The organism is Nocardioides sp. REDSEA-S30_B4, from assembly GCF_001627265.1.
GTDB lineage: Bacteria > Actinomycetota > Actinomycetes > Propionibacteriales > Nocardioidaceae > Nocardioides.
On record NZ_LUPI01000009.1, the window covers coordinates 1 to 50,224 of the forward strand.

The 50,224-nt window shown below is 73.0% G+C and carries 52 protein-coding genes, 2 pseudogenes and 1 riboswitch; of the genes and pseudogenes, 5 read left to right on the top strand and 49 right to left on the bottom strand.

Annotated elements, in window-relative coordinates:
• Positions 1-329 precede the first annotated feature (329 nt).
• The 10 genes and pseudogenes from A6R01_RS03035 to A6R01_RS03080 all read right to left on the bottom strand — a co-directional run bounded on the left by A6R01_RS03035 (position 330) and on the right by A6R01_RS03080 (position 10,030).
• Positions 330-920, bottom strand: a complete 591-nt coding sequence (locus A6R01_RS03035) for a DNA-3-methyladenine glycosylase (protein ID WP_292603450.1) — start codon at positions 918-920, stop codon at positions 330-332.
• The gene (gene argH / locus A6R01_RS03040; RefSeq protein WP_292603452.1) at positions 904-2,349 is read right to left on the bottom strand and encodes an argininosuccinate lyase; all 1,446 of its coding nucleotides are present in this window, start codon (positions 2,347-2,349) and stop codon (positions 904-906) included. Before argH ends, A6R01_RS03035 begins: the two co-directional genes overlap by 17 nt.
• Complete coding sequence (locus tag A6R01_RS03045) at positions 2,346-2,843, bottom strand: NUDIX domain-containing protein (protein ID WP_292603454.1); 498 nt, start codon at positions 2,841-2,843, stop codon at positions 2,346-2,348. Before A6R01_RS03045 ends, argH begins: the two co-directional genes overlap by 4 nt.
• Positions 2,843-4,276: an argininosuccinate synthase gene (gene argG, locus A6R01_RS03050; protein ID WP_292603456.1), complete on the bottom strand. Its 1,434-nt coding sequence runs from the start codon at positions 4,274-4,276 to the stop codon at positions 2,843-2,845. Before argG ends, A6R01_RS03045 begins: the two co-directional genes overlap by 1 nt.
• Complete coding sequence (locus A6R01_RS03055; RefSeq protein WP_292603458.1) at positions 4,273-4,854, bottom strand: arginine repressor; 582 nt, start codon at positions 4,852-4,854, stop codon at positions 4,273-4,275. The genes argG and A6R01_RS03055 overlap by 4 nt, the downstream gene beginning before the upstream one ends.
• On the bottom strand, positions 4,851-5,792 hold the full coding sequence (gene argF, locus A6R01_RS03060) for an ornithine carbamoyltransferase (protein ID WP_292603539.1): 942 nt from the start codon (positions 5,790-5,792) through the stop codon (positions 4,851-4,853). The genes A6R01_RS03055 and argF overlap by 4 nt, the downstream gene beginning before the upstream one ends.
• Before the next feature lie 13 nt (positions 5,793-5,805).
• Positions 5,806-6,951 (bottom strand): acetylornithine transaminase, encoded by a 1,146-nt coding sequence (locus A6R01_RS03065; protein WP_292603541.1) that lies wholly within the window; start codon positions 6,949-6,951, stop codon positions 5,806-5,808.
• Between the two features lie 32 nt (positions 6,952-6,983).
• On the bottom strand, positions 6,984-7,916 hold the full coding sequence (gene argB, locus A6R01_RS03070) for an acetylglutamate kinase (protein WP_292603543.1): 933 nt from the start codon (positions 7,914-7,916) through the stop codon (positions 6,984-6,986).
• 26 nt (positions 7,917-7,942) lie between these two features.
• The gene (argJ, locus tag A6R01_RS03075; protein ID WP_292603460.1) at positions 7,943-9,094 is read right to left on the bottom strand and encodes a bifunctional glutamate N-acetyltransferase/amino-acid acetyltransferase ArgJ; all 1,152 of its coding nucleotides are present in this window, start codon (positions 9,092-9,094) and stop codon (positions 7,943-7,945) included.
• Positions 9,091-10,030: pseudogene (locus A6R01_RS03080) on the bottom strand (NAGSA dehydrogenase family protein). Before A6R01_RS03080 ends, argJ begins: the two are co-directional and overlap by 4 nt.
• A gap of 101 nt (positions 10,031-10,131) precedes the next feature.
• Between A6R01_RS03080 and A6R01_RS03085 the strand changes: the two are divergent.
• Positions 10,132-10,935, top strand: a complete 804-nt coding sequence (locus A6R01_RS03085; protein WP_292603462.1) for a maleylpyruvate isomerase N-terminal domain-containing protein — start codon at positions 10,132-10,134, stop codon at positions 10,933-10,935.
• A gap of 21 nt (positions 10,936-10,956) precedes the next feature.
• On the opposite strand, the gene pheT is transcribed toward A6R01_RS03085, so the two are convergent.
• From pheT to A6R01_RS03130, 9 genes are all read right to left on the bottom strand, one after another.
• The gene (gene pheT / locus A6R01_RS03090) at positions 10,957-13,446 is read right to left on the bottom strand and encodes a phenylalanine--tRNA ligase subunit beta (protein ID WP_292603464.1); all 2,490 of its coding nucleotides are present in this window, start codon (positions 13,444-13,446) and stop codon (positions 10,957-10,959) included.
• 18 nt (positions 13,447-13,464) lie between these two features.
• Entirely contained in the window at positions 13,465-14,568 is a 1,104-nt protein-coding gene (pheS, locus tag A6R01_RS03095) for a phenylalanine--tRNA ligase subunit alpha (protein ID WP_292603466.1), read from the bottom strand.
• 59 nt (positions 14,569-14,627) lie between these two features.
• Positions 14,628-15,710 carry a PAS domain-containing sensor histidine kinase gene (locus A6R01_RS03100; RefSeq protein ID WP_292603468.1) on the bottom strand — a complete coding sequence of 361 codons (1,083 nt, stop codon included), beginning with the start codon at positions 15,708-15,710 and terminating at the stop codon, positions 14,628-14,630.
• Positions 15,711-15,820: 110 nt separating this feature from the next.
• Complete coding sequence (locus A6R01_RS03105) at positions 15,821-16,603, bottom strand: RNA methyltransferase (protein WP_292603470.1); 783 nt, start codon at positions 16,601-16,603, stop codon at positions 15,821-15,823.
• 8 nt (positions 16,604-16,611) lie between these two features.
• On the bottom strand, positions 16,612-16,998 hold the full coding sequence (rplT, locus tag A6R01_RS03110; protein ID WP_292603473.1) for a 50S ribosomal protein L20: 387 nt from the start codon (positions 16,996-16,998) through the stop codon (positions 16,612-16,614).
• 38 nt (positions 16,999-17,036) lie between these two features.
• The gene (gene rpmI / locus A6R01_RS03115) at positions 17,037-17,231 is read right to left on the bottom strand and encodes a 50S ribosomal protein L35 (protein WP_292603475.1); all 195 of its coding nucleotides are present in this window, start codon (positions 17,229-17,231) and stop codon (positions 17,037-17,039) included.
• 35 nt (positions 17,232-17,266) lie between these two features.
• Positions 17,267-17,983 (bottom strand): translation initiation factor IF-3, encoded by a 717-nt coding sequence (infC, locus tag A6R01_RS03120; protein ID WP_292603545.1) that lies wholly within the window; start codon positions 17,981-17,983, stop codon positions 17,267-17,269.
• Between the two features lie 292 nt (positions 17,984-18,275).
• Positions 18,276-19,091: a phosphatase PAP2 family protein gene (locus A6R01_RS03125; protein WP_292603477.1), complete on the bottom strand. Its 816-nt coding sequence runs from the start codon at positions 19,089-19,091 to the stop codon at positions 18,276-18,278.
• 35 nt (positions 19,092-19,126) lie between these two features.
• Entirely contained in the window at positions 19,127-19,729 is a 603-nt protein-coding gene (locus A6R01_RS03130) for an SseB family protein (RefSeq protein WP_292603479.1), read from the bottom strand.
• A 65-nt stretch (positions 19,730-19,794) separates the two neighbouring features.
• Here A6R01_RS03130 and A6R01_RS03135 point away from each other — a divergent pair, with 65 nt between their 5' ends.
• Complete coding sequence (locus A6R01_RS03135) at positions 19,795-20,238, top strand: hypothetical protein (protein WP_292603481.1); 444 nt, start codon at positions 19,795-19,797, stop codon at positions 20,236-20,238.
• A 170-nt stretch (positions 20,239-20,408) separates the two neighbouring features.
• Positions 20,409-20,828, top strand: coding sequence for a 4-amino-4-deoxy-L-arabinose transferase (locus A6R01_RS03140; protein WP_292603483.1), 420 nt, complete (start codon positions 20,409-20,411; stop codon positions 20,826-20,828).
• On the opposite strand, the gene A6R01_RS03145 is transcribed toward A6R01_RS03140, so the two are convergent.
• The 29 genes and pseudogenes from A6R01_RS03145 to A6R01_RS03285 all read right to left on the bottom strand — a co-directional run bounded on the left by A6R01_RS03145 (position 20,809) and on the right by A6R01_RS03285 (position 47,643).
• Positions 20,809-21,273 (bottom strand): PH domain-containing protein, encoded by a 465-nt coding sequence (locus tag A6R01_RS03145; RefSeq protein WP_292603485.1) that lies wholly within the window; start codon positions 21,271-21,273, stop codon positions 20,809-20,811. The genes A6R01_RS03140 and A6R01_RS03145 overlap by 20 nt on opposite strands.
• Positions 21,257-22,147, bottom strand: a complete 891-nt coding sequence (hisG, locus tag A6R01_RS03150) for an ATP phosphoribosyltransferase (RefSeq protein WP_292603487.1) — start codon at positions 22,145-22,147, stop codon at positions 21,257-21,259. The genes A6R01_RS03145 and hisG overlap by 17 nt, the downstream gene beginning before the upstream one ends.
• Positions 22,148-22,157: 10 nt before the next feature.
• Positions 22,158-22,421 (bottom strand): phosphoribosyl-ATP diphosphatase, encoded by a 264-nt coding sequence (locus A6R01_RS03155; RefSeq protein WP_179531284.1) that lies wholly within the window; start codon positions 22,419-22,421, stop codon positions 22,158-22,160.
• Between the two features lie 143 nt (positions 22,422-22,564).
• Positions 22,565-23,041, bottom strand: a complete 477-nt coding sequence (gene ribH / locus A6R01_RS03160; protein ID WP_292603489.1) for a 6,7-dimethyl-8-ribityllumazine synthase — start codon at positions 23,039-23,041, stop codon at positions 22,565-22,567.
• A gap of 1 nt (position 23,042) precedes the next feature.
• Positions 23,043-24,380 (bottom strand): bifunctional 3,4-dihydroxy-2-butanone-4-phosphate synthase/GTP cyclohydrolase II, encoded by a 1,338-nt coding sequence (locus A6R01_RS03165; protein ID WP_292603491.1) that lies wholly within the window; start codon positions 24,378-24,380, stop codon positions 23,043-23,045.
• A complete protein-coding gene (locus A6R01_RS03170; RefSeq protein WP_292603493.1) occupies positions 24,377-25,012 on the bottom strand; it encodes a riboflavin synthase in 636 nt (211 codons plus the stop codon). Before A6R01_RS03170 ends, A6R01_RS03165 begins: the two co-directional genes overlap by 4 nt.
• Before the next feature lie 101 nt (positions 25,013-25,113).
• Positions 25,114-26,007, bottom strand: a pseudogene (gene ribD / locus A6R01_RS03175) (bifunctional diaminohydroxyphosphoribosylaminopyrimidine deaminase/5-amino-6-(5-phosphoribosylamino)uracil reductase RibD); the annotation flags it as partial.
• Between the two features lie 83 nt (positions 26,008-26,090).
• A riboswitch (FMN riboswitch) is annotated at positions 26,091-26,237 on the bottom strand.
• 74 nt (positions 26,238-26,311) lie between these two features.
• Positions 26,312-26,851, bottom strand: coding sequence for a hypothetical protein (locus A6R01_RS03180; protein ID WP_292603495.1), 540 nt, complete (start codon positions 26,849-26,851; stop codon positions 26,312-26,314).
• A gap of 230 nt (positions 26,852-27,081) precedes the next feature.
• Positions 27,082-27,744 carry a ribulose-phosphate 3-epimerase gene (rpe, locus tag A6R01_RS03185; protein WP_292603497.1) on the bottom strand — a complete coding sequence of 221 codons (663 nt, stop codon included), beginning with the start codon at positions 27,742-27,744 and terminating at the stop codon, positions 27,082-27,084.
• A 56-nt stretch (positions 27,745-27,800) separates the two neighbouring features.
• On the bottom strand, positions 27,801-28,232 hold the full coding sequence (locus tag A6R01_RS03190; protein WP_292603499.1) for a hypothetical protein: 432 nt from the start codon (positions 28,230-28,232) through the stop codon (positions 27,801-27,803).
• Positions 28,232-29,206 carry a non-homologous end-joining DNA ligase gene (gene ligD, locus A6R01_RS03195; protein ID WP_292603501.1) on the bottom strand — a complete coding sequence of 325 codons (975 nt, stop codon included), beginning with the start codon at positions 29,204-29,206 and terminating at the stop codon, positions 28,232-28,234. Before ligD ends, A6R01_RS03190 begins: the two co-directional genes overlap by 1 nt.
• Positions 29,207-29,225: 19 nt before the next feature.
• Entirely contained in the window at positions 29,226-29,648 is a 423-nt protein-coding gene (locus tag A6R01_RS03200) for a hypothetical protein (RefSeq protein ID WP_292603503.1), read from the bottom strand.
• A 28-nt stretch (positions 29,649-29,676) separates the two neighbouring features.
• Complete coding sequence (locus A6R01_RS03205; protein ID WP_292603505.1) at positions 29,677-31,014, bottom strand: transcription antitermination factor NusB; 1,338 nt, start codon at positions 31,012-31,014, stop codon at positions 29,677-29,679.
• A 3-nt stretch (positions 31,015-31,017) separates the two neighbouring features.
• Positions 31,018-31,941, bottom strand: coding sequence for a methionyl-tRNA formyltransferase (gene fmt, locus A6R01_RS03210; RefSeq protein WP_292603507.1), 924 nt, complete (start codon positions 31,939-31,941; stop codon positions 31,018-31,020).
• A gap of 2 nt (positions 31,942-31,943) precedes the next feature.
• Positions 31,944-32,489: a peptide deformylase gene (gene def, locus A6R01_RS03215; protein ID WP_292603509.1), complete on the bottom strand. Its 546-nt coding sequence runs from the start codon at positions 32,487-32,489 to the stop codon at positions 31,944-31,946.
• Between the two features lie 112 nt (positions 32,490-32,601).
• Positions 32,602-34,647 carry a primosomal protein N' gene (locus A6R01_RS03220; RefSeq protein WP_292603511.1) on the bottom strand — a complete coding sequence of 682 codons (2,046 nt, stop codon included), beginning with the start codon at positions 34,645-34,647 and terminating at the stop codon, positions 32,602-32,604.
• Positions 34,648-34,746: 99 nt separating this feature from the next.
• On the bottom strand, positions 34,747-35,946 hold the full coding sequence (gene metK / locus A6R01_RS03225; RefSeq protein WP_292603513.1) for a methionine adenosyltransferase: 1,200 nt from the start codon (positions 35,944-35,946) through the stop codon (positions 34,747-34,749).
• A 10-nt stretch (positions 35,947-35,956) separates the two neighbouring features.
• Positions 35,957-37,165 (bottom strand): bifunctional phosphopantothenoylcysteine decarboxylase/phosphopantothenate--cysteine ligase CoaBC, encoded by a 1,209-nt coding sequence (coaBC, locus tag A6R01_RS03230; RefSeq protein ID WP_292603547.1) that lies wholly within the window; start codon positions 37,163-37,165, stop codon positions 35,957-35,959.
• Positions 37,166-37,280: 115 nt separating this feature from the next.
• Positions 37,281-37,610 (bottom strand): DNA-directed RNA polymerase subunit omega, encoded by a 330-nt coding sequence (gene rpoZ / locus A6R01_RS03235; protein WP_179531295.1) that lies wholly within the window; start codon positions 37,608-37,610, stop codon positions 37,281-37,283.
• A 14-nt stretch (positions 37,611-37,624) separates the two neighbouring features.
• Positions 37,625-38,263 (bottom strand): guanylate kinase, encoded by a 639-nt coding sequence (gmk, locus tag A6R01_RS03240; RefSeq protein ID WP_292603515.1) that lies wholly within the window; start codon positions 38,261-38,263, stop codon positions 37,625-37,627.
• Positions 38,260-38,583, bottom strand: coding sequence for an integration host factor, actinobacterial type (gene mihF, locus A6R01_RS03245; RefSeq protein WP_292603517.1), 324 nt, complete (start codon positions 38,581-38,583; stop codon positions 38,260-38,262). Before mihF ends, gmk begins: the two co-directional genes overlap by 4 nt.
• Before the next feature lie 154 nt (positions 38,584-38,737).
• Positions 38,738-39,193, bottom strand: coding sequence for a hypothetical protein (locus A6R01_RS03250; protein ID WP_292603519.1), 456 nt, complete (start codon positions 39,191-39,193; stop codon positions 38,738-38,740).
• Positions 39,190-40,068 (bottom strand): orotidine-5'-phosphate decarboxylase, encoded by an 879-nt coding sequence (gene pyrF / locus A6R01_RS03255; protein ID WP_292603521.1) that lies wholly within the window; start codon positions 40,066-40,068, stop codon positions 39,190-39,192. The genes A6R01_RS03250 and pyrF overlap by 4 nt, the downstream gene beginning before the upstream one ends.
• Before the next feature lie 5 nt (positions 40,069-40,073).
• Positions 40,074-40,925, bottom strand: coding sequence for a hypothetical protein (locus A6R01_RS03260; RefSeq protein ID WP_292603523.1), 852 nt, complete (start codon positions 40,923-40,925; stop codon positions 40,074-40,076).
• Entirely contained in the window at positions 40,922-41,749 is an 828-nt protein-coding gene (locus A6R01_RS03265; RefSeq protein ID WP_292603525.1) for a hypothetical protein, read from the bottom strand. Before A6R01_RS03265 ends, A6R01_RS03260 begins: the two co-directional genes overlap by 4 nt.
• Positions 41,750-41,768: 19 nt before the next feature.
• Complete coding sequence (locus tag A6R01_RS03270) at positions 41,769-42,845, bottom strand: quinone-dependent dihydroorotate dehydrogenase (protein ID WP_292603527.1); 1,077 nt, start codon at positions 42,843-42,845, stop codon at positions 41,769-41,771.
• Positions 42,842-46,198, bottom strand: a complete 3,357-nt coding sequence (carB, locus tag A6R01_RS03275; protein ID WP_292603529.1) for a carbamoyl-phosphate synthase large subunit — start codon at positions 46,196-46,198, stop codon at positions 42,842-42,844. The genes A6R01_RS03270 and carB overlap by 4 nt, the downstream gene beginning before the upstream one ends.
• A complete protein-coding gene (gene carA, locus A6R01_RS03280; RefSeq protein WP_292603530.1) occupies positions 46,198-47,358 on the bottom strand; it encodes a glutamine-hydrolyzing carbamoyl-phosphate synthase small subunit in 1,161 nt (386 codons plus the stop codon). Before carA ends, carB begins: the two co-directional genes overlap by 1 nt.
• Positions 47,359-47,430: 72 nt before the next feature.
• Positions 47,431-47,643: a hypothetical protein gene (locus tag A6R01_RS03285; protein ID WP_292603531.1), complete on the bottom strand. Its 213-nt coding sequence runs from the start codon at positions 47,641-47,643 to the stop codon at positions 47,431-47,433.
• 159 nt (positions 47,644-47,802) lie between these two features.
• Here A6R01_RS03285 and A6R01_RS03290 point away from each other — a divergent pair, with 159 nt between their 5' ends.
• A complete protein-coding gene (locus A6R01_RS03290; RefSeq protein WP_292603533.1) occupies positions 47,803-49,062 on the top strand; it encodes a cation:proton antiporter in 1,260 nt (419 codons plus the stop codon).
• 47 nt (positions 49,063-49,109) lie between these two features.
• Positions 49,110-49,607, top strand: coding sequence for a hypothetical protein (locus tag A6R01_RS03295; protein ID WP_292603535.1), 498 nt, complete (start codon positions 49,110-49,112; stop codon positions 49,605-49,607).
• 28 nt (positions 49,608-49,635) lie between these two features.
• On the opposite strand, the gene A6R01_RS03300 is transcribed toward A6R01_RS03295, so the two are convergent.
• On the bottom strand, positions 49,636-50,224 hold a 589-nt coding region (locus A6R01_RS03300), incomplete at its 5' end, for an ATP-dependent helicase C-terminal domain-containing protein (protein ID WP_292603537.1).

Below are 50,224 nucleotides of genomic sequence, written 5' to 3' on the forward strand. Positions count from 1 at the left end.
ATTCGTCGACTATGACACACTGTTGAGTTCTCAAGAATCAGACGCACACCGTCCTGATCACTCTCGCGACCAGCGGCGGGACAACCTGCAGAAACTTACCGGTCTCCCCCACCCGAGTCAACTCGAACCGAGCTGCGGGAGGTGAAGCCTGGAGGCTCCTGGCTGCGGACGTGGCGGAACCACTCGTTTCGGCCTGTCGGCCCGAGGGGCTCCGCGGCGGTGCCGCGGCGAGAAGAACGTTACGCACACATGTCGTGCACACCAAATCCGGGGGTGCCTCCCCCGTCCGGAGGGTGCGGCCATACGCTCAGAACGGGCAGATCTCGCGCCTAGCGGCGCTTCGCAGCCGGCCTGTACGCCGACACGGTGGGCTCGCCCGTCAGCCAGAACCGCCACGGCCGATCCGGCGCTCCGCGCAGACCGACCCGCGGGCCGGTGCTCACCCGCCCCGGGTCAGGGGCCGCGGCCAGCACCAGGCGGACCGGCCCGCGCGACAGGTCCGTCCCGTCGAGGTCCAGCCCGATGCCCAGGGCCCGACAGAGATTGGCCGGCCCCCTGGCGAGGTCCCGCTCCCGGGTCGTCGCGCGCCGTTCCCGTGCGAGGTCGACCCCGTCGACGACCTCTCCGGCGCGGAGGAGGACCGCGGAGGCTGTGCCCTCGCGGCCGGTCACGACGTTGGCACAGACGTGCATGCCATAGCTGAAGTAGGCGTACAGGTGACCGGGCGGACCGAACATCACTCGGGTGCGCGGCGTGGGGCCGCGATACGCGTGCGAGCCGGGGTCGTCGGAGCCGGCGTACGCCTCGACCTCGGTCAGGCGCACCGTGACGCCGGCATGCGTCAGGGACGCGCCGAGCAGCCGGGGCGCGACGTCGAGCACGTCCCCGGCCAGGAGGGCCAGGTCAGGCGAGCCGCTCACGGAGTGCCGCCGCGCGGTCCACCAGCTCGGCGTGCTGCTCACGCACCCGGACCGGCGCGGTGCCGCCGCGACCGTCCCGGGAGGCGACGGACCCCTCGGCCGTCAGGACCTCGCGGACCTGTGGCGTGAGGTGGGGCGAGATCCCCGCGAGGTCGTCGTCGGAGAGCTCGTGCAGCTCGCACCCCAGCTCCTCGCAGCGTCGGACGCAGGCGCCCGCCAGCTCGTGCGCGATCCGGAACGGGACGTCTTGGCGCACCAGCCACTCCGCGACGTCGGTGGCCAGGGAGAAGCCACGGGGCGCCAGCTCGGCGGTGCGGTCCCCGTGGAAGACCAGGGTGGCGACCATGCCGGTGAACGCGGGGAGCAGGACCTCCAGGGTGTCGACGGAGTCGAACACCGGCTCCTTGTCCTCCTGCAGGTCGCGGTTGTAGGCCAGCGGCAGCGCCTTGAGCGTGGCCATCAGGCCGGTCAGGTTGCCGATCACCCGTCCGGCCTTGCCACGCGCGAGCTCGGCGATGTCGGGGTTCTTCTTCTGCGGCATGATGCTCGACCCGGTCGACCAGGAGTCGTGCAGCGTGACGAAGCCGAACTCGTGGGTGGCCCAGAGGATGACCTCCTCAGCCAGGCGGCTCACGTCGACACCGATCTGAGCGGAGACGAACGCGAACTCCGCGACGAAGTCGCGCGAGGCGGTGCCGTCGATCGAGTTGGCCGTCGAACCGGTGAAGCCGAGCTCGGCGGCGACACCGGTCGGGTCGAGTCCGAGGCTCTGCCCGGCCAGGGCGCCGGAGCCGTACGGCGAGTCGGCCGCCACGCGGGCGTCCCAGTCGGCGAGCCGGTCGACGTCGCGCAGCAGCGGCCAGGCGTGCGCCATCAGGTGGTGGGACAGCAGCACCGGCTGCGCGTGCTGCAGGTGCGTGCGGCCCGGCATGATCGTCGGCGGTGCGGTGTCGGATCCCAGGTGCTGCGCGGCCTGGTCCGCGAGCGCCTGCACGAGGTCGAGCACCTGGGCGGCCACCACCCGGGCGTGGTCGCGCAGGAACACCTTGAAGAGCGTGGCGATCTGGTCGTTGCGGGAGCGGCCGGCCCGCAGGCGGCCACCCACCTCGGCACCGACCTCCTCCAGCAGCAGTCGCTCGAGAGCGCCGTGGACGTCCTCGTCGGAGACGTCGGGCTGCAGCTCGCCCGCGGCGTACCGCTCCCCCAGCACGTCGAGGCCCCGCAACAGCTCCGCGTGGTCGGCGTCGGCGAGCAGCCCGGCGCGGTGCAGCGCGTTGGCGTGGGCCCGGGACCCGGCGAGGTCGTAGGGGGTCAGCCGCCAGTCGAAGTGGGTCGAGCGGGACAGGGCCTCGAGCTCGGGCGAGGGGCCCCCGGCGAACCGACCACCCCACAGCTTGCCGGTGTTGGTGCTCTCGGCCTTGGCGTTCACTGGGTGCTCCTGTCGTGGATGGCCGCGACGGCCTTGGTCATGATGTCGGGCAGGTCCGGCAGGACGGCGGTGCCGTCGGCCTCCAGCGCCTCCGGGCTCCACCACCCGTGGGCGAAGACGTTGTCGACCTCCACGGGCTCGAGGTGGTCGAAGACGACCTCGGCGTCGTGAGCCAGGGCGAGCGCGAAGAAGGTCGAGTCGCCGATGAACGCCCGGTCGCCGTAGGTGAAGGGCACGACGTCGTGGTGCACCGGGCCGACCAGGTCGCCGGCAGCGACGGCGATGCCGGTCTCCTCGTGCATCTCGCGCACCGCCGCCTCGAGCAGGGTCTCCCCCGGGTCCACGGCGCCGCCGATGGTGCCCCACCGCAGGATGCCCGGTCGCCCGGGGTCCTGGTCCTGCAGCAGCAGGACCTCGCCGCGGTGGTTGACCGGCAGCACGCGTGCGGTGACGCGCAGGGTCGGCTCCGCCTCGTCCGGCCTCGGCTGGTCCATCAGTCCGTGCCGAACTCCATGGCCGCCGCGTCGAGCGCCTCGTCGCCACGGTCGTCGCCGAGCTCGGTGTTGGCCGCGATCCGGCTGGCACCACCGGGCTCGATCTCGCCGAAGAGCGTGCCGTTCTCGACCAGGACCTGGCCCTGGTCGAGGGGCTGCGAGGCGTACATTTCGAGCTTGGCGCGCGAGTCCGCGATGTCGAGGTTGCGCATCGTTAGCTGGCCGATGCGGTCCAGCGGACCGAAGGCGGCGTTCTCGGTGCGCTCCATCGAGAGCTTGTCGGGGTGGTAGGAGAAGTCCTTGCCGATGGTCGAGAGGACCGTGTAGTCCTCACCGCGGCGCAGCCGCAGCGTGACCTCGCCGGTGACCAGCGAGGCGACCCAGCGCATGAGCGCCTCACGGATCATCAGCGCCTGCGGGTCGAGCCAGCGACCCTCGTACAGCAGGCGGCCCAGCTTGCGGCCCTCGTTGTGGTACTGCGCGACGGTGTCCTCGTTGTGGACCGCGTTGAGCAGGCGCTCGTAGGCGATCCAGAGCAGCGCCATTCCCGGCGCCTCGTAGATGCCGCGGGACTTGGCCTCGATGATGCGGTTCTCGATCTGGTCGGACATGCCCAGGCCGTGCCGGCCACCGATCGCGTTGGCCTCCATGGCCAGCGCCACCGGGTCGCGGAAGGTCTCGCCGTTGATGGCGACGGGACGGCCCTGGTCGAAGCGGATGCGCACGTCCTCAGTGGGGATCTCGACCGAGGGGTCCCAGAACTTCACGCCCATGATCGGCTCGACGGTCTCCAGGGAGACGTCGAGGTGCTCGAGGGTCTTGGCCTCGTGGGTGGCGCCCCAGATGTTGGCGTCGGTGGAGTACGCCTTCTCCTTGGAGTCGCGGTAGGGCAGGTCGTGCTCGGTGAGCCACTGGCTCATCTCGGCGCGGCCGCCGAGCTCGTCGACGAACTCAGGGTCCAGCCACGGCTTGTAGATGCGCAGGTCGGGGTTGGCCAGCAGTCCGTAGCGGTAGAACCGCTCGATGTCGTTGCCCTTGAACGTCGAGCCGTCGCCCCAGATGTCCACGCCGTCCTCGTGCATGGCGCGCACCAGCATGGTGCCGGTCACCGCGCGGCCCAGCGGCGTCGTGTTGAAGTAGGTGCGGCCGCCGGAGCGGATGTGGAAGGCGCCGCAGGCGATGGCCGCGAAGCCCTCCTCGACCAGCTGGCGACGGCAGTCGACCGCACGGGCGATCTCGGCGCCGTACTGGAACGCGCGGTCGGGGACGCCGGAGATGTCGGGCTCGTCGTACTGCCCGATGTCGGCGGTGTACGTGCACGGGATGGCGCCCTTGTCGCGCATCCAGGCCACGGCGACGGAGGTGTCGAGACCTCCGGAGAACGCGATACCGACGCGCTCCCCCTTCGGCAGCGTGGTCAGGACCTTGCTCACGGGTGCTCCTTCAGGTTCTGGGTCTGGGGACGGTGCGGGGCCTGCTGGCCCGGTGTGACGTCGTACGTCGGGTGGTCGGCCATGCCGAGGAACCGGCGGGCCAGGTCGTCGCCACCCATCGGGTCGCGACCGATCACGAGGATGGTGTCGTCGCCGGCGATGGTGCCGAGGATGTCGGTGAACTCTGCCTTGTCGAAGGCCGAGGCCAGGAACTGGGCGGCGCCGGGCGGGGTGCGCAGGACCACGAGGTTGCCCGAGGCCTCCGCACTGACCAGCAGCTCCGCGCACAGCCGGGCGAGCCGGGCGCGGCCGGTCGCGGTGTCTGCCGGGGCGAGCGGGGTGCGGTCCCCGCCCTCGGCAGGCACGGCGTAGACCAGCGCGCCGTCGGCGCCGCGGACCTTGACCGCCTCGAGCTCGACGAGGTCGCGCGACAACGTGGCCTGGGTGACCCGCAGTCCGTTCTCGGCCAGCAGCACCGCGAGCTCGCCCTGGGAGTGGATCTCGTGGGAGCCGACCAGCTCGACGATCAGCTGGTGGCGGGCGTTCTTGGTGGTGGGGCGGAGTGCGTACTCGGTCATCGCAGCAACGCCCCCTCCTTGGTGCGCAGCAGCCAGGCCAGCACGGCCTTCTGGGCGTGGCGGCGGTTCTCCGCCTCGTCCCACACCGCGCTCTGCGGGCCCTCGAGGACCTCGGCGCTGATCTCCTTGCCGCGGTACGCCGGCAGGCAGTGCAGCACGATCGCGTCCGGTCCGGCGCAGGCCAGCAGGTCGGCGTCGACGGTGTAGGCGGCGAAGGCCGCGGCACGGGCGGCCTCCTCGCTCTCCTTGCCCATCGAGATCCACGTGTCGGTGACGATGACGTCGGCGCCGTCGACCGCGGTCTTCGGGTCGGGCTCGGCGACGGCCGAACCACCGGTCTCCCCAGCGATCTCGTTGGCCCGGTCGAACATCGCCGGCGAGGGCATGAAGCCCTCGGGGGCGCTGACGCGGACGTGCATGCCGGCCGTGGCGCCGGCGAGCAGCCAGGAGTTGCCCATGTTGCAGGCGCCGTCGCCGACGAAGGCGACGGTCAGCCCGGCCAGGTCGCCCTTGTGCTCGCGCACGGTGAGCAGGTCGGCGATCAGCTGGCAGGGGTGGAAGTCGTCGGTCAGCGCGTTGACCACCGGGACGCCGGCGTTGGCGGCCATCGCGTCGAGGTCGGACTGGTGGAAGGTGCGCCACACGACCACCGAGACTTGCCGGCCGAGGACGCGGGCGACGTCCTCGACCGACTCACGCACCCCGATGCCGGCGAGCTTGCCCTCGACGAGCATCGGGTTGCCGCCGAGCTCGGCGATGCCGGCGCCGAAGGAGACCTGGGTGCGCAGGGTCGGCTTGTCGAAGATCATCGCGACCGACTGCGGACCGGCCAAGGGCTTGGCGTCGTAGGGCGCCCGCTTCATGGCGGCGGCGAGGTCGAGCACCTCGGCCTGCTCGGCCGGGCTCAGGTCGTCGTCGCGCAGGAAGTGGCGCAGCACGGGCACGGGCACCTCACACCTCCGCGGCGTCGAGGATGCCCGGCCACGCCTGCAGGAAGGCGGCAGCGTCGTCGTCGGTCAGCACCAGCGGCGGTGCCAGGCGGATGCGCTGCGGCGTGGTCATGTTGATGATGAAGCCGGCGTCCTGCGCCGCCTCCACGACCGCAGCCGCGGACTCCGACGCCAGGTCGAGACCGATCAGCAGACCCTCACCACGCACCTCGGTGACCCGGGGGTCGGCGGCCAGGCCGTCGCGGATCTTCTGGCCCAGGACGGTGACGTGCTCGAGCAGTCCCTCGGCCTCGATGGTGTCGAGCACCGCGAGCGCAGCCGCGCACGCGACGGGGTTGCCACCGAAGGTGGTGCCGTGGTTGCCCGGCTGGAGCAGGTCGGCGGCCCGACCGAGCCCGATGACGGCGCCGATCGGGAAGCCGCCCCCCAGGCCCTTGGCGAGGGTGACGACGTCGGGCACGACACCGTGCCGCAGGTGCGCCAGCCAGTCACCAGTGCGCCCGATGCCACTCTGCACCTCGTCGAACCACAGCAGCGCGCCGTGCTCGTCGGCGACGCGGCGCGCCGTGGCGAGGTAGCCCTCGGGCGGCACCAGGACGCCGGCCTCGCCCTGGATCGGCTCCAGGCAGATGGCCGCAGTCTCGTCGGTCACGGCGGCGGCGAGCGCGTCGGCGTCGCCGTACGGGACGAAGGTGACGTCACCGGGCAGCGGCTCGAACGGCTCGCGGTAGGCGGCCTTCGAGGTCAGCGCGAGCGCGCCCATGGTGCGGCCGTGGAATCCGCCCTCGGCCACGACCACGTGGGTGCGGCCGGTGCGCCGGGTGAGCTTGAAGGCCCCCTCGTTGGCCTCGGCGCCGGAGTTGGCGAAGAAGACCTTGCCGCCCCCCAACTCCGACACAGCCCCGCCGACGAGGGCGAGCAGCCGCTCGGCCAGCTCCACCTGGGGGCCGGTGGTGAAGAAGTTGGAGACGTGCCCGAGGGTCTGCAGCTGCTCGGTCACCGCACCGACCAGGGCGGGATGGCCGTGCCCGAGGGAGTTGACCGCGATGCCGGCCAGGAGGTCGACGTACTCCTTGCCGTCCTCGTCCCACACGTGGGTGCCCTCGCCGCGCACCAGCGCGAGCTTGGGCGGGCCGAAGGTGTTCATCAGGGCGCCGGTGTAGCGGCTGGTCAGGTCGCTCACTTCTTCACCGCCTTCTGCCGGGCCTTGCGGACCTTGGTGTCGACGCCGGGCAGCACCTGGGTGCCGACGCCCTCGTCGGTGAAGAGCTCCAGCAGCACGGCGTGCGGCTCGCGACCGTCGACGACGGTGGCGCGCGGGACGCCCTCGGCGACGGCCTTGCGGCAGGCCTCCATCTTGGGGACCATCCCGCTGGCCAGCGTCGGGAGCATCTCCCCCAGCGTCTCCGGGCTGATCTCGTAGATCACGTCGTCGCTGTCGGGCCAGTCACGGTAGAGACCCTCGACGTCGGTGAGGACGAGCAGCTTCTCCGCGCCGAGCGCGACGGCCAGCGCGGCCGCGGCGGTGTCGGCGTTGACGTTGTGGACCGCGCCGTGGACGTCGGGCGCGACGCTGGAGACCACCGGGATGCGGCCGGCCTCGATGATGTCGCGCACCGCCTCGGGGCGGACCTTGGCAACCTCGCCGACCAGGCCGAGATCGACCTCCTCGCCGTCGACGATGGTGTTGGTCGGCTCGGCGGTGAACAGGCCGGCGTCCTCGCCGGACATGCCGACCGCGAGCGGGCCGTGGCTGTTGATGAGGCCGACCAGCTCGCGCTGGACCTGGCCCACGAGCACCATGCGCACGACGTCCATCGCCTCGGGCGTGGTCACGCGCAGGCCGCCGCGGAACTCCGACTCGATGTCGAGCTTGCCGAGCATCTTGGAGATCTGCGGGCCGCCGCCGTGGACGACCACGGGCTTGAAGCCGGCGAAGCGGAGGAAGGCGATGTCCTCGGCGAAGGCGCGCTTGAGGTCGTCATCGGTCATCGCGTTGCCGCCGTACTTCACCACCACGACCTTGCCGTGGTAGCGCTTGAGCCATGGGAGGGCTCCGGCCAGCACCGTCGCCTTGTCGGGGTCGGCGGGCTGCACCTCGCTGAAGTGCATGTTCTGGGGGTCAGTGGCGGGATGGCTCATGAGGAGTAGGCGCTGTTCTCGTGGACGTAGGCGTGGGTGAGGTCGTTGGTCCAGACCGTGGCCCGCTCGGACCCGGACTTGAGGTCGATGGTCACGCTGACCTCGCGCGGCTTGAGGTCGACCGTCGCGGGGTCGGCGTGCGGGGTGGACTGCTTGCAGACCCAGACGCCGTTGATGGCGACGTCGAGGTCGGCGGGGTCGAAGGTCGCGTCCGTGGTGCCGATGGAGGCGAGCACGCGGCCCCAGTTGGGGTCGTTGCCGAAGACCGCGGCCTTGAACAGGTTGCTGCGGGCGACGCTGCGCGAGACCTCGACGGCCTCGTCCTCGGTGGCGGCGTTGAGGGTGGTGATCGCGATCTCGTGGTCGGCGCCCTCGGCGTCCTTGAGCAGCTGCATCGCCAGGTCGGTGCAGGCCTGGGTGAGCGCGGCGGTGAAGTCCTCGAGGCTGGGCGTGATGCCGCTGGCGCCCGAGGCCAGGAGGCTCACCGTGTCGTTGGTCGACATGCAGCCGTCGGAGTCGAGACGGTCGAAGGAGACGCGGGTCGCGGCGCGCAGCGCGGTGTCGAGGTCGGCTGCCGGGACGACTGCGTCGGTGGTCAGCACCACCAGCATCGTGGCCAGCTGGGGTGCGAGCATGCCGGCGCCCTTGGCCATCCCACCGATGCTCCACCCGGCACCCTCCACGACGACCTGCTTGCTGACCGAGTCGGTGGTCATGATCGCCTCGGCCGCGTCCGTGCCGCCCTCGGCGGAGAGGGCCGCCGCCGCCGCGTCGACACCGGCGAGCAGGTCGTCGCGGTCGTTGAGCATGCCGATCAGGCCGGTGGAGCAGACGACCACGTCGATCGCGCCGATGCCGAGGTGGTCGGCGACGCGCTCGGCGGTGGCGTGGGTGGTCTGGAAGCCCTCGGCACCGGTGTAGCAGTTGGCGCCGCCGGAGTTGATGACGACCGCGCGGACGGTGCCGTCCTTGACGACCTCCTTGCTCCACAGGATCGGGTTGGCCTGGCAGCGGTTGGCCGTGAAGACCGTCGCGGAGTCGAAGGTCGGACCCTGGTTGACGACCAGGGCCACGTCCTTGGCGCCGGTGGACTTGAGGCCGGCGGCGACGCCGGCGGCGGAGAATCCTGCGGGGGCGGTGATGCTCACGGGGCGAGTCCGATCGTGGTCAGGCCCGTGCCCTCGTCGAGGCCGAGCGCGAGGTTCATGCACTGCACGGCGGCGCCGGCGGTGCCCTTGGCGAGGTTGTCGACGGCGCCGACGGCGACGAGTCGTCGCGCGGCCTCGTCGACGGTCACCTGCACGTGCACGGCGTTGGAGCCGGTCACGGACTGGGTCTGCGGCCACTGGCCGGCGGGCAGGACGTGGACGAACGGCTCGTCGGCGTACGCCTTCGCGTAGGTCTCGTGGGCCTCCTCGGCGCTCACGTCGCGTGCCAGCGCGGCCGAGCAGGTGGCCAGGATGCCGCGCGACATGGGGACCAGCAGCGGGGTGAAGGACACCGCGACGGTGCCCTCGACCAGGCCCGAGAGGTTCTGGGTGATCTCGGGGGTGTGCCGGTGCGTGCCGCCGACGCCGTACGCCGAGGCGTTGCCCATGATCTCGCTGCCCAGCAGGTGCGGCTTCGCGGCCTTGCCGGCTCCGGAGGTGCCGCTGGCGGCGACCACGACGACGTCGGGCTCGACGAGGCCGGCGGCGACGGCGGGCGCCAGGGTCAGCGTGGAGACGGTCGGGTAGGCCGCCGTAGAAGGCCTCCCACGCCGAGGCGTCCTGGAGACGGAAGTCGGCGCCGCAGTCGACGACGACGGTGTCGTCACCGAGCTGGGCGGCGATCGGGCCGGACTGACCGTGCGGCAGCGCGAGGAAGACGACGTCGTGGCCGGAGAGCACCTCGAGGGTGGTCTCCTCCAGGACGCGGTCGGCCAGCGGCACGAGGTGCGGCTGGAGGCCGCCGAGCGGCTGCCCGGCGTTGGAGGCCCCGGTCAGGGCCCCGATCTCCACGTCGGGGTGCGCGAGGAGGTGGCGCAGCAGCTCACCTCCGGCGTACCCGCTGGCTCCGGCGACGGCGACGCGTGTCCGAGTCATGTGCATGACTATACAAAGCCCTGCATGGATATGTGAATCGGGGTCCCGCTCCGACGGAAAGCGGGTGCTCGGTGTCGCTGCCCCGCCCTACGTTGAGCGTCGTGACCCGACTCGACGCCGACTCCTACTGTGCCCACCTGCGCCGGGAGTCAACCAGGATCCGTGACGTGCTGGCACTCACCCCGGCGGCGGCCCGCGTGCCGTCGTGCCCGGACTGGGACGCCGACGACCTGCTGTGGCACCTGACCGAGGTGCAGTGGTTCTGGGGCGAGGTGGTCGCGGGCCGACCCGCGGGCCCGCCCGAGGAGCACCCCGAGCGACCGGGCTCGCGAGAGGCACTGCTGACGTTCTTCGACGAGGTCTCCGATCGTCTGTGCTCGCTGCTCTCGACCGCGGGGCCGTACGAGCAGGCCTGGTCGTGGGCCGACGAGCAGACCGTCGGATTCACCCAGCGCCGTCAGGCGCACGAAGCGATGATCCACCGACTCGATGCCGAGCTGTGCGCGGCTGCGTCCGGAGGCGAGGTCACCGCCCTGCCGGCCGACCTCGCTGCCGACGGCGTCGCCGAGCTCGTCGAGGTGATGTACGGCGGCGAGCCACCGACCTGGGGCGTGTTCACGCCCGACGGGCACCTCACCGCACTCGAGCTGACCGACACCGGCCACCGGCTCGTCGTCCGGACCGGCCGCTTCGTCGGCACCGACCCCGACAGCGGGACCGCCCTGGACGTGGCGCACCTGGTGCGGGTCGAGGACGACGTCCCGGCGGACGCGACCGTGACGGGCACCGCCGCCCACCTCGACGCCTGGCTGTGGAACCGCCGAGACGACAGCGGCATCGAGGTCAGCGGCTCCCCCGAGGCCTACCGCGCGTTCCGCGGAGCCGTCGGTGAGCCGCTGACCTGAGTGCCGTGCGGCCAGCCGGGATCAGGCGCGCTGGCTGGCCCCGGTGCGCTCCGCCGCGAGGGCGACCGCGGCCTCCCGGGCCGAGGTGGTGTCCTCGTCGGTGAGGGTGCGGTCGGGTGCACGGAAGCGCAGCGCGAAGGCGAGCGACTTGCGTCCCTCACCCAGCTGCTCGGAGCGGTAGACGTCGAAGAGCCGGATCGACTCCAGCAGCTCGCCGGCGCCCTCGCGCAGCGCCGCCTCCACGTCGGCGGCCGCGACGGACTCGTCCACCACCAGGGCGACGTCCTCCTTGGCCGCGGGGAACGTCGAGAACGTCGGCGCCTGCCGCAGGTGCACGGCGTGCTCGATCAGCACGTCGAGGTCGACCTCGGCCGCCACCGAGCGGGCCGGCAGTCCGAAGGTCGTGCAGACCCGGGGGTGCAGCTCCCCCGCGTGGCCGACCGAGGTGCCGCCGAGCAGCAGCTCGGCGCAGCGACCGGGGTGCCACGGGGCCAGTGCGGCCGGACGGGTGGTCAGCTCGAGACCGAGGGCGTCGGCGACCTGGCGCACGGCCTCGACCGCGTCGGACCACTCCACCGGACGTCCCTCGCCCCACCAGCCGGAGGGGTCGGCCTCGCCCGCGGCCACGAGTCCGAGGTGCAGCGGCTGCTCGGGCAGTGCCTCGAGCAGCGAGTCGAGCTCGGCGTCGGTGGGCCGGCGGTCGACGGGCAGGATCGGGGCGCCCTCGGTGGCCCGCGGCAGCGTCACCGTGGCGGTCTCGAAGAGCGCGACCGAGCCGGCCCCCAAGCCCACGTTGCGACCGGCGGTGCGCAGCAGCGCCGGCAGCAACGTGGTCGTCATCGCCGGTGCTTCGTGGCTGAGGGGGTTGGAGAGCCGCAGCACCGTGCGCCGCGGGTCGTCGGCCTCCAGGCCCAGCGCGTCGAGGTCGCCCTCCCCCACGAACGGGAAGTCCACGACCTCGACCCAACCGGCCCCGGCCAGCGTGCGGCCGATGCGACGGCGCAGCTGCTGGGGACGGGTCAGCCCTCGCCCACCGGGGGCGGGGGGCAGGACCGACGGGATGGTGTCGTAGCCCACCAGCCGCACGACCTCCTCGACCAGGTCGTGGGGGTCGGTGACGTCGGGACGCCACGGCGGCGGCGTCGCGGTGAGCGTCGCACCGTCGACCGTGACCCCGCAGCCGACCGCCTCGAGGTGGGCGACCACGGTGTCGGTGTCGATCGGCAGGCCCGAGACCCGCGCGGGGAGGTCGGTCGCCATCGAGACGCGCGGCTGCGCCGGCGGGGCGCCCACGACGGTCACGCCCGGCTCGACCGTGGCTCCGCCGTACGTCGTGAGGAGCTCGACCACGCGGTCGGCCGCGGCCTCGCAGATCGTGGGGTCGACACCGCGCTCGTTGCGCTTGCCGGCCTCGGAGGTGATCTTGTGTCGACGACCTGTGCGGAACATCGAGACCGCGTCCCAGTGGGCCGACTCGACGAGCACGCGGGTGGTGGTCTCCGAGATCTCGGTGGACTCTCCGCCCATGACGCCACCCAGGCCGATCGGGCCGGAGTCGTCGGTGACGACGAGGTCCTCGACGCTCATGGTGCGACGGGTGCCGTCGAGCGTGGTGAGCTGCTCCCCGTCGGTGGCGCGGCGCACGACGATCGGGCCCTGCAGCTTGTCGGCGTCGTAGCCGTGGATCGGGCGGCCGGTCTCGAGCATGACGTAGTTGGTGACGTCGACGGCCAACGAGATGGGGCGCATGCCGGAAGCGGTAAGCCGCTGGGCGATGAAGTCCGGGGTCGGGGCGGAGGGGTCGAAGCCGGAGACGGTGCGCGCGACGAAGACCGGGCAGCCCGACGGGTCCTCGACGCGGACCGGGTAGCCGGCGTCGTCCGCGGCCGGGGTGTCGCGCAGCGCCGGGTCGGCGAAGCCGGAGGCGCCGGCGACCGAGACGGCCACCTCGCGGGCGATGCCGCGCAACGACAGGGCGTAGGCGCGGTCGGGGTTGACCTCGAACTCGATGACCTCCTCGTCGAGACCGAGGACGCCGCGGGCGTCCTGACCGGGCTCACCGGCGCCCTCGGGCAGCACGATGATGCCGTCGTGGTCCTCGCCGAGGTTGAGCTCGCGCGCCGAGCAGATCATCCCGGCCGAGACGTGGCCGTAGGTCTTGCGCGCGCTGATCTCGAAGCCGCCGGGCAGCACTCCCCCGGGCAGCACGGTGACGACCAGGTCGCCCGGCTCGAAGTTGTGGGCGCCGCAGACGATGCCCTGGGGCTCGCCGGTGCCGTTGGCGTCACCGACGTCGACGGTGCACCAGTTGATGGTCTTGCCGTTCTTCTGCGGCTCGGGCTCCATCGTGAGCACCCGGCCCACCACCAGCGGGCCGGAGATGTCGGCGCCGGCCGACTCGATGGCCTCGAGCTTGAGGCCGGTGAGGGTGAGTCGCGCGGTGAGCTCGTCGGTGGTCGTGCCGTCGGGGACGTCGACGTACTCGAGGATCCAGGACTTGGGGGCCTTCATCGTGTGTCTCTTCCCAGCTCAGATCTCGGTGCCGAACGCGGCGCTGAAGCGGACGTCGCCCTCGAAGAGGGGGCGCAGGTCCTCGAGGTTGTGGCGGAACATGAAGCTGCGGTCGATGCCCATGCCGAACGCGAAGCCGGAGTAGCGCTCCGGGTCCACGCCGCAGGCGACCAGCACGCGCGGGTTCACGACACCGCAACCGCCCCACTCGATCCAGCCCTCGCCACGGCAGGTGCGGCAGGCGTCGGCGTCGGCGTCGACACCACGGCAGACGAAGCAGCGCACGTCGACCTCGGCCGAGGGCTCGGTGAAGGGGAAGTACGACGGCCGGAACCGGGTGTCGATGCCCTCGCCGAACAGCTGAGCGGCCAGGTGGTCCAGCGAGCCCTTGAGGTGGGCCATGGTGATGCCCTCGTCGACGACGAGGCCCTCGACCTGGTGGAACATCGGGCTGTGGGTGGCGTCGTACTCGTCGGTGCGGAAGACCCGCCCGGGGCAGGCGACGTAGATCGGAGGGGTGCGGGTGAGCATGGTGCGGGCCTGCACCGGCGAGGTCTGGGTGCGCAGCACGACGTGACGGTCGGCCGGCTCGGTCCAGAAGGTGTCCTGCATGGTGCGCGCCGGGTGGTCGGGGCCGAGGTTGAGGGCGTCGAAGTTGAGCCACTCCGCCTCCACGACCGGGCCCTCCGCGATCTCCCAGCCCATCGCCACGAAGATGTCGGCGATCAGTTCGGACTGCAGGGTGATCGGGTGCCGCCCGCCACGGCGGCGGCGGTCGGTGGGCAGCGTGACGTCGACCGTCTCCTCGACCAGCATCCGCTCCTCGTGCTCGGCCTCGAGCACCGCCTGGCGCGCGGCGATGGCCTGGTTGATCGCACCGCGGGCCTGGCCGACGCGCTGGCCGGCCTCCTTGCGCGCCTGCGGCGGCAACGCGCCGATCTCGCGGTTGGCCAGGGCCAGGGGCGAGCGGTCACCCGCGTGCTCGAGGCGCACCTGCTTGAGGGCCTCGAGGTCGGCGGCCGCCTCGATCGCGGCGATCGCCGCGTCGCGGGCCTCCGCCACCTGCTCGGCCTGGAGCGGGGTGACCTCGACGGGGTCGTACTCGGTGTTCGGGCCCGACATGCAGCGCCTTCCTCGGGTGGGCGTCCAGAGCCCCCGGACGGGCCGGGGGCGCGGTCAGTCTAGGAAGGCCTGCCGGCCGGGCGCGAACCGGATGCGCGGTGGTCCTCGACCGGCCAGCGGACGACGACCCGCGCCCCGCCCGCGGGGGCGTCGTCGATGACGACCTCACCGCCGTGCGCCCGGGTCAGGCCACCGACGATGTAGAGCCCCAGGCCCGAGCCGCCGCGCGCACCGTGCTTCCAGAACTTGGTGAACACCTGCCGGCGCAGCGCCTCGGCGATGCCCTCGCCCTCGTCGTCGACCGTCACGACGACGTACGCCGCCCTGCCGGCCCGTCCCGGCTGGTGCTCGAGGGTCACGCGGACGTGGCCGTCGCCGTGGCGCACGGCGTTCTCCACGAGGTTGGTCAGCACCTGGGTCAGCTTGTCGGGGTCCGCGAAGACCCGCGGCAGCTCGTCGTCCGCCGCCAGCTCGACGGTCCGCGAGGTGGCTGCGCGTACCGAGTCGACGACCCTGGTCGCGAGGACCGTGACGTCGGTCGGCCGCGGGTGCAGCTGGAGGCGGCCGGTGTCGATGCGGGCGACGTCGAGCAGCTCGGCGATGAGCCGGCTGAGCCGGTCGGAGTCGGAGTGGACGGTGGTGAGCATCAGCTTCTTCTGCTCGTCGCTGAGGCGGTCCCAGCGGTTGAGCATCGCCTGGACGAAGCCCTTGACCCCCGTCAGGGGCGAGCGCAGCTCGTGGGCGACGGTCGCCACGAGGTCGGAGCGCTCGCGATCCAGACGGGCCCGTCCACGGCCGGAGCGGATGCTGATCGCGACCCGGTCGACCGGTCGATCGGTGGCGGTGCGGTGGATGCGCGCTGCGACGAGGACCTCGCTGCCGTCCGGCAGGGTCCAGGACTGCTCGGGCACGCCGGTGCGGGTGGTCAGCCCGTCGTACGGCCGATGGGCGTCGTACCAGCGACAGCCCTCGGTGTCGCGCAGCAGCAGCACGTCGGCCAGCGGCTGGCCCACCGCCGCGGTCGCGTCGATGCCGAGCATCCGGGCCGCCACGGAGGAGACCATCTCGACGCGCTGGTCGGGTCCGGCGAGGAGCACCCCGTCGGGCAGGGCGTCGACCACCTGCTGCGCACTCGGCTCCACGCCGTCACCCTAGCCGCGTGCGTGAGAGACCTCTCGGCCGTGCGTGAGTGACGGGTCGGCCGTGCGTGAGTGACGGGTCGGCCGTGCGTGGGTGACGGCTCGGCGGTCGGTCAGCGCTGGACGCGGGCGGAGGCGTAGAGGCAGAGCGCTGCGGCGGTGGAGAGGTTGAGCGACTCGGCCTTCCCGTGGATGGGGATGGCGACCCGGTGGTCGGCAGCGGCGGCGAGGTCGTCGGGCAGGCCCCAGGCCTCGTTGCCGAAGAGCCAGGCGGTGGGGCGGGCGAGCAGCTCGTCGGCCTCGAAGAGATCGACCTCACCGGCGCCGTCAGAGGCGAGGACGACCAGGCCGGCGGCCTGCGCGGCGCGCACGGCGGCGAAGGGGTCGGGCTCGACCGCGACGGGCAGGTGGAAGGCGCTGCCGACGCTGGCACGCAGCGTCTTGGGGTTGTAGAGGTCGACCGAGCTGCCGGCCACCACGACCGAGTCGGCGCCGGCGGCGTCGGCGCAGCGCACGACGGTGCCGGCGTTGCCGGGGTCACGGACGTCGGCGCAGATGGCGACGAGGCGTGACTGCTCGGTGACGGCTCGCTCGAGCGGCACGTCGACGAAGCGGCACACGGCCACGACGCCCGCCGGGCTGACCGAGTCGCTGAGCGCGGCCAGGGCACGCTCGTCGACGAGGGTGCGGCGTACGTCGGCGGGCAGGTCGGGCACCAGCCCGACCGCGTCCGGGCGGCACAGGACCTCCTCGACGCAGCCGGCTGCGAGGGCCCCCTCGACGGCCTTCGGACCGTCGGCGAGGAAGAGCCGCCGCTCCGATCGCTCGGAACGGCGGCTCAACCGACGCAGCTGCTTGACGCGAGGGTTGCTCGCGGCCAGCGGGGTCTGCGTCACGGGGTGACTCAGGCCGAGACCTTGGGCGCGTTGACGTCCTCGGGCAGGGCGGCCTTGGCGGTCTCGACGAGCGCGTTGAACGCGGCGACGTCGTTGACGGCCAGGTCGGCCAGGATCTTGCGGTCGACCTCGACGCCGGCCAGGTTGAGGCCCTGGATGAAGCGGTTGTAGGTCATGCCCTGCGCACGCGCGGCGGCGTTGATGCGCTGGATCCAGAGGCGACGGAAGTTGCCCTTGTTCTTGCGCCGGTCGTTGTAGTTGTAGACCAGCGAGTGGGTGACCTGCTCCTTGGCCTTGCGGTACAGGCGCGAGCGCTGGCCGCGGTAGCCGCTGGCGCGCTCGAGGGTGGTCCGACGCTTCTTCTGGGCGTTCACTGCGCGCTTGACGCGTGCCATGTCAGTACTCCTTGGTGCTCGTGAGGTTCAGGGGTGGGTCAGCGACCCAGCAGCTTCTTGGCGCGCGGGACGTCGGCCTTGGCCAGCTCGACGGTGCCGGTCATCCGGCGGGTGACCTTGGAGGGCTTCTTCTCCAGGTTGTGGCGCTTGCCGGCCTTCTCACGAAGGATCTTGCCGGAGCCGGTGACGCGGAAGCGCTTGCCGGCGCCGGAGTGCGACTTGTTCTTGGGCATGGTGGTGCCTTTCGTTGTCCTGCCTGACCGGTGGGTCAGGCGTCGATCTCGGGGTCGAGGTTCTCGGAGCGACCGCGCGGCTTGGCCTCGGTGCTGCGGGGGGCGTTCGCGGCGGTGCGCTCGGCCTTCTCCTCCGCGTCGCTGGCGGCCTTCTCCGCGGCGGCGGCCGACTTGGCGGCCTTCACCTCGGCCTTGGCCTCGGCCTTCTTCTTGTGCGGGCCGAGGACCATGATCATGTTGCGGCCGTCCTGCTTGGGGGCCGACTCCACGAAGCCGAGGTCGGTGACGTCCTCGGCGAGCCGCTGGAGCAGCCGGAAGCCCAGCTCGGGGCGGTGCTGCTCGCGACCGCGGAACATGATCGTGATCTTGACCTTGTCGCCGGCCTTGAGGAAGCGCACGACGTGACCCTTCTTGGTCTCGTAGTCGTGCGCGTCGATCTTCGGCCGGAGCTTCATCTCCTTGATGATGACGTTGGTCTGGTTCCGGCGCGCCTCGCGGGCCTTCTGGGCGTTCTCGTACTTGAACTTCCCGTAGTCCATGAGCTTGCAGACCGGGGGGCGCGCGGTCGGGGCGACCTCGACCAGGTCGAGGTCGGCCTCCTGCGCCAGGCGCAGCGCGTCGGCCGTCGGCACGATGCCGACGGTCTCTCCGTTGGGGCCAACGAGGCGGACCTCGGAAACCCGGATCCGGTCGTTGATTCGCAGCTCGGTGCTGATGTGTCCTCCTGGGGCTCGATGACAAGCGGAACCCAGTCAGGACACCCCTCCCCGTCACCCGGGGGGTGCATCAGCGAGGGCGCGTGGCTCTCGCGGACCGGACCCGACGACCTGGTGTCCTCGCGGACGGCGGTCGGTGCGGGTGGGAGACGGATCGTGCTGGTCCCCGCTTGGAGATCACTCCCGTCCACCTCGGGCGAGCCCGGGGCAGGCGGAACTGATCGGTCAACACCGAAGACTACCCCGGTGTTCCCCGCCCTCACCAATCGTGGCGCGAGGCGGTGCCCCGGGGGCCGTGCGTGTCGCACGCTCAGGGCCCTCCGGGGCCTCAGCGTCCTCCGGCGGCCTCGAGGGCCTCGAGGGCCTCGGGCCTCCGCGCACGTCGGTCCCGCCAGACCGACACGGCTGCGTCGACGACCAGCACGAGCATCGCACCCGCCACCACGTCCAGCAGCCAGTGGTTCGCCGTCGCCACCACCACGACGGACGTGACCACCGGGTGGGCGACCGCCAACAGACGGACCACCGGCCGGCGGCTGAGCCGCCACACCGCCAGCCCGACCCACACCGCCCAGCCCACGTGGAGCGACGGCATGGCTGCCAGCTCGTTGGTGAGGTGGCCCAGACCGGCGGGCGCGGACGCGTGGTCGGTCCACCAACCGGCCGTCGCGGTGGTGGCCAGCACGTCGACGTACCCCATCAGCCGCGGCGGGGCGACGGGCAGCGCGACATAGACCACCAACCCGATCGCCGAGGCGAGCACCAGCGTCCAGCGCTCCTTGGAGTACGCCGATGACCGTGACCACCACAGCCACAGCAGCACCGCGGGCGTGACGGTGTAGTGGCCGACGGAGTACCAGTAGGAGGCGGCGACGGCCAGGACGTGGTGGGAGGCCAGCCAGGTCGACCAGGCCCACTCCAGGTCGAGGCCCACCAGGCGCTCGACGTGGAGGATCTGGGCAGCCCGGTCGCTCGCGGCGGCGAGGTCGTCGTCGGCGAGCAGCCGGCCCACGGAGTAGCCGGCGTAGAGCAGCGCCACCACCAGCAGCTCGCGCGCGCCCGAACGCCAGCGCACCTCGGTCGATCGCGTCTCGACGACCTGCTCGCGCTCGGTCTCGGACTGCCGGCGGACGGCGGTACTCACGAAGGAGGGCTCCTCGGTCACGGTGTCACGCACCGTCACGGACACCTCGTGTCCGCAACTGTGCCGCCTCCCGCGCCGGGATGCGAGCACCTAACCGGGTGCCCCCCCCGGCTCCCGTCGCGCACCCAGGCCACCTGGTCACCCACCCGGGCGAGCCGCCACCCGCGCGCCAGTCCCTCGAGGTCGACACCCTCCACGACCAGCCGGGCCGGGCCGGCCACGTCGACGAGCAGCGCGGCCGCGCCCTCCTGCATCGCCGCCTGCGCCGCCAGCTGCGCGCGCACCGGGACCGGTCGCGCCTCGGGGTCCCACGCCTGCATGGAGGCGGTGTGGGTGAAGGACAGCAGCGCGGTGCGCCCGTCCCGACCGGTGAGCAGGACCGCCGCCATGTCGCTGGACTTGTCCCGGGCCAGCCCGTCGTCGCCGACCTCCACCTCGCCGAGGACCGCCACGACCGGCACGAGCAGACGGGCACCCTGGAGCGCCTCGAGGCAGGCGGGGAGCAGGGCACGCCGCTCCTGGGGGTCGTGGGCGGCGGCGTACGCCGTGAGCGCGGAGCGCAACCGCGGGTCGTCGCCCCCCTCGTCGTCGGGGAACTCGCTGCCCAGCAGGCGGCGGGCGTTGTCCGGTGCGCTCACGCGGCCATCCTCTCAGTCGTCTGCTCAGCCGCCGCTGCCAGCCGTTCCTGTGGCAGGGTTGAGGGGTGGACGACGCCGCCTGGACCGCCCTCGCCCTGGCCCTCACGATCGTGGGGGGCCTCTACACCTGGCGCGCCTACCGCCGTCGCGGGCTGACCGCCGGCATGCGCGGTGCCGGTCTGACGCTGCTCGTGCCGGCGGCGTGGCTGACCGACACGCTGCGGATGTTCACCCGGATCGTCGACGCCGTGGGCGACTGGGCGCTCGGGCTGGTGTTCTCCCCGCTAGTCTGGGTCGGCGTGGTGCTCGGCGGCCTGGGGGCTGCGCTGCTCGTCGTCAGCGGCATCCTCACCTCGCGCCAGCTCGGCACGACCGCACGCTCCGGGTCGGGGGCCGGCAGCGCTCCGAAGGAGGTCGGCCCCGCCGAGCGTCGCGCGAAGGGCGAGCCGGCCATCGACGACGACCTGGCCGACATCGAGGCGCTGCTGCGTCGCCGGGGCATCTCCTGACGGCCCACTCCTCCGCCGTTCCCGAGCGGGTCCTCGAGGAGGTCCTGCGGCGCCCGGCATCGTGCGGGGAGGCTCGGCTCCTGCGCCTGGACGGCCCCTCCGGCTCGGGCAAGACGACGCTGGCGCGCGAGCTCTCGAGGCTGGCCCTGCGCCGAGGCGTCGGGTGCCGGGTGCTGCACATGGACGCGATGTACGACGGGTGGGACGGCCTGCCCGAGGTGCACACCCAGCTGGCCACGCTGCTGCCGCCACTCGCCGAGGGTCGTCCCGGCCGGTACCGCGTCTACGACTGGCGACTGGGTCGCTACCGCCGCACCGTGGAGGTGCCGCCCGTGCCGCTGCTGGTGCTCGAGGGTGTGGGGTCCGGCCACCCGACGTACGACGCGCTGAGCACGCTGCTGGTGTGGCTGGAGGCGCCGCTGGCGCTGCGTCGCGAGCGGGCCCTGGCGCGCGACGGCGACGACTTCGCCCCGCACTGGGAGGCGTGGGCCGCGTCCGAGGGCGAGGTGCTCGCCCGGGACCGGACCCGTGACCGGGCCGACCTGCGCCTCGACACGACGGACGTGGCGGTCAGTCCCGAGGCTGGTTGACCAGCGCGCGCAGCTGCCTGGCGGCCGTGGCCGACCGGGACCCGTCCGACCCCTGGATGCCCATGGCCGAGCAGGTGGTGCCGTCGGCGAGGTCGAGGGTGACCCACGGCGCCCCGGGAGGGAGACGCACCGCGACGACCTGCTCCCACGCGAGCACGCGGCGGCGGTAGCCGTTGACCACCACCAGCGCCTCGGGGGTGGCCACGACCCGCGAGCGCATCAGGGCGTTGAGGCAGGCGAAGCCCAGCCCGGCGACGGCGAGCACCGTGAAGATCTGCAGGCCGGTGAAGCTGTCCTGGGTCTCCTGGTCGAAGGAGAGCCACGCGGCTGCGAACACGACGAGCAGCCCGACGCCGAGGACGGCGCCGACGATCCGGGGGCCCAGCGGGCGCCAGGTCACCGGCAGGGCCGGGACCTGGGCCGCGGGCTCAGAGGCGGCAGGCATGGATGTCGGTGAGGAGGATGCCGCGGGCGCCGAGGCCGTACAGCTCGTCCATCAGCCGCTGGGCGCCGTCCCTGGGGACCATCGCCCGGACCGCGGACCAGCCCTCCTTGTGCAGGGGCGCGACCGTCGGGCTCTCGATGCCCGGCGTCAGCTCGACCGCGGCCTCGACCTGCTCGGTCGGGATGTCGTAGTCCATCATCACGTAGCTGCGGGCGACCAGGACGCCCTCGAGCCGGCGGCGGAAGACCTCCAGCCCGGCCGGGGCCTCGCCGCTGCGGGTGATGAGCACCGCCTCGGACTCCAGGATCACCTCGCCGAAGACCTCCAGGCCGGCGCGGCGCAGCGTCGAGCCGGTCTCCACGACGTCGGCGATGGCGTCGGCCACGCCGAGCTGGATGCTGGTCTCGACCGCCCCGTCGAGCCGGACGACGGTCGCCTCGATGCCGCGCTCCTCGAGGAAGGCGCGGACGACGCCGACGTACGACGTGGCGATCCGCATGCCGGCGAGGTCGGCGACGTCGGAGAACCGACCGGCGGGACCGGCGAAGTGGAAGCGGCTGCGCCCGAAGCTAAGCTGCAGGGCCTCCTCGGCCTTGGCCCCGGAGTCGGCGAGCAGGTCGCGGCCGGTGACGCCGACGTCGAGGGTGCCCTCACCGACGTACAGCGCGATGTCGCGGGGGCGGAGGTAGAAGAACTCGACGCCGTTCTCGGCGTCGACGAGGGTCAGCTGCTTGGAGTCGCTGCGCTGGCGGTAGCCGGACTCGCGCAGCATCTCGGTGGCCGACTCCGAGAGCGACCCCTTGTTGGGGACGGCGACCCGGAGCAGCCGCTGGTCGGTGTCGCCGGTCGTGGTGCCGGGCGTGAGGGCAGTCATGGGTGACCTCTCAGAGGTGGGCGTAGACGTCGTCGAGCTCGATGCCGCTGGCGAGCATCAGGCACTGGGCGTGGTAGAGCAGCTGGCTGATCTCCTCGGCCGCCCGCTCGCGGCCCTCGTGCTCGGCGGCCATCCACGACTCGGCGGCCTCCTCGACCAGCTTCTTGCCGATCGCATGGACGCCGGCGTCGAGCTGCTTGACGGTGCCGGAACCGTCGGGACGGGTACGCGCCTTCTCGCTGAGCTCGGACCAGAGCTCGTCGAACGTCTTCACGGCTCAGAGCCTAGGCGCTCACGCGGCACGCCCCGATATCCGCGTGCCTCGTGGGACGGCGTACGTGAGGCGGACCACGACGTCCTGCAGGAGATCGGGTCGGATTCCCTGCAGGACGTCGTGGTCGAGCCCGCCGGTCGTGGTCAGCCGCGGATCTGCTTGATCGAGCGGGCCGTCAGCAGGGCGGCCGAGGTGGCCTCGTAGCCCTTGTCCTCCTTCGACCCCTCCAGGCCGGCCCGGTCGAAGGCCTGCTCGTCGGTGTCGCAGGTGAGGACGCCGAAGCCGATCGCGACGGTGTGGTCCAGCGCGACGCGCGTCAGGCCGTCGGTGGCCGCGGAGCAGACGTACTCGAAGTGCGGGGTGCCGCCGCGGATGACGACGCCGAGGGCGACGACCGCGTCGTAGCCCTTGCCGGCAAGCGCCGAGGCCACGACCGGCAGCTCGAAGGTGCCCGGCACCCGCTCGAGACGGTGCTCGGCGACGCCGTGCGCCTCCAGGGCGCGCCGGGTGCCGGCCAGCAGGCCGTCCATGACCTCGGTGTGCCAGGAGGCGGCGACGACCGCGACGCGCAGGTCGCTGCAGTCGACCGGCTCGGTGGTGGGGGCTCCGTGTCCGGCCATCTCAGGCTCCGTCCTTGATCAGCTCGTCGTTGTCGCGGTGGTGCGGCTCGTCGGCCAGGCCGGGCAGCACGTGGCCCATCCGGTCGCGCTTGGTCAGCAGGTAGGCGAGGTTGTGGTCGTTGGGGTGCGGCGTGAGCGGCACCCGCTCGGTGACGGTGATGCCGAAGTCCTCGAGGTTGCTGATCTTGTCCGGGTTGTTGGTCATCAGCCGCACCTGCTCGACACCGAGGTCGCGCAGGACCTGGGTGGCCGTGCCGTAGTGCCGGGCGTCAGCGGGCAGGCCGAGCTCGAGGTTGGCGTCCACGGTGTCGCGGCCGCCGTCCTGGAGCTGGTAGGCCTGCAGCTTGGCCAGCAGGCCGATGCCGCGGCCCTCGTGGCCACGCAGGTAGATGACGACGCCGCGGCCCTCCTCCACGACCCGCTCCAGCGCCTCCTCGAGCTGTGGTCCGCAGTCGCAGCGGTGGCTGCCGAAGACGTCGCCGGTGAGGCACTCCGAGTGCACCCGGGTGAGCACCGGCGCGCCGTCGCGCAGCGACTCGGGGTCGCCGTGCACCAGGGCGATGTGCTCGGACCCGTCGACGGTGATGCGGTAGCCGAAGGCCGTGAACTCCCCCGCCCGCGTGGGCAGCCGGGTGACCGCCCTGCGCTCCACGAGGTTCTCGTGGCGACGGCGGTAGCGGACGAGGTCCTCGATGCTGATCATCGCCAGCCCGTGCTCGTCGGCGAACTCGCGCAGCTCCGGGCCGCGCTTCATGGTGCCGTCGTCGTTGACGACCTCGACCAGCACGCCGGCCGGCGTCAGGCCGGCCATCCGGGCCAGGTCCACGGCGGCTTCGGTGTGCCCGCGGCGTACGAGGACACCGCCCTCGCGGTAGCGCAGCGGGAAGACGTGTCCGGGGCGGGTGATCTCCCACGGCTCGGTCGCGGAGTCGGCGAGCACGCGGGCGGTGCGGGCACGGTCGGCGGCGGAGATGCCGGTGGAGACCCCGTCGCGGGCGTCGACCGAGAGCGTGTACGCCGTGCGGTAGGCGTCCTTGTTGTGCGGGGTCATCAGCGGGATCTCGAGGCGGTCGAGCATCTCGCCGGGCATCGGCACGCAGATGACGCCGCTGGAGTGGCGGATCGTCCAGGCCATCAGCTCGGGGGTCGCCTTGGAGGCGGCGAAGATGATGTCGCCCTCGTTCTCGCGGTCCTCGTCGTCGACCACGACCACGGCCTTCCCGGCGGCGATGTCCTCGAGCGCGCGCTCGACGGTGTCGAGGCGGATGGTCCGCAGGGTGGGGTTGTCGTGGGGCGCGTCGGCCTCGTGGCCGTCCTTGGCGCCGTCGATGGTGCTCATGCCTGCTGCTCCTTGCTGTGCTGCTCGCCGGCCGCCGTGGGGAGGTAGGCCGCGACGAGCTTGGCGACGTGCTTGGCGATCACGTCGGTCTCGAGGTTGACCCGGTCGCCGACCTGCCGGTGACCGAGGGTGGTGCGCGCGAGCGTCTCGGGGATGAGGCTCACGGTGAAGCTCGTGGGGCGTGCCTCGACGACGGTGAGGCTGACGCCGTCGACGGTGATGGAGCCCTTGTCGACGAGGTAGCGGCCCATCTCCTCGGGCATCGCGACCTCGACGACCTCCCAGTGCTCGCTGGGGGTGCGGGCCAGGACGGTGCCGACACCGTCGACGTGGCCCTGCACGATGTGGCCGCCGAGACGCTTGTCGGCGGTGACGGCCCGCTCGAGGTTGACGGTGTCGCCGGGGGCGACGCCGTGCAGGCTGGTCCTGTCGAGCGTCTCCTGCATGACGTCGGCGGTCCACGTGTCGTCGGTGCGGGTGGCGACGGTCAGGCAGCAGCCGTTGACGGCGATGCTGTCGCCCAGGCCGGTGCCCTCCAGCACGGTGGTGGCGCGGACGGTGAGGCGGATCGCGTCGCCCTGGTCCTCGACGGACTCGACGGTGCCGAGCTCCTCGACGATGCCGGTGAACATGTCAGTGGTCCTCTCGGTGGGGTCTCGTGGCTCGCTGCGCTCGCACCTCGACCGACGAGGGCGGCACGAGGGGGAGCCGGACATTCGGCTAAGGGCGCGACGTAGACGACGACCTCGTCGACCAGGCCCTCGTGCACGAAGGCAGCGGCCAGGGTCGGGCCGCCCTCGAGGAAGACGTGCTGGCGGTCGCGCTCGCGCAGCGCCTGCAGCGCCAGGTGCGGGTCGCGGGTGCGCAGGTGCACCGTCTCCGCCTGGTCGTCGAGGACGCGGCGATCGGGGGCGAGGTCGCGCAGGCCCATGACGGCGCGCAGCGGCTGGTGCGGCAGCGGCCGGTCGTGGGCGTCGCGCACGGTCAGCTGCGGGTCGTCGACCTCGACGGTGTTGGTGCCGACGAGCATCGTGTCGACGAGCGCCCGGAGCCGGTGGGTGTCGCGCCGCGCGGCGGTGCCGGAGACCCAGCGGCTGGTGCCGTCGGCGGCCGCGCTGCGACCGTCGAGGGTGGTGGCGAACTTCCAGGTGACGAAGGGGCGGCCGGTCTCGACCGCGAAGGTCCAGACCCGGTTGAGGGCGTGGGCGTCGTCGGCGAGCAACCCGTCGACGACCTCGATGCCGGCCACCCGCAGGGTCTCCGCGCCGCCTGCGGCGTCGGGGTTGGGGTCGCGCTGGGCGTGCACCACGCGGCGTACGCCGGCAGCGATCAGCGCCTGGGCGCAGGGGCCGGTGCGGCCGGTGTGGTTGCAGGGCTCGAGGGTGACCACGGCGGTGGCGCCTCGGGCGCGGTCACCGGCAGCGGTGAGGGCGTCGACCTCGGCGTGCGCCGAGCCCGCACCGCGGTGGAACCCCTCGGCCACGGTGCGGCCGTCGTCGTCGAGCAGGACGCAGCCGACGCGGGGGTTGGGGCCGGTGGGCACGCCCGGGGTGGCTGCGAGCTCGAGGGCGCGCCGCATGGCGGTCTCCTCGGCGGCGGTCCACGTGGGGGTGCCCTGGTCGCTCATCGCTCGTCCTCGGTCCGGTCGCGGACCCTGGGGGACGGCGGGCGCTCGCGGCCGTCTCGCGACGGCGCGCGGGTGACCTGCCGCTGCGTGCGCTTCTCATCCGGACTTTGACCGTCGGCCCAGGAATCTCACCTGGTCCACCGGTGACTGGCTGTCACCGGGTCGCGGGCTGCGCGGCCTCTCGGCCACTCACCGCCGGTGCGGAATTTCACCGCCCCCAGAGCACGCGAGCATGTTCACTCGTCTGCGGTAGTCAACCACAGCGCTCGGCGTTTGTTCCCGGTGACCGTGGTCACGTCGCCCCTCAGGCCGCCTCGGCGTGGTCGCCGACCGCGTGGGCCCAGAGCCAGTGGGCCCGATCGCGGTCCAGCGGATCCACCGGCGCGATGATGCGGTAACGCAACCCGTCGGCGATGGCGAGCCACGTGTCCAGGACGTCGTCGTCGCGCTCACCGGTGGCCTCGGCGAGGATGGCGCGCTCCTCGAGGCGCATGTCCCCGACGGTGCCACGTAGCTCAGGGTCCGATCGGCTCAGCTCCACCCACGAGGCCCACAGCCGGGCGGCCAGGACGCCGTCATCGTCGGCCGGCAGGAACCCCTGGGCCCCACGGTCCACCACCTGGCACCGAAGATCCTTCACCCAGGCCTGCGACGCCATCTGGCACATGAGGTGCATGAGGCGCCGCCTCGAACCGTAGTGGTCGCACAACGAACCCAGGCTCATCCGCATGCGGCCCGCGATGGCACGCAGCGACAGCCCGCGTGGGCCGCGCTCCTCCAGGATCAGCTCGGAGACGCCCAGCAGGCCGAACGCGCGTCCGTCGACATCGGTGCGTTTCGGCATGTGTCCATGCCACCACGGATGTGCGTTCGCGGGCGGTGGTCATCCACAGCCAGCCGGGTGCCCCTCAGGGGGGTGGTCTCCGGTTGGACGGACGTCCGTCCAGGGTGGTGACCGGGTCTCTTGGACGGACGTCCGCTCACGGGTGCTGCCGGCCCTATGAACGGACGTCCGTCCAAGCTGATCGGCACCCCACGGGCGACGGGCGACGGGCCGAGGGCAGGATGCCGCGGTCAGTCGCGCGAGTCGGACGCCTTCGCGCGCAGGGCGTTGACCATGGCGTCGGGGTCGTCGGCGGAGAACACGGCGGAGCCGGCAACGAAGGTGTCGGCACCGGCCTCGGCGCAGCGCTCGATTGTCTCCAGCGAGACTCCCCCGTCGACCTGGAGCCAGGTCTCGACGCCGTGCTTGTCCATCAGGGCCCGGGCACGGCGGATCTTGGGCAGCACGAGGTCGAGGAACTTCTGGCCGCCGAAGCCGGGCTCGACGGTCATCAGGAGCAGCATGTCGAGCTCGCCGAGCATGTCCTCGTACGGCTCGACCGGGGTGGCCGGCTTGAGCGCCATCGACGCGCGACCGCCGGCAGCGCGGATCTCGCGGGCCAGGCGGACCGGCGCAGCCGCCGCCTCGACGTGGAAGGTCACCGAGGCACAGCCGGCCTCGACGTACGTCGGGGCGTGCCGGTCGGCGTCGGCGATCATCAGGTGCGCGTCCAGCGGGATGTCGGTGGAGCGGGCCAGCGCCTCGACCATCGTCGGCCCGAAGGTGAGGTTGGGGACGAAGTGGTTGTCCATGACGTCCACGTGGATCCAGTCGGCGCTGGGGATGCGGGCCACCTCGGCCCCGAGGGCGGCGAAGTCGGCGTTGAGGATGCTCGGCGTGATCTGGATACCCACGAGCGGTCATCCTCCCAGATCGTCGCTCACTCCCCCGCCCCAGCCCGGGGCGCTCCTCACACCTCGGGTGCCGACTCCTCACGGCGCAGGGTGACCTCGAGGTCGGCGACCTCGCAGCCCAGCGCCTGGAGCGCACGGACGATCGCCAGGGCGATGACCGGCGCCTTCTGCAGCGGGGCCTCGCGCATCCACGCGCTCAGGTCGGGCGACCACGGCTTCTGCCAGCCCTGCTTCGTCAGGAGGGCCTCGACCTCGGCGGCGGTGTCCCACTCGCCGCCGAAGCTGGTCGAGCCGACGACCTCGGCGATCAGTGCTGTGCGGGCGGCGGTCACCGAGGCCCACCGGTGCGGCGGGGTGGGCGCCTGCTTCCTGAAGAAGGCCTTGCGGGGCTGCTCGACCTGCTCGGCGACGACCAGCACGTCGTCGAGGTCGAGCGCGAGGATCGCGCCGGCGAGGCGGCGGTTGACGTCGTCCCAGGTGCCGCGCATCAGTCGCTCTCCCCCGGTCCCTCGGGCCCGGCCGGGGGATCCGCGCCCTCGGCCTCGTCTCGGTCGGCCCACTCCAGCAGCGGCGTGATGTCCCAGGCTCTCTCGTCGATCCGCTCGTGCAGGTCGCCCAGCTCAGCGAAGCGCTGCGGCACGGTGAAGATCGTGAAGTCGCGGGGGTCGGCGTCATCGACCTCGGCCCAGCGGATCGGGGTGGAGACCCGCGCGTCGGGCAGCCCGCGGACGGAGTACGCCGCGGCGATGGTGTGGTCGCGGGCGTTCTGGTTGTAGTCGACGAAGACCTGCGAGGGGTCGCGGTCCTTCTTCCACCACGTGGTGGTCACGTCGTCGCTGCGCCGCTCGACCTCACGGGCGAAGGCGAGCGCCCCGCGGCGTACGTCCTGGAAGCCGTGGTCGGGGCGGATGCGCACGTAGACGTGCAGCCCCTTGGAGCCGCTCGTCTTGGGGAACCCCTCGACGCCCAGCTCGTCGAGCACCTCGTGGACGACGTGGGCGACCCGCTGGACCGCGGCGTAGTCGCAGTCCGGGCCGGGGTCGAGGTCGATGCGCCACTCGTCGGGTCTCTCGGTGTCGGCGCGCCGGCTGTTCCAGGGGTGGAACTCGACGGTCGACATCTGCACCGCCCAGATCACCTGGGCGAGCTCGGTGACGCAGAGCTCGTCGGCGGTGCGGTTCCAGCGCGGGAACTGCAGCTCGACGGTGTCGATCCAGTCGGGCGCGCCGGCCGGCACCCGCTTCTGGTGGACCTTGTCGCCCGCGAGGCCCTTGGGGAAGCGGTGCAGCATGCACGGGCGCTCGTAGAGCGCGTTCACGATGCCCGGGCCGACGGCCAGGTAGTACTCGACGAGGTCGAGCTTCGTGGCCCCCGACTCCGGGAAGTAGACCCGGTCGGGGTTGGAGACCCGCACCACCTTGTCGTCGACCTCGATCTCGACGGCGGGCGGCTTCGAGGGCATGCCGCGAGCGTAGTGGGCCTCAGGGAAGAGGAGGCGGGTCCTCGCCGACCGCGACGGCGACGCTGCAGGCCGCACGACCCTCGCGCCACTCGCGACGGGTCATCGGGATGCTCAGCTCGACCACCCGGCGGCTGCCGGCAGCGACCTCGGTGTCCACCGTCGCGACGTAGGGCTGGGTGCGAGGGTCGCGCACCCGGTGCACGAACGCGCGGACCATCACCGGGACGTCGCCGCGACCCTCGACGCGCACCGGCACCCGGACCACCGCGGCGCCGTCGTCCCACGCGCAGGACACCTCCCCGGTGGAGACGGCCTCGACCGCCGGGCGCCACGGGCGGGCCCACAGCAGGGCGGCGGCCAGCGCGAGCACGAGGAGCAGCAGGACGAGCACCCCGCCGGGTCGGCTCGTGCGCGTCGTGGTGCTCGGGTGCTCGTCGGTCATCGCGGCGTCCTCAGCGTCCTCAGCGTCCTCAGCCCTTGCGGCGCAGCAGCGCCATGAACATCGCATCGGTCCCGTGCCGATGCGGCCAGAGCTGGAGCGTGCCCTCGAGCGGGCCGTCGCAGTCCTCGACCTGGCTCAGCACCGGACGCAGGTCCACGAGCTCGACGTCGTCGCGCTGCTCGAGCACCTTGGAGACGACTCCCCCGGTCTCCGACAGCGCCGGCGAGCAGGTCGCGTAGAGCACCACTCCGCCCGGACGCGTCGACGTGATCGCGCTGTCGAGGAGGCTGCGCTGCAGCGGCACCAGGCCCCGCAGATCGTTACGACTGCGGCGCCAGCGCGCCTCCGGACGACGCCGCAGCGCCCCCAGACCGCTGCACGGCGCGTCGACCAGCACCCGGTCGAGGCTGCCGGGTCGCACCGGCGGGCGGGTGCCGTCCCCCGTCACCACGAGGTACGACGCTGGGCTGGTCGCCAGGTTGCGGCGCACGAGCCCGGCGCGGTGGTGGGCGCGCTCGACGGCCAGGAGGGCGGCTCCCTGCTGCGCGGCGAGCGCCGCCAGCAGCGCGCTCTTGCCACCGGGGCCGGCGCACCAGTCGGCCCAGCGCCGGTCGTCCCCGTCGAGGTCGGCGCCCGCCAGGGCGAGCGCGACCAGCTGGGAGCCCTCGTCCTGCACCCCGGCTCGGCCCTCGGCCACCGCGGGGACGCTCCCGGGGTCACCCCCGTCGAGCACGACCCCGTGCGGGGAGAGCCGCGTCGCCTCCCCGGGCAGCTCGTCGCGTGTCGCCAGCCCCGGCCGCGCGACCAGGGTCACCCGGGGCGGGTCGTTGTCGGCGGCGAGCAGGGCCTGGACCTCGTCGGCCCCGACGGCCTTGCGCAGCTCGGCCACCACCCACGCGGGGTGGCTGTGCACGACCGCGTCGTGCTGGTCGCTCCCGGACTCGCGCGGCGGGGCCACCTCGGCCAGCCAACCCTCCAGGTCGAGTTCGGAGACCTTGCGCAGCACGGCGTTGACCAGCCCCGCGGGACGGCTACCAGCGACGGAGCGGGCCAGCTCGACGGAGGTGTCGATCGCCGCATGCGGCGGCACGCGCGTCGCCAGCAGCTGGTGGGTGCCCAAGCGCAGCACGTCCAGGACGTCGGGTGAGAGCCGGCGCAGTGGCCGGTCCACGCAGGCGGCCAGGACCGCGTCGTAGGTGCCTTGCCGGCGTACGGTGCCGGAGGCGAGCTCGGTCACCAGGCCGGCGTCGCGGCCGGTCAGCCCGTGGCGGCGCAGGACCGCCGGGAGCACCAGGTTGGTGTAGGCGTCCTGCTCGCGGACCGCGGTGAGGACCTCGAGCGCCGCCTGCCGGGCCGGGTCGGTCACCTCTCAGTCGCCCAGCCGCGCGCCGTCCTCCAGGCGCGCGCCCCGGGCCCAGTCGGCCGCCGACATCAGCTTCTTGCCGAACGCCTTGACCTCGCCGAGGCGCACCGCGGAGGTGCCGGTGCCGACGAGGACGTGGTTCTTGCCGACGGCGATCTCGCCGGGCTCGAGGTTCGAGGCGGCCTGGGTGACCGGGCCGATCTTGATGCGCTCGCCCTCGAAGGTGGACCAGGCGCCGGGGAACGGCGTGCAGGCGCGGATGCGCCGGTCGACGGCCTGGGCCGGCTCGGTCCAGTCGATCCTGGCGTCCTCGACGAGGATCTTGGGGGCCATCGAGACGCCCTCCTCGGGCTGCTCGCGCGGGACGAGCACGCCGTCCTCGATGCCGTCGAGCGTGGTCACCAGCAGACCGGCGCCGCCCTCGGCGAGGCGGGTGAGCAGGTCGCCGGCGGTGTCGGTCTCGCGGATCCGCTCGGTCATCACCCCGAAGGTCGGACCGGCGTCCATCGCCTTGACGATGCGGAAGGTCGTCGCGCCGGTGACCTCGTCGCCCGCCCAGATCGAGTGCTGCACCGGGGCGGCGCCGCGCCACGCGGGCAGGCAGGAGAAGTGCAGGTTGACCCAGCCGTGGGGCGGGATGTCCAGCGCGGACTGGGGCAGGAGGGCGCCGTACGCGACGACGGGGCAGCAGTCGGGGCGCAGCTGCTTCAGCGCCTCCTGGAACTCCGGGTCGCGCGGGTGCTCGGGCTTGAGCAGCGGGACGCCGAGCTCCTCGGCGCGCTGCGCCACGGGGCTGGCGACCAGCTTGCGGCCCCGGCCGGCGGGCGCGTCGGGGCGGGTGACGACGCCGACCAGCTCGTGGCGGGACTCGGCGATGGCGTCCAGGGCGGGGACGGCGACCTCGGGGGTGCCGGCGAACACGACGCGCATGACTAGATGCCCAGTCCTCTCATCGGGTGCGGGGAGAGCTTCACGGTCGGCGGAGCGGCACCGAACCACTCCGCCTCGCGGATCTCCTTCATGGCGGCCTTGCGGGTCTGCTCGTCGAGCCGGTCGACGAACAGCACGCCGTCGAGGTGGTCGGTCTCGTGCTGGATCGCCCGAGCCAGGTAGTCACTGCCGTGGATGGTGACCGGCTCGCCGTGCATGTCGAAACCGTTGGCGACCACCGACAGCGCACGCAGGCACTCGAAGGTCAGCTCGGGGATCGACAGGCAGCCCTCGAGACCGTCCTGCTGCTCCTCCGAGAGCTCCAGCGTCGGGTTGACCAGGTGGCCGACCTCGCCCTCGACGTTCCAGGTGAAGACCCGGAGGCCGACGCCGATCTGCGGCGCGGCGAGACCGGCTCCGGGTGCGGCGAGCATGGTGTCGGTGAGGTCCTGCACCAGACGGCGCAGCTCCTTGTCGAAGTCGACGACCTCGATGGCCGGCTTGCGCAGGATCGGGTCACCGAAGAGGCGGATCGGCTGGACTGCCATGGGCCGGAGTGTAGGTGCGCCGGGTGGGGCACTCCGAACTCCGGCGTGCGCGAGTGACCTCTGGGCCGTGCGCCAGCGACCTCTCGGCCGTGCGCCAGCGACCTCTCGGCGGTCAGAGGGTGGGCGGGTCGACCTGGATGCGGACGGGGTCGAGCTTGCGCGCGGAGCGGAGTCGCTGGAGCTCGCCGAGGGAGGCCGAGAGGCGGGACCCGTGGGCGCGGGGGACGCGGACGACGACCCGCTGGCGCTCCCCCGGGCCGTCGGCGACGTCGACCGGACCCAGGACCTCCACCGGCTCCGGGACGTCGAGCAGGGTGAGCGCGTCGTCCAGTGCACCGGGGGCCCCGGTGAGGGTCGCGAGCCGGGTCGCCGGGGGCAGGTGGGCCTCCACGCGACTCGATGCCTCGCGAGCGGCGTACCCGGCGACGTCCCAGCGCACCAGCGCCTGCACGGCGGGATGGGTCGGGTCGCCCACGACCAGCGCACGACCGCCGGGCCGGACGAGGGCGACGGCGTTGGCCCAGCGACGCAAGGCCTCCTCCTCGGTGCGCAGGTCGGGCCGCGAGAGCAGCAGCCAGGTGTCGAGCAGCACGACCGCGGCGTAGCCGCCCTCCGCGACCGGCTCGGCGCCCGGCGTGGCCACCACGACCTGCGGACGCCCGTCGATGTGGGCGAGGACGCCGTCGCGGGCGGAGGTGCGCACCCGCACCCGCGGCAGGGCACGACCGATCTCCTCGGCGGTGCGGGACTGCCCGATGACCGGAGCACGCAGCCCACGGTGCCCGCACTCGGGGCACGCCCAGGCCGGCGCCGCCTCGCCGCACCAGCGGCAGGCGGGTGGCTCGGTCGGCGAGCCCAGTCGCAGCGGGCCCGTGCAGGCCGAGCACCGGGCGGGGGTGCGGCAGCGCTCGCAGGCCAGCGCGGGAACGTAGCCGTGGCGGGGGTTCTGCACCAGCACCGGCCCCTCCTGCGCGGCCTCCCGGAGCAGGTCGTGCACCTGCTTGGGGATGCGCGCGGCACGGGCGGCGGTGTCACGGGCGAGGTCGTGCTCGGTCGCGCCCGCGACGGCGGTGGTCACCGAGCGGCGCAGGACCTCGCGCGGCGCTGTGAGCTCGTGGGCCCACCCGCTGTGCACGAGGTGGTGGCACTCGACGCTGCGCGAGAACCCGCCCACGAGCACGGCCGCCCCCGCACGGTCGGCGCGCAGCAGCAGGGTCTCGCGGGTGTGGGGGTAGGGCGCCCGGGGCTCGGCGTGCAGGTCGTCGCCGTCGTCCCAGACGACCACGAGCGCCAGGTCGCGCACGGGGGCGAACGCAGCCGCCCGGGTTCCGACGGCGATGCGGCGCTCGCCGCGCAGCAACCGCAGGAAGGAGCGGTAGCGCGCGGCCGGGCCGGAGTCGGCGGTGAGCACGGCGTGCTGCTCGGGCTCCCCCGTCGCGCGCAGCGCGGCGTCGACCCGCTCGACGTCCTTCCCGTCCGGGACGCAGACGACCACGCCGCCGGGTGCGCTCAGGGCCGCCTCCGCCACCAGCCGCGGCCAGTCCGCCGAGGGCGGTGGGTTCCACACCGCGCGGGGTGCGGCGCCCTCGCGCAGGTGCGACAACCAGGCACCCGCCAGCGGGTGGTCGGCCCAGGCGGCGGCTGCCGCCGCAGGGTCGCGAGGCACGACGCCGGCGGGCTCGCCCGGCGGCTCCTGCTCGGTCGTGGCGTGCCGCGGCGGGACGGCCAGCCGGAGCACGTCGTCGCGGGTGCCGGCGTACCTCGTGGCGACCTCGCCCACCAGCCCCAGCACCTCGGGGGTCAGCACCTGCTCGGGGCTGACGACGCGGCGCAGCGGCTGGAGCGGACCGGGGTGGTCGCTCTCGGCGAGCCGCTGCAGGACGAACCCGTCGGCCTCCTGGCCGGCGAAGCGGACCTTGACCCGCACGCCCGGCTGGGCGGCCTGCGCCATCGTCTCCGGCACCGAGAAGTCGAAGGGCCGGTCGAGGTGGGCCAGCGGGAGGTCGAGCAGCACCCGGGCCACGGGGTCGACGTCGGTGATCGTGGCGCCGGCGGCCTTGCGCTCCCGGGTGGCGCGCGCCTTCGCCTGGGCCTGCTTGACGCTCGAGCGCACCATGCCTGGGATCAGCTCGGGCTGGTCCTCGGGCGTGCTGGGCATGGGCGAGTTCTACCAGCCCTCACCGACGTCCCCCGACCCGCTGCCGGCAGGCACGTCGAACCGGCGTATTGATACGCCGGCTCGACGGGTTGTGCGGTCTCAGCCGGCGGAGACGGCGGCCTTGAGGGCCTCGGCGCGGTCGGTGCGCTCCCAGGTGAAGTCGGGCAGCTCGCGACCGAAGTGGCCGTAGGCGGCGGTCTTGGCGTAGATCGGCCGCAGCAGGTCGAGGTCGTGGATGATCGCGGCCGGACGCAGGTCGAAGACCTCGAGCACCGCGGCCTGGATCTTCTCGTCGGCCACCGTGCCGGTGCCGAAGGTCTCCACGAACACACCCACGGGCTGCGCCTTGCCGATCGCGTAGGCGACCTGCACCTCGCAGCGGCGGGCCAGGCCCGCGGCCACGACGTTCTTGGCCACCCAGCGCATCGCGTACGCCGCGGAGCGGTCGACCTTCGAGGGGTCCTTGCCCGAGAACGCGCCACCACCGTGACGGGCCATGCCGCCGTAGGTGTCGACGATGATCTTGCGCCCGGTCAGACCGGCGTCACCCATCGGACCACCGACCACGAACGTGCCGGTCGGGTTCACCAGCAGGCGGTAGCCGTCGGAGTCGATGTCGAACTGCTCGAGCACCGGGGCGATGACGTGCTTGGCGATGTCGGGCTGCAGGCGGGTGTCGAGGTCGATGCCGGCCTCGTGCTGGGTGGAGAGCACCACGGTGTCGACGCGGACCGCGCGGGCCTGGTCGTCGTACTCGATGGTGACCTGGGTCTTCCCGTCGGGACGCAGGTAGGGCAGCGTGCCGTCCTTGCGGACCGCCGTGAGCCGCTCCGAGAGCGTCTGGGCGATCTTGATCGGCAGCGGCATCAGCTCGGGGGTGTCGTCGCAGGCGTAGCCGAACATCAGCCCCTGGTCACCGGCGCCCTGCTTGTCCATCGCGTCGACGGACTCCTCCAGGCGCGACTCGTAGCCGGTGTCGACGCCCTGGGCGATGTCACCGGACTGGCCGCCGATCGCGACCATGACGCCGCAGGTCGTGCCGTCGAAGCCCTTGTCGGAGTGGTCGTAGCCGATGTCGAGGATCTTCTGACGCACGATCGACTTGATGTCGACGTAGCCGGTCGTGGTCACCTCGCCAGCCACCACCACCAGTCCCGTGGTCAGCAGCGTCTCGACGGCGACCCGCGAGTGCGCGTCCTGGCGCAGCATCTCGTCGAGGACAGCGTCGCTGATCTGGTCGGCGATCTTGTCCGGGTGACCCTCGGTCACGGACTCGGAGGTGAACAGGCGTCCCGTCATGCGGGACAGCCTAGACGGCGGCCCAACGTGCGGTGACGCAGTCCCAGATGGCGTGGGCGAGGGCGCCCTTGGAGCCGTGCGGGACCTCGACGTAGGACCCGTCGGCCTCGAGGATCACGGCCTCGTTGTCGGGGCTGCCGAAGACCGCTCCCCCGCTGACGTCGTTGACCACGAGCAGGTCGCAGCCCTTGCGGGCGAGCTTGGCGCGGGCCAGGTCGAGGACCGAGCCGGTGGCGTCGCCGGTCTCGGCGGCGAACCCGACGACCACCTGGCCGGCCACGGAGCGCTCGGCGGCCAGCTCGCGCAGGATGTCGGGGTTCTGCTCCAGCTCGATGGCCGGGGCCGAGCCGTCCTCGGCCTTCTTGATCTTGGCGTCGCTGCGCGCGAGCGGGCGGAAGTCGGCAGGGGCGGCTGCCATCACGACCGCATCGGCACCGGCCGCGGCCGTCAGGACGGCCTCGCGCAGCTCGGCGGTGGTCTCCACGGGCACGACGTCGACCCCGGCCGGGTCGGCGAGCGCGGTGTTGGCGGCCACCAGCGTGACCTTGGCGCCGCGGCTGGCCGCGGCCCGGGCCAGGGCGTAGCCCTGCAGCCCCGAGGAGCGGTTGCCGAGGAAGCGCACCGGGTCGAGGTACTCCCGCGTGCCACCGGCGCTCACCACGACGCGGCGTCCCTCGAGGTCACGACCGGTCTCGCCGTCACGCTCGAGGACCTCGCGGCAGAACGCGAAGACCTCCGCGGGCTCGGGCAGCCGGCCCTTGCCGGTGTCGGCGCCGGTCAGTCGACCCTCGGCGGGCTCGACGACCAGGACGCCGCGCTCGCGCAGGGTGGCGACGTTGGCGCGAGTGGCGGGGTGCTCCCACATCTCGGTGTGCATCGCCGGCACCAGGACGACCGGGCAGCGGGCCGTGAGCAGGGTGTTGGTGAGCAGGTCGTCGGCCAGGCCGTGCGCGGCCTTGGCCAGCAGGTCGGCGGTGGTGGGGGCCACGACGACGAGGTCGGCCTGCTGACCGATGCGCACGTGCGGCACCTCGTGGACGCGATCCCAGACCTGGTCGCTGACCGGCTTGCCGGACAGCGCCGACCACGTGGGCGCCCCCACGAACTGCAGGGCCGAGGCGGTCGGCACGACGGTGACGTCGTGGCCGGACTCGGTGAAGCGGCGCAGCAGCTCGCAGGCTTTGTACGCCGCGATGCCGCCGCCCACGCCCAGCACCACGCGGGGCCGGTCGGCCGCGACGTCGTGGGGAGCGCCCTCAGAAATCGCAGAGAGCCGCTCCCCCGTCGGGGAAGCGGCCTCAGCGGTGGTGCGTGGCTCCGTCACAGGCGGAGCGTCACTCCAGACCGGTCGCAGCGTCCGCGGCGGCGGCCTGGGCGGCGGCCTCCTCGGCGGCGAGTTCGGCGGGGTCGACGTGCTCGCAGGTCAGGAGGTCCTCGTTGATCTCGCGCAGCGCGATCGAGAGCGGCTTCTCCTGCACGTGGGTCTCCACGAGCGGACCGACGTACTCCAGCAGGCCCTCGCCGAGCTGGGAGTAGTAGGCGTTGATCTGTCGGGCGCGCTTGGCGCCGTAGAGGACCAGCTGGTACTTGCTGTCCGTCTTGGTCAGCAGGTCGTCGATCGAGGGGTTGGTGACGCCCTCGGCGGCGATGTTGGGAGCAGACACAGGTCTGGCGTTCCTCACGAGTCGTTGGACAAAGATGTGGACCCGCGGGGCGCCGGGACGGCGGCCTCGGGGTCGAGCATCATCAAGGTTACCAAGTCGTCGGCGGCGGCACGAACTTCGTGGTTGACGATGGTCACGTCGAACTCCGGCTCGGCGGCCAGCTCCTCGCGTGCGGTGACCAGGCGCCGCTCGCGCTCCTCCTCGGTCTCGGTGCCCCGGCCGACCAGCCGGCGGACCAGCTCGTCCCACGACGGGGGCTTGAGGAACACGAACAGCGCGTCGGGCATGGTGCGACGCACCTGACGCGCCCCCTGCAGGTCGATCTCGAGCATGGAGGGTCGTCCGGCGCGCAGCGCCTGCTCGACCGGACCGCGCGGCGTGCCGTAGCGGGCCGCCTTGTGCACGACCGCCCACTCCAGCAGGTCGTCGTCGGCGACCATCCGGTCGAACTCGTCGTCGGAGACGAAGTGGTAGTGGACCCCGTCGACCTCGCCGGGTCGCGGCGCGCGCGTCGTCGCGGAGACCGAGATCCACACGTCGGGGTGCGAGTCGCGCACGGCAGCCGCGACGGTGCCCTTGCCGACGGCCGTGGGGCCGGCCAGCACGACCAGCCGGCTGCGGCGCTGCTGCTCGGGGTGGTTCGGGGCGCTCACGCCGAGGTGCCGCCGAACTCCTTCTCGAGGGCGGCGACCTGCTTGGTGCCGAGCCCGCGGACCCGCCGGCTCTCGGCGATGCCGAGCCGCTCCATCACCTGGCGGGCGCGGACCTTGCCCAGGCCCGGCATCGACTGGAGCAGGTCGACGACCTTCATCTTGCCGATGACCTCGTTGGTCTGACCCTCGTGGAGCACCTCGACGATGGAAGCGCCGGAGTTCTTGAGGCGGTTCTTCACCTCGGCCCGCTCCCGTCGAGACGCTGCGGCCTTCTCGAGTGCCGCCTGACGCTGTTCGGGAGTGAGTGGTGGGAGTGCCACAGGTGGTCGTCCTTCGACTGCGAGTGCGAGATGGGAGCACGAGATGGGGTGGGCCTGAAGTGGGCAATCTAGTCAGAACTCTCAGAGCCCGGCAAACGTCCCGCCACTCGACGGTCCCGTGGTCCAGCGCTCTGCGGCGTGCTGTGCTGGGGGGTCAGAGGTACAACGGCGTCTGGCACACGTCCCGGGCCTGGGTCTCCACCGACGCCATCGACTGGGCCGTCTCCGGGCGCACCAGCTCCCGCGCGGCGGCATCGATCGCGGTGCGATCGGCGGGGTCCAGCCCCTCCGGCGGGTCGTCGCGGTCGTAGTCCGCCGGGTCGACACCGGCGTCGTCCAGCGCGCGCTGCAGCGCCTCGAGCCGGCCCACCACCTGCTGCCACTCGTCGGCGATGTCGGACGGCGCCGCGTCGCGCAGGTCCCGCAGCTCGGCCAGCACGTCGAGCAGGGCGTCCGGACCCCCGGCGGCGACGGCCTCTCCCAGCGCCGCCTGGTGCTCCTCGACCCGCTCGCAGTAGGTCTCGTAGGGGTCCGACGAGCAGCCGCCGAGCCCCAGCAGGAGGGGCGCGGCGACGGTGAGCCCGAGCAGCACGGGCAGCGGTCGGGTCACAGGTCGGCCAGCGCCTCGTTGGTGCGGCGTACGGCGTCGGCCATGGCGCCGGCGTCGGGGCCGAGCCGCAGGACCTCGCGCGAGGAGCTCGGCAGCACGTGCCGAGCCTGCGTGCCGAAGATCCGCGCGATGTCGGCGACGGTGCCACCCTGGGCACCGAAGCCGGGTGCGAGCACCGGGCCGTTGAACGCCAGGTCGGCGGTGGTCGAGCCGATGGTGGCGCCCACGACCGCGCCGAAGGAGCCCAGCGGCTCGGCGCCCTCGTTGAGGCGGGCCAGGTGCGAGAGCACGCGGTCGGCGACGCGCTCCCCCGGGGCACTCCCTCCGTGGTCGTCGGTGAGCGCGTGCTGGACCTCCGGGCCCTCCTTGTTCGACGTCAGCGCGAGCACGAAGACCCCGGCGCCGTGCCGCTCGGCGGTCTCGACCATCGGGTCGAGCGACCCGAAGCCGAGGTAGGGGCTGGCGGTGATGGCGTCGGAGGCCAGCGGCGAGGTCGGGTCGAGGTAGGCGTCGGCGTAGGCCTGCGAGGTCGAGCCGATGTCGCCGCGCTTGACGTCGAGCAGCACCAGGGCGCCGGCGGCACGGGACTCCGCGACGACCCGCTCGAGCACCGCGACGCCGCGGGAGCCGAAGCGCTCGTAGAACGCCGACTGCGGCTTGACCACCGAGCACAGCGGCGCGACGGCCTCGACGACGGTGAGGGCGAAGCGCTCGAGCCCGGAGACGTCGTCGGGCAGGCCCCAGTCGTGCAGCAGCGCCGCGTGAGGGTCGATGCCGACGCAGAAGGCGCCGCGCCGCTCGACCGCTGCGTGCAGCCGGGCTCCGAACGGGGTGGGGCGGTCCTCAGGGGTGTCCGTGGTCGTGTCCGTGGTCATCGGGCTCATGCTCCCTCATCGGGGTCCAGGGCGGCGGCGAGCCGCGCGGCGGTGGTGGGGTCGTGGAACAGGGCGGAGCCGACCTGGACGGCGACCGCACCCAGGCGCAGGGCGGTGCGTGCGTCCTCGGCGGTGCCGATGCCCCCGCAGGCGACGACGTCGCACTCGGCCCCCGCCGCGTCGAGCGCGGCGCGGGCGTCGGTGACGCAGCGCAGGGCTAGCGGCGAGACCGCCGGCCCGCTGAGCCCGGCCGGACGACCCTCGGGCAGGGACGCCGGCAGCGCACCGCCCAGCACGACCGCCCCGGCGCCCGCTTCGGCGGCGACCTTGACGCTCTCGGCGACCCGGACCGGGTCGAGGCGCAGCTTGGCGAGGACCGGCACGCCGCGCGGGAGCTCGCGCAGCACGGTCGAGACGGCAGCGCCCACGTGGAAGGGCTCGCGCGCGTCGAGGACCCCGAGCTCGGCGGCGTCGGGCACCGCGAGGTTGACCTCGACCGCGCTGACGCCGGGGGCCGTGGCGAGCCGGCGGGCGACCTCGGCGTACTCCCCCAGGTCGCGCGCGACGATCGAGACGACCACCCGCGCGCCCTCGGTGAGCAGCCAGGGCAGCTCGGTGGCCAGGAAGACGTCGAGCCCGGGGTTCGGCAGCCCGGTGGCGTGCACCAGCCCCGCCGGCGTCTCCGCGAGCGTCGCGCCGCCGGCACCGGGCCGGGCGTCACGGCTGATCGAGCGGGTGGTGAAGGCGCCGTACGTCGAGAGCGGGGCGTACGCCGACAGCTCCCGGCCGGTCCCGCCGCACCCCGACGCCACCAGCACGGGCGAGGCCAGCGTCAGGCCGGCGACCCGGGTGCTCATGCGCCCGCTCCCCCGGCCAGGTCGTCCCAGCGGACCCGGTCGCCGCGGACGACCGGACCGTCGGTGCAGGCACGGGCGGTCCGGGCGACGCCGTCCTCGCCCACCACGGGCACGGGGCAGCCCAGGCACAGGCCGGTGCCGCAGGGGGTGCGCTGCTCCAGCGCCACCTGGCTCCAGGCGCCGTGCTCCTCCGCGGCCAGGGCGGCGGCGTGCAGGGTGGGGGCGGGTCCGGCGGCGTAGACGACCGCGGCACCGGAGCGGCGCAGCGCCTCGGGCAGCACCTCGGCCACGGCTCCGCGTGCCCCGACCGAGCCGTCGCCGGTGACGATCGTGACCGCGCGGGCGGTGCGACGGGCCTCGAGCGCCGACAGCAGGTGCGCCTCGTCGGGTGCGCCGAGCACCAGGTTGACCGGGCAGTCGCGCTCGCGCAGCCGCTCGGCCAGCGCGAAGAGCGGCGCCGCGGCGTAGCCCACGCCCACGAGCAGCACGGGCACCGGCTCCTTCGGCAGCGCGAACGGGCGACCGCCGAGCGGCCCGGTGACCTCGACCCGGTCACCGCGCTGGCGCGAGGCCAGCCAGCGGGTGCCCTCGCCCCGCGGCTCGACGACGAGCGTGACCGTGGCGGCGTAGCCGCCCAGGGGGCGCACCCGGTGGATCCAGAAGGCACGGCGCGCGAGGTGGTAGCCGCCGGTGCCGACCGAGACCGCCACGAACGCCCCGGGCCGGAACCGCTCCCCCACGCCCGGTGCCACCAGCGTCACGTGCTGGAAGGCACCGATCCGCTTGGAGGCCAGCACCTCCGCGGTGACGTGGACGGGACTCATCGGCGGCACATCCGGCGGGTCAGTCCTCCAGTCCGCGCACGATGCGGCGGGGCCAGCCCGGCCCCTCGTAGATGAAGGCGGTGTAGCCCTGGAGCAGGTCCGCACCCGCCTCGAGCCGGGCGCGGGCGTCCTCGACGGTGGTGATGCCGCCGACGCCGACCAGGGTCAGGCCGGAGGTCTCCCGGTCGCCGATGCGCCCGCGCAGCCGTCGCACGACCTCGCAGGAGCGCTGGGTCAGCGGTCGGCCCGAGACGCCGCCGGCACCGATCGCCTCGACGTCGGCCGCCGGGGTGGCCAGCCCGTCCCGGGAGATGGTCGTGTTGGTCGCGATGACGCCGTCGAGCACCCCGTCGCTCCGCCCCGCCAGCGCCATGTCGGCCACCGCGTCGACGTCCTCGTCGGCGAGGTCCGGGGCGATCTTGACCAGCAGCGGCACACGACGGTCGCCGGTGGCGGCGTCGGCCACCCGGCGTACGTGCTCCAGCAGCGGCTGGAGCTTCTCGACCGCCTGCAGGTTGCGCAGGCCCGGGGTGTTGGGCGAGGAGACGTTGACCACGAGGTAGTCGGCGTACGGCGACAGCAACCGCGCGCTCGTCTCGTAGTCGGCCTCCACGGCCGCCTGGTCGTCGTCGGGGACGACCTTGGACTTGCCGATGTTGACGCCGAGGACCGGGGCGTCCGCACCGGGGGCACGGGCTGCCCGCCTGCGCAGCCGCTCGGCGACCGCGTGCGCCCCGTCGTTGTTGAAGCCCATCCGGTTGAGGACCGCCCGGTCGGCGGGCAGCCGGAACAGCCGCGGCTGCGGGTTGCCGGGCTGGGCGAGCCCCGTGACGGTGCCGATCTCGACGTGCCCGAAGCCGAGCGCCCCGAGCGCATCGATGCCGACCGCGTTCTTGTCGAAGCCGGCCGCCAGCCCCAGCACGTGGGGGAAGCGGAGGCCCATCGCCTCCACCGGCGACCCCACCGCACCCAGCATCGCGTGCGTCGCGCGCAGCACCGGCGCCCCGAGACGCACGCCCCGGAAGCCCAGGTGGTGCGCCCGCTCGGGGTCGATCCGGGTCGCGACGTGGGTGAAGAGGTGGTCGTAGAGAGTCACCGAGCAGCCCACTCCTGCAGGCTGCGCACCCCGATGTCGCCGCGACGCATCGCCTCGATGCCCTGCACGGCCGCACCGAGCCCCTGCACCGTGGTGATGCACGGGACGTTGGCCATCACCGCGGCGGTGCGGATCTCGTAGCCGTCGAGGCGGGCGTGCCCGCCGCCGGCGCCGTAGGGCGTGTTGACGATGAGCTGGATGCGACCGTCGCGGATCAGGTCGACCGTGGTCGGCTCCCCGTCGGGACCGACGCCCTCGTAGTGCTTGCGCACGACCTGGCAGGGGACGCCGTTGCGCCGCAGCACCTCCGCGGTGCCCTGGGTGGCGAGGATCTCGAACCCGAGGTCGGCCAGCACCTTCACCGGGAAGATCATCGACCGCTTGTCCCGGTTGGAGACCGAGACGAAGACCTTGCCCGAGGTGGGCAGCGGTCCGAAGGCGGCAGCCTGGCTCTTGGAGAAGGCCGTGCCGAAGTCGCGGTCGAAGCCCATGACCTCGCCGGTCGACTTCATCTCCGGGCCGAGCACGGTGTCGACCTGCGAGCCGTCGGCGGTGCGGAACCGGTTGAACGGCATCACGGCCTCCTTGACCGCGATCGGCTGGTCGCCCGGCAGCGTGCCGCCGTCGCCCTCCTCGGGCAGCACCCCGGCCTTGCGCAGCTCGGCGATCGACTCGCCGAGCATGACGCGCGCCGCGGCCTTGGCCAGCGGGGTCGCGGTGGCCTTGGAGACGAACGGCACCGTGCGCGAGGCGCGCGGGTTGGCCTCGAGGACGTAGAGGATGTCCGAGCCCAGGGCGAACTGGATGTTGAGCAGTCCGCGCACGCCCACGCCGCGGGCGATGGCCTCGGTGGCTTCGCGGATGCGCTCGATCTCCCGGTGGCCCAGCGTGATCGGCGGCAGCGCGCACGAGGAGTCACCGGAGTGGATGCCGGCCTCCTCGATGTGCTCCATGACGCCGCCGAGGAAGAGGTCCTCGCCGTCGAAGAGCGCGTCGACGTCGATCTCGACCGCGTCGTCGAGGAACCGGTCGACCAGGACCGGCGCGGCGTGGCTGATCAGGCCGGCGGCGACGTACTTCTCGAGGTAGGCCTCGAGGGCGTCGTCGCCGTAGACGATCTCCATGCCGCGACCGCCCAGGACGTAGGAGGGGCGGACCAGCACCGGGTAGCCGATCTCGGCGGCGGTCCGCTGCGCCTCGGCGTACGACGTCGCGGTGCCGTGCTTGGGGGCGACCAGGCCCGCCGCGGCGAGCACCCGCCCGAAGGCGCCGCGCTCCTCGGCGAGGTCGATGGCGTCGGGGCTGGTGCCGACGATCGGCACCCCGGCCGCGGCCAGGCCCTGGGCCAGGCCGAGCGGCGTCTGACCACCGAGCTGGCAGATGACCCCGGCCAGCGGACCGGCGGCCTGCTCGGCGGCGACGACCTCGAGGACGTCCTCGAGGGTGAGCGGCTCGAAGTAGAGGCGGTCGGAGGTGTCGTAGTCGGTGGAGACGGTCTCGGGGTTGCAGTTGACCATGACCGTCTCGTAGCCGGCCTCGGACAGCGCCAGCGAGGCGTGCACGCAGGAGTAGTCGAACTCGATGCCCTGGCCGATCCGGTTGGGACCGGAGCCGAGGATGATCACCGCCTCCTTCTCGCGCGGCGCCACCTCGGTCTCCTCGTCGTAGGAGGAGTAGTGGTAGGGCGTGCGGGCCGCGAACTCGGCCGCGCAGGTGTCGACGGTCTTGTAGACCGGCCGGATGCCCAGGGCGTGGCGCACGCCGCGGACGACGTCGGCGCTCATGCCGCGGATCTTGCCGATCTGCGCGTCGGAGAAGCCGTGCCGCTTGGCCTTGCGCAGCAGGCTCGGGGTGAGCTCCTCGGCTGCGGTGACCTCGACGGCGATCTCGTTGATCAGCGCGAGCTGGTCGACGAACCACGGGTCGATGGCGGTCGCGTCGAAGATCTCCTCCGGCGTCGCGCCGGCCCGGATCGCGTCCATGACCTTCTTGAGGCGACCGTCGTGCGGGGTCGCGATCTCGCGGAGCAGGGTCTCCTTGTCGAGGTCGACCCACTCCTGGGCCCAGTCGAAGACGGCGTCCTTGGACTCCAGGGAGCGCAGCGCCTTCTGCAGGGCCTCGGTGAAGTTGCGGCCGATGGCCATCGCCTCGCCCACCGACTTCATGTGGGTGGTCAGCGTCGGGTCGGCCCCGGGGAACTTCTCGAACGCGAAGCGCGGGACCTTGACCACGACGTAGTCGAGGGTGGGCTCGAAGGAGGCCGGTGTCTCGGCGGTGATGTCGTTGGGGATCTCGTCGAGGGTGTAGCCGATGGCGACCTTCGCGGCGATCTTGGCGATCGGGAAGCCGGTGGCCTTCGAGGCCAGCGCGCTGGAGCGCGAGACGCGCGGGTTCATCTCGATGACGACGATGCGGCCGTCGACGGGGTTGACGGCGAACTGGATGTTGCAGCCGCCGGTGTCGACGCCGACCTCGCGGATGACGCCGATGGAGATGTTGCGCAGCCGCTGGTACTCGCGGTCGGTGAGCGTCATGGCCGGTGCCACGGTGATCGAGTCACCGGTGTGCACGCCGAGCGGGTCGACGTTCTCGATCGAGCAGACGATGACGACGTTGTCGGCCTTGTCGCGCATCACCTCCAGCTCGTACTCCTTCCAGCCGAGGATCGACTCCTCCAGGAGCACCTCGGTGGTCGGGCTGGCGGTCAGGCCCTGGCCGGCGATGCGGCGCAGCTCGGCCTCGTCGTAGGCCAGGCCGGAACCCGCGCCGCCCATCGTGAACGACGGGCGGACGACGACCGGGTAGCCGAGGTCCTCGGCTCCGGCGAGCGCCTTCTCCAGCGCCGCGGCGACCTTCTCCTCCTTGCGGGCACCCGGGGCGAGGTCCTCGCCGTTGCAGATCACGCTGCGCGCGACCTCCGCACCCCACTCGGGCGGCAGGCCCTCGACGATCCGCTTGAACTGCTCGCGGTTCTCGCCCTTCTCGATCGCCTCCACCGAGGCACCGATGAGCTCGACGTCGTACTTCTCCAGGGTGCCGGCGGCGTGGAGGTTCATCGCGGCGTTGAGCGCGGTCTGGCCACCGAGGGTGGGCAGCAGCGCGTCGGGGCGCTCCTTGGCGATGACCTTCTCGACGAACTCCGGGGTGATCGGCTCGACGTAGGTCGCGTCGGCGAACTCCGGGTCGGTCATGATCGTGGCCGGGTTGGAGTTGACCAGGATGACCCGCAGGCCCTCGGCCTTCAGCACGCGGCACGCCTGGGTGCCGGAGTAGTCGAACTCGCAGGCCTGGCCGATGACGATCGGGCCGGAGCCGATGACCATCACGGACTTGATGTCGGTGCGCTTCGGCATCAGAGACCACCCTCCATGAGCGCGACGAAACGGTCGAAGAGGTAGGCGGCATCGTGCGGGCCGGCCGCGGCCTCCGGGTGGTACTGGACGGAGAACGCCTTGAGGGCACCCGGCTCACCGGTCGAGCCTGTCGAGGCCCGGAGCTCGAGGCCCTCGACGACGTCGTCGTTGAGGCACACGTGGCTCACGCTCGCCTCGCCGTACGGCGTCGTGGTGCTGCCCTCCAGCGGTGCGTCGACCGCGAAGCCGTGGTTGTGGGCGGTGACCTCGACCTTGCCGGTGGTGCGGTCCATCACCGGCTGGTTGATGCCGCGGTGGCCGTACTTGAGCTTGTAGGTCTCGAAGCCCAGCGCGCGACCGAAGAGCTGGTTGCCGAAGCAGATACCGAAGTAGGGCAGGCCCCGCTCGAGCGCGCCGCGCAGCAGCTCGACCTGGGCGGTGGTGGCCGCCGGGTCGCCGGGCCCGTTGGAGTAGAAGAGCCCGTCGGGCTCCACGGCCAGCACGTCCTCCAGCGAAGCGGTGGCCGGAAGCACGTGGACCTCGATGCCCCGCTCGGCCATCCGGTAGGGCGTCATCGTCTTGATGCCGAGGTCGAGCGCCGCGACGGTGAGCTTCTTCTCGCCCTGCGGCGGGACGACGTAGGCCTCGGCGGTGGAGACCTCGCCGGCCAGCTCGGAGCCGGCCATCTCGCCGGACTCCTTGACCCGCGCGAGCAGGGCGTCGGCGTCGGTGGTGGTGCTCGAGATCCCGACCCGCATCGCACCGCGCTCACGCAGGTGGCGGGTCAGGGCGCGGGTGTCGACGCCGGAGATGCCGACGACCCCCTGGTCGCGCAGCTCGTCGTCGAGGCTGCGACGTGCACGCCAGCTGCTGGAGACCCGGGAGGGGTCGCGGACGACGTACCCGGCCACCCAGATCTGGCGGGACTCGGGGTCCTCGTCGTTGACGCCGGTGTTGCCGACGTGCGGCGCGGTCATCACGACCACCTGGCGGTGGTAGGACGGGTCGGTCAGCGTCTCCTGGTAGCCGGTCATGCCGGTGTTGAAGACGGCTTCGCCGAAGGTCTCACCCTCGGCTCCGAAGGCCTCGCCGTGGAAGGTGCGTCCGTCCTCGAGGACCAGGATCGCCGGCGCCGGCTGCGTGGGGGCATGCGAGGGCACGCCGTACCTCCTTCTCCGCCTCACGGGACGGTGGTTAAAGGATGTTCGAGCGGGCCCGAGACTATCAGCGGCTCACGCGACCTCGCGATCCCCGTCCACCACGGGCGCGCCCGTCCGGTCCTGCCGTGCCGACGCCAGGCGCAGTCGCTCCGTGGGCAGGCAGAAGAAGTGCCGGCGCACACAGCGCACGCGAGCGTGCTCGACGGGGCCGTCGGTGCTTGACCACACCTCGCGCCCGACGATCTCGGCGGGGGCGTGGCACTCGGGACAGGTGGTCAGCTCCATGGTGGTCTCCCTCGGTGGCCGGCTGTCCACCCAGGGTGCGGCGCGGTTGTTACCGAGAGGTCACCGAGCGGCGCAGGTCACAGGTGGGGCCGCTCACACGCCGGTCCGGCCACCCGCTCGCACCCAGGGGTGGGTCCAGCGGTCGCTAACCTCGCGGGCGTGGACCAGGTCGGAGTCGTCGCGGTCGTGGTGGTGGCGTACGGGCTGGTGTCGCGACTGCTGGAGCGCACCCCGCTGACGGTGCCGCTCGCCTTCACCGCGGCCGGGATGGCGGCGGGAGGGCTGGGCCTGGTCGAGCAGGACCTGACCGGTGGGCCGGTGCTCACGCTCCTCGAGCTGACGCTGGTCGTGGTCCTCTTCTCCGATGCGGCACGCATCGACCTCGGCGCCGTACGCCGGACGGGCGGGACGATTCCCCTGCGCCTGCTGGGCCTCGGCATGCCGCTCACCATCGGGCTCGGGGTGCTGGCCGCGGCCGTGCTGCTCGGTGGGCTCGAGGTCTGGGAGGCCGCGATCATCGCGGCCGTCCTGGCGCCCACCGACGCCGCCCTGGGTCAGGAGGTGGTCTCGAGCCGCCTGGTGCCGGTCCGCATCCGCCAGGCCGTCAACGTGGAGAGCGGGCTCAACGACGGGCTCTCCGTCCCGTTCCTCACGCTGTTCGTCGCGCTCGCCGTGGAGGAGGCCGGTGAGGCCCTGGACTGGGTCGCGTTCACCGGGCAGCAGATCGGGCTCGGGGTCGCCACCGGCGTCGTGGTCGGGCTGGCCGGGGGCGCCGCTCTCGAAGCGGCCGACCGACGGGAATGGGTCAACGCCCCCTTCCGGCAGCTGACCGTGGTCGCCCTGGCGGTGCTCGCGTGGGCCGGCGCCGACGCGGTCGGCGGCAACGGGTTCATCGCCGCCTTCGTCGCCGGGTTGGCCACCGGCGCAGTGATCCAAGACAGCGGGGACGACCTGCTGGAGTTCACCGAGGACGAGGGCCAGCTGCTCACTGCGGTCGTGTTCTTCGTCTTCGGGGTCGCGGCCCCCGGCTTCCTGGAGGCGGTCTCCCCCGCCGTGGTCGTGTACGCCGCGCTCAGCCTGACGGTGCTCCGGATGCTCCCCGTGGCGATCGCGCTGCTGGGGTCGGGGCTCCGGCCGTCCACCGTGCTGCTCCTCGGCTGGTTCGGCCCCCGGGGCCTCGCCTCGATCATCCTGGCGCTGGTCGTGGCCGAGGAGGCGCCCGACCTGCCCCACCTCGACGTGGTGATGGCCGCGATGGCCCTGACCGTGCTGGCCAGCACCGTGCTGCACGGGGCGACCGCGCGACCGCTGGTGCAGCGCTACGGCCACTTCGTCGACCGCCTGCCGGCGGACGCACCCGAGCTGACGGCGGCCGCCGACCTGCCCGTGCGGGGGTCGCTCAGCGACCCGCCCGGATGATCACCCGCCCGTGGAACTCCTGGGCCCGCGCGCACGTCGGACCTGACATGCGCACCTCTCTGCTGCTCCTGGTCCCCGCGATGCTGCTGCCGGTGGCCCTGCTGACGGCGTGCGGTCCCGGCGACGACCCCGAGACCACCTCCGACCCCGCGCCCGAGGAGCCCGTGACCAGCTCGACCGGGCCCGGTTCAGAGCCCGGTTCCGAGCCCGGTTCCGAGCCCGAGGTGGAGGTCACCGGGATGTCGAGCGGCCCCGGGCAACGGGCGCTGGAGTCCTCCGGCGGCGCCAGCGCCACCTGGGTCCCGGAGGACTCGCGGCTGGTCTACGTGACCGAGCTCGGCTACAGCGGGTGCGCACCGACCGCCCGGCTGGCGAGCGAGCAGGGGGTGCTGAAGCTGGTGGTGACGCCGTACGCCGGACCCGACATGTGCACGATGCAGGCGACCCACTACGCCGTGCTCGTCGACGGGCTCGACGACGCCCCGGCACGGCTGGAGGTCACCGACCTCTCCGGCACCTCCGAGGTGGAGGTGCAGCGCGGCTGAGGCGCCTCGCTCCCCACGCGGACGGTCCTCAGCGCTGCTGACCGCGGCGGGTGCGACTGGTGGCGGGCGCCGACCAGGGGTCCTCGGGCCACGGGTGCTTGGGGTAGCGCCCGCGCATCTCGGCCCGCACCCCCGGGTAGGCGTTCTCCCAGAACGACGCCAGGTCGGCGGTGACCGCGAGCGGGCGACCCGCGGGCGAGAGCAGGTGCAGCAGCACCGGCACCCCCGCCAACCGAGGGGTCTCGCCCCACCCGAAGCACTCCTGGAGCTTGACCCTGAGCACCGGCTGGCCCGAGGCGTCGGCGTAGTCCACCGCGTGGGTCGACCCGCTCGGCACCTCCAGTCGGGCCGGCGCCAGCTCGTCGAGCCGCCCGGCCTCCGGCCACGGCACGAGCGCCCGGAGCCCGGAGGCCAGGTCCGGGGTGTCGGTGGTGAGGTCCAGCCAGGTCGCGGGCTCGACGAGCAGCGCCTCGTCCGAGACGTCGGGCCACGGCTCCCCCAGCGCCCCGTGCACGAACGCGAGCCGCGCCCGCATCGCCTCGGCGGCCGGTGTCCACGGCAGGACGCCCAGGCCGTCCCGCGCCAGCCCGGCTCGTACGGCGTCGGCGGCCGTTGCC

What these genes read in the sequence shown, in the direction of transcription:
- carB (WP_292603529.1), bottom strand. Translation starts at nt 46,198, where the DNA reads ATGCCGAAGCGCACCGACATCAAGTCCGTGATGGTCATCGGCTCCGGC.
- pheT (WP_292603464.1), bottom strand. Translation starts at nt 13,446, where the DNA reads ATGAAGGCCCCCAAGTCCTGGATCCTCGAGTACGTCGACGTCCCCGAC.
- A6R01_RS03180 (WP_292603495.1), bottom strand. Translation starts at nt 26,851, where the DNA reads ATGCCGAAACGCACCGATGTCGACGGACGCGCGTTCGGCCTGCTGGGC.
- pyrF (WP_292603521.1), bottom strand. Translation starts at nt 40,068, where the DNA reads ATGACCACGGACACGACCACGGACACCCCTGAGGACCGCCCCACCCCG.
- A6R01_RS03170 (WP_292603493.1), bottom strand. Translation starts at nt 25,012, where the DNA reads ATGTTCACCGGCATCGTCGAGGAGCTCGGCACCGTCGAGTCCGTCGAG.
- rpmI (WP_292603475.1), bottom strand. Translation starts at nt 17,231, where the DNA reads ATGCCCAAGAACAAGTCGCACTCCGGCGCCGGCAAGCGCTTCCGCGTC.
- A6R01_RS03145 (WP_292603485.1), bottom strand. Translation starts at nt 21,273, where the DNA reads ATGCCTGCCGCCTCTGAGCCCGCGGCCCAGGTCCCGGCCCTGCCGGTG.
- pheS (WP_292603466.1), bottom strand. Translation starts at nt 14,568, where the DNA reads ATGTCGGGCCCGAACACCGAGTACGACCCCGTCGAGGTCACCCCGCTC.
- ribH (WP_292603489.1), bottom strand. Translation starts at nt 23,041, where the DNA reads ATGGCCGGACACGGAGCCCCCACCACCGAGCCGGTCGACTGCAGCGAC.
- def (WP_292603509.1), bottom strand. Translation starts at nt 32,489, where the DNA reads ATGGCAGTCCAGCCGATCCGCCTCTTCGGTGACCCGATCCTGCGCAAG.
- A6R01_RS03200 (WP_292603503.1), bottom strand. Translation starts at nt 29,648, where the DNA reads ATGACCGACGAGCACCCGAGCACCACGACGCGCACGAGCCGACCCGGC.
- A6R01_RS03190 (WP_292603499.1), bottom strand. Translation starts at nt 28,232, where the DNA reads ATGCGCGGCACCTGGGACGACGTCAACCGCCGCCTCGCCGGCGCGATC.
- A6R01_RS03220 (WP_292603511.1), bottom strand. Translation starts at nt 34,647, where the DNA reads ATGCCCAGCACGCCCGAGGACCAGCCCGAGCTGATCCCAGGCATGGTG.
- metK (WP_292603513.1), bottom strand. Translation starts at nt 35,946, where the DNA reads ATGACGGGACGCCTGTTCACCTCCGAGTCCGTGACCGAGGGTCACCCG.
- A6R01_RS03260 (WP_292603523.1), bottom strand. Translation starts at nt 40,925, where the DNA reads ATGAGCACCCGGGTCGCCGGCCTGACGCTGGCCTCGCCCGTGCTGGTG.
- A6R01_RS03285 (WP_292603531.1), bottom strand. Translation starts at nt 47,643, where the DNA reads ATGGAGCTGACCACCTGTCCCGAGTGCCACGCCCCCGCCGAGATCGTC.
- A6R01_RS03295 (WP_292603535.1), top strand. Translation starts at nt 49,110, where the DNA reads ATGCGCACCTCTCTGCTGCTCCTGGTCCCCGCGATGCTGCTGCCGGTG.
- rplT (WP_292603473.1), bottom strand. Translation starts at nt 16,998, where the DNA reads ATGGCACGCGTCAAGCGCGCAGTGAACGCCCAGAAGAAGCGTCGGACC.
- argB (WP_292603543.1), bottom strand. Translation starts at nt 7,916, where the DNA reads ATGCACTTCAGCGAGGTGCAGCCCGCCGACCCCGACAAGGCGACGGTG.
- A6R01_RS03055 (WP_292603458.1), bottom strand. Translation starts at nt 4,854, where the DNA reads ATGACCGAGTACGCACTCCGCCCCACCACCAAGAACGCCCGCCACCAG.
- hisG (WP_292603487.1), bottom strand. Translation starts at nt 22,147, where the DNA reads ATGACTGCCCTCACGCCCGGCACCACGACCGGCGACACCGACCAGCGG.
- A6R01_RS03065 (WP_292603541.1), bottom strand. Translation starts at nt 6,951, where the DNA reads ATGAACACCTTCGGCCCGCCCAAGCTCGCGCTGGTGCGCGGCGAGGGC.
- A6R01_RS03265 (WP_292603525.1), bottom strand. Translation starts at nt 41,749, where the DNA reads ATGAGTCCCGTCCACGTCACCGCGGAGGTGCTGGCCTCCAAGCGGATC.
- A6R01_RS03165 (WP_292603491.1), bottom strand. Translation starts at nt 24,380, where the DNA reads ATGAGCACCATCGACGGCGCCAAGGACGGCCACGAGGCCGACGCGCCC.
- A6R01_RS03045 (WP_292603454.1), bottom strand. Translation starts at nt 2,843, where the DNA reads ATGGACCAGCCGAGGCCGGACGAGGCGGAGCCGACCCTGCGCGTCACC.
- fmt (WP_292603507.1), bottom strand. Translation starts at nt 31,941, where the DNA reads ATGCGCGTCGTGTTCGCCGGCACCCCCGAGGTCGCCGTCCCCGCCCTG.
- ligD (WP_292603501.1), bottom strand. Translation starts at nt 29,206, where the DNA reads ATGCCCTCGAAGCCGCCCGCCGTCGAGATCGAGGTCGACGACAAGGTG.